Source organism: Kitasatospora sp. NPDC059648 (assembly GCF_042734825.1).
In the GTDB taxonomy this organism is placed as follows: Bacteria; Actinomycetota; Actinomycetes; order Streptomycetales; family Streptomycetaceae; genus Kitasatospora.
In genome coordinates this window covers 1-53532 of the sequence record NZ_JBHWDU010000001.1, presented here as the reverse complement: position 1 = coordinate 53532, position 53532 = coordinate 1, and the positions used below count along the sequence as shown (strand labels likewise).

The 53532-nt window shown below is 72.2% G+C and carries 52 protein-coding genes; 16 read left to right on the top strand and 36 right to left on the bottom strand.

The features are described 5' to 3' along the window. Positions 1–102 precede the first annotated feature (102 nt). On the bottom strand, positions 103–1944 hold the full coding sequence (locus ACFV1W_RS00260) for a phosphatidylglycerol lysyltransferase domain-containing protein (RefSeq protein ID WP_380411339.1): 1842 nt from the start codon (positions 1942–1944) through the stop codon (positions 103–105). 379 nt (positions 1945–2323) lie between these two features. Here ACFV1W_RS00260 and ACFV1W_RS00255 point away from each other — a divergent pair, with 379 nt between their 5' ends. Continuing rightward, the gene (locus ACFV1W_RS00255) at positions 2324–3478 is read left to right on the top strand and encodes an alpha/beta hydrolase (protein ID WP_380411337.1); all 1155 of its coding nucleotides are present in this window, start codon (positions 2324–2326) and stop codon (positions 3476–3478) included. A gap of 148 nt (positions 3479–3626) precedes the next feature. Next, on the top strand, positions 3627–3752 hold the full coding sequence (locus ACFV1W_RS00250) for a hypothetical protein (RefSeq protein ID WP_380411335.1): 126 nt from the start codon (positions 3627–3629) through the stop codon (positions 3750–3752). A gap of 23 nt (positions 3753–3775) precedes the next feature. Here the strand turns inward: ACFV1W_RS00250 and folE are convergent, their stop codons facing one another. The 6 genes from folE to dacB all read right to left on the bottom strand — a co-directional run bounded on the left by folE (position 3776) and on the right by dacB (position 11821). Continuing rightward, positions 3776–4381 carry a GTP cyclohydrolase I FolE gene (folE, locus tag ACFV1W_RS00245; RefSeq protein WP_380411332.1) on the bottom strand — a complete coding sequence of 202 codons (606 nt, stop codon included), beginning with the start codon at positions 4379–4381 and terminating at the stop codon, positions 3776–3778. Between the two features lie 121 nt (positions 4382–4502). Beyond that, complete coding sequence (ftsH, locus tag ACFV1W_RS00240; protein WP_380411329.1) at positions 4503–6554, bottom strand: ATP-dependent zinc metalloprotease FtsH; 2052 nt, start codon at positions 6552–6554, stop codon at positions 4503–4505. 225 nt (positions 6555–6779) lie between these two features. Continuing rightward, positions 6780–7334 carry a hypoxanthine phosphoribosyltransferase gene (gene hpt / locus ACFV1W_RS00235; protein WP_030059589.1) on the bottom strand — a complete coding sequence of 185 codons (555 nt, stop codon included), beginning with the start codon at positions 7332–7334 and terminating at the stop codon, positions 6780–6782. Between the two features lie 70 nt (positions 7335–7404). Further along, positions 7405–8532: a tRNA lysidine(34) synthetase TilS gene (tilS, locus tag ACFV1W_RS00230; RefSeq protein ID WP_380411327.1), complete on the bottom strand. Its 1128-nt coding sequence runs from the start codon at positions 8530–8532 to the stop codon at positions 7405–7407. 320 nt (positions 8533–8852) lie between these two features. Next, on the bottom strand, positions 8853–10037 hold the full coding sequence (locus ACFV1W_RS00225) for a zinc-dependent metalloprotease (protein WP_380411324.1): 1185 nt from the start codon (positions 10035–10037) through the stop codon (positions 8853–8855). 332 nt (positions 10038–10369) lie between these two features. Next, on the bottom strand, positions 10370–11821 hold the full coding sequence (gene dacB / locus ACFV1W_RS00220) for a D-alanyl-D-alanine carboxypeptidase/D-alanyl-D-alanine-endopeptidase (protein WP_380411321.1): 1452 nt from the start codon (positions 11819–11821) through the stop codon (positions 10370–10372). A 76-nt stretch (positions 11822–11897) separates the two neighbouring features. Here dacB and ACFV1W_RS00215 point away from each other — a divergent pair, with 76 nt between their 5' ends. Then, on the top strand, positions 11898–12389 hold the full coding sequence (locus ACFV1W_RS00215) for an inorganic diphosphatase (protein ID WP_030059594.1): 492 nt from the start codon (positions 11898–11900) through the stop codon (positions 12387–12389). A 128-nt stretch (positions 12390–12517) separates the two neighbouring features. Here ACFV1W_RS00215 and ACFV1W_RS00210 read toward each other — a convergent pair whose 3' ends face one another. The 3 genes from ACFV1W_RS00210 to ACFV1W_RS00200 form a co-directional block, all read right to left on the bottom strand. Continuing rightward, entirely contained in the window at positions 12518–12727 is a 210-nt protein-coding gene (locus ACFV1W_RS00210) for a dodecin (RefSeq protein ID WP_030288965.1), read from the bottom strand. A 182-nt stretch (positions 12728–12909) separates the two neighbouring features. Continuing rightward, on the bottom strand, positions 12910–13869 hold the full coding sequence (locus ACFV1W_RS00205; protein WP_380411318.1) for an asparaginase: 960 nt from the start codon (positions 13867–13869) through the stop codon (positions 12910–12912). Positions 13870–13944: 75 nt separating this feature from the next. Further along, positions 13945–14589, bottom strand: a complete 645-nt coding sequence (locus ACFV1W_RS00200; protein ID WP_380411317.1) for an ABC transporter substrate-binding protein — start codon at positions 14587–14589, stop codon at positions 13945–13947. 520 nt (positions 14590–15109) lie between these two features. Here ACFV1W_RS00200 and dtd point away from each other — a divergent pair. After that, the gene (gene dtd, locus ACFV1W_RS00195) at positions 15110–15550 is read left to right on the top strand and encodes a D-aminoacyl-tRNA deacylase (protein WP_380411315.1); all 441 of its coding nucleotides are present in this window, start codon (positions 15110–15112) and stop codon (positions 15548–15550) included. A gap of 67 nt (positions 15551–15617) precedes the next feature. On the opposite strand, the gene ACFV1W_RS00190 is transcribed toward dtd, so the two are convergent. The 3 genes from ACFV1W_RS00190 to ACFV1W_RS00180 all read right to left on the bottom strand — a co-directional run bounded on the left by ACFV1W_RS00190 (position 15618) and on the right by ACFV1W_RS00180 (position 17757). Next, positions 15618–16580: a YgfZ/GcvT domain-containing protein gene (locus tag ACFV1W_RS00190; protein WP_380411862.1), complete on the bottom strand. Its 963-nt coding sequence runs from the start codon at positions 16578–16580 to the stop codon at positions 15618–15620. 19 nt (positions 16581–16599) lie between these two features. Further along, on the bottom strand, positions 16600–17064 hold the full coding sequence (locus ACFV1W_RS00185) for a Fur family transcriptional regulator (RefSeq protein WP_380411313.1): 465 nt from the start codon (positions 17062–17064) through the stop codon (positions 16600–16602). A gap of 90 nt (positions 17065–17154) precedes the next feature. After that, positions 17155–17757, bottom strand: coding sequence for an FABP family protein (locus ACFV1W_RS00180; RefSeq protein WP_360434105.1), 603 nt, complete (start codon positions 17755–17757; stop codon positions 17155–17157). Between the two features lie 348 nt (positions 17758–18105). On the opposite strand from ACFV1W_RS00180, the gene ACFV1W_RS00175 reads away from it, so the two are divergent. Continuing rightward, positions 18106–18468 (top strand): DsrE family protein, encoded by a 363-nt coding sequence (locus tag ACFV1W_RS00175; RefSeq protein ID WP_380411310.1) that lies wholly within the window; start codon positions 18106–18108, stop codon positions 18466–18468. Positions 18469–18620: 152 nt separating this feature from the next. On the opposite strand, the gene ACFV1W_RS00170 is transcribed toward ACFV1W_RS00175, so the two are convergent. The 7 genes from ACFV1W_RS00170 to ACFV1W_RS00140 form a co-directional block, all read right to left on the bottom strand. Further along, positions 18621–18866 (bottom strand): hypothetical protein, encoded by a 246-nt coding sequence (locus ACFV1W_RS00170; RefSeq protein WP_380411861.1) that lies wholly within the window; start codon positions 18864–18866, stop codon positions 18621–18623. Between the two features lie 101 nt (positions 18867–18967). Then, positions 18968–19258, bottom strand: coding sequence for a DUF1416 domain-containing protein (locus ACFV1W_RS00165; protein WP_045692289.1), 291 nt, complete (start codon positions 19256–19258; stop codon positions 18968–18970). 40 nt (positions 19259–19298) lie between these two features. After that, positions 19299–20132 carry a sulfurtransferase gene (locus ACFV1W_RS00160; RefSeq protein ID WP_380411308.1) on the bottom strand — a complete coding sequence of 278 codons (834 nt, stop codon included), beginning with the start codon at positions 20130–20132 and terminating at the stop codon, positions 19299–19301. Between the two features lie 244 nt (positions 20133–20376). Then, positions 20377–20457, bottom strand: coding sequence for an Ms5788A family Cys-rich leader peptide (locus ACFV1W_RS00155; protein WP_350517234.1), 81 nt, complete (start codon positions 20455–20457; stop codon positions 20377–20379). 236 nt (positions 20458–20693) lie between these two features. Beyond that, the gene (locus ACFV1W_RS00150; RefSeq protein ID WP_380411306.1) at positions 20694–21416 is read right to left on the bottom strand and encodes a DUF2993 domain-containing protein; all 723 of its coding nucleotides are present in this window, start codon (positions 21414–21416) and stop codon (positions 20694–20696) included. 185 nt (positions 21417–21601) lie between these two features. After that, positions 21602–22918 carry a hypothetical protein gene (locus ACFV1W_RS00145; RefSeq protein WP_380411303.1) on the bottom strand — a complete coding sequence of 439 codons (1317 nt, stop codon included), beginning with the start codon at positions 22916–22918 and terminating at the stop codon, positions 21602–21604. Between the two features lie 5 nt (positions 22919–22923). Next, the gene (locus ACFV1W_RS00140) at positions 22924–23217 is read right to left on the bottom strand and encodes a MoaD/ThiS family protein (protein WP_360434113.1); all 294 of its coding nucleotides are present in this window, start codon (positions 23215–23217) and stop codon (positions 22924–22926) included. Positions 23218–23872: 655 nt separating this feature from the next. On the opposite strand from ACFV1W_RS00140, the gene ACFV1W_RS00135 reads away from it, so the two are divergent. The 5 genes from ACFV1W_RS00135 (at position 23873) to ACFV1W_RS00115 (ending at position 29453) form a co-directional block, all read left to right on the top strand. Next, entirely contained in the window at positions 23873–24604 is a 732-nt protein-coding gene (locus ACFV1W_RS00135; RefSeq protein ID WP_380411301.1) for a response regulator transcription factor, read from the top strand. A 118-nt stretch (positions 24605–24722) separates the two neighbouring features. Further along, positions 24723–25781: a LacI family DNA-binding transcriptional regulator gene (locus tag ACFV1W_RS00130; protein WP_380411298.1), complete on the top strand. Its 1059-nt coding sequence runs from the start codon at positions 24723–24725 to the stop codon at positions 25779–25781. Between the two features lie 154 nt (positions 25782–25935). After that, positions 25936–27108: a S1C family serine protease gene (locus tag ACFV1W_RS00125; RefSeq protein WP_380411296.1), complete on the top strand. Its 1173-nt coding sequence runs from the start codon at positions 25936–25938 to the stop codon at positions 27106–27108. Between the two features lie 93 nt (positions 27109–27201). Beyond that, a complete protein-coding gene (locus tag ACFV1W_RS00120) occupies positions 27202–27972 on the top strand; it encodes a response regulator transcription factor (RefSeq protein WP_380411294.1) in 771 nt (256 codons plus the stop codon). A 65-nt stretch (positions 27973–28037) separates the two neighbouring features. Beyond that, entirely contained in the window at positions 28038–29453 is a 1416-nt protein-coding gene (locus ACFV1W_RS00115) for a sensor histidine kinase (RefSeq protein WP_380411291.1), read from the top strand. 70 nt (positions 29454–29523) lie between these two features. Here ACFV1W_RS00115 and ACFV1W_RS00110 read toward each other — a convergent pair whose 3' ends face one another. The 6 genes from ACFV1W_RS00110 to ACFV1W_RS00085 form a co-directional block, all read right to left on the bottom strand. Continuing rightward, complete coding sequence (locus tag ACFV1W_RS00110; RefSeq protein ID WP_380411288.1) at positions 29524–31323, bottom strand: bifunctional metallophosphatase/5'-nucleotidase; 1800 nt, start codon at positions 31321–31323, stop codon at positions 29524–29526. A 206-nt stretch (positions 31324–31529) separates the two neighbouring features. Beyond that, a complete protein-coding gene (locus ACFV1W_RS00105; protein ID WP_380411286.1) occupies positions 31530–32879 on the bottom strand; it encodes an ATP-binding protein in 1350 nt (449 codons plus the stop codon). Positions 32880–32957: 78 nt separating this feature from the next. Next, a complete protein-coding gene (locus tag ACFV1W_RS00100; protein WP_380411284.1) occupies positions 32958–34547 on the bottom strand; it encodes an SCO6880 family protein in 1590 nt (529 codons plus the stop codon). Between the two features lie 7 nt (positions 34548–34554). Next, complete coding sequence (locus tag ACFV1W_RS00095) at positions 34555–35832, bottom strand: hypothetical protein (RefSeq protein ID WP_380411281.1); 1278 nt, start codon at positions 35830–35832, stop codon at positions 34555–34557. Further along, positions 35822–36628 carry a hypothetical protein gene (locus ACFV1W_RS00090; protein ID WP_380411279.1) on the bottom strand — a complete coding sequence of 269 codons (807 nt, stop codon included), beginning with the start codon at positions 36626–36628 and terminating at the stop codon, positions 35822–35824. The genes ACFV1W_RS00095 and ACFV1W_RS00090 overlap by 11 nt, the downstream gene beginning before the upstream one ends. 176 nt (positions 36629–36804) lie before the next feature. Continuing rightward, positions 36805–37155 carry a hypothetical protein gene (locus ACFV1W_RS00085; protein WP_046386924.1) on the bottom strand — a complete coding sequence of 117 codons (351 nt, stop codon included), beginning with the start codon at positions 37153–37155 and terminating at the stop codon, positions 36805–36807. 239 nt (positions 37156–37394) lie between these two features. Here ACFV1W_RS00085 and ACFV1W_RS00080 point away from each other — a divergent pair, with 239 nt between their 5' ends. Together ACFV1W_RS00080 and ACFV1W_RS00075 are read left to right on the top strand one after the other, a co-directional pair. Further along, complete coding sequence (locus ACFV1W_RS00080) at positions 37395–38525, top strand: NlpC/P60 family protein (RefSeq protein ID WP_380411276.1); 1131 nt, start codon at positions 37395–37397, stop codon at positions 38523–38525. 230 nt (positions 38526–38755) lie between these two features. Continuing rightward, positions 38756–39475 (top strand): phosphatase PAP2 family protein, encoded by a 720-nt coding sequence (locus ACFV1W_RS00075; RefSeq protein WP_380411273.1) that lies wholly within the window; start codon positions 38756–38758, stop codon positions 39473–39475. Positions 39476–39491: 16 nt separating this feature from the next. Here the strand turns inward: ACFV1W_RS00075 and ACFV1W_RS00070 are convergent, their stop codons facing one another. After that, positions 39492–39689, bottom strand: a complete 198-nt coding sequence (locus tag ACFV1W_RS00070; RefSeq protein ID WP_380411271.1) for a hypothetical protein — start codon at positions 39687–39689, stop codon at positions 39492–39494. A 161-nt stretch (positions 39690–39850) separates the two neighbouring features. Between ACFV1W_RS00070 and ACFV1W_RS00065 the strand changes: the two genes are divergently transcribed. Together ACFV1W_RS00065 and ACFV1W_RS00060 are read left to right on the top strand one after the other, a co-directional pair. After that, positions 39851–40750, top strand: coding sequence for a hypothetical protein (locus ACFV1W_RS00065; RefSeq protein WP_380411269.1), 900 nt, complete (start codon positions 39851–39853; stop codon positions 40748–40750). Between the two features lie 155 nt (positions 40751–40905). Beyond that, entirely contained in the window at positions 40906–41094 is a 189-nt protein-coding gene (locus tag ACFV1W_RS00060; protein ID WP_380411266.1) for a hypothetical protein, read from the top strand. 35 nt (positions 41095–41129) lie between these two features. On the opposite strand, the gene ACFV1W_RS00055 is transcribed toward ACFV1W_RS00060, so the two are convergent. Beyond that, positions 41130–41504, bottom strand: a complete 375-nt coding sequence (locus tag ACFV1W_RS00055) for a metal-sensitive transcriptional regulator (RefSeq protein ID WP_380411264.1) — start codon at positions 41502–41504, stop codon at positions 41130–41132. A 360-nt stretch (positions 41505–41864) separates the two neighbouring features. Between ACFV1W_RS00055 and ACFV1W_RS00050 the strand changes: the two genes are divergently transcribed. Continuing rightward, on the top strand, positions 41865–42485 hold the full coding sequence (locus ACFV1W_RS00050; protein WP_030059626.1) for a DUF47 domain-containing protein: 621 nt from the start codon (positions 41865–41867) through the stop codon (positions 42483–42485). 5 nt (positions 42486–42490) lie between these two features. Then, positions 42491–43486, top strand: a complete 996-nt coding sequence (locus ACFV1W_RS00045; protein WP_380411262.1) for an anion permease — start codon at positions 42491–42493, stop codon at positions 43484–43486. A gap of 147 nt (positions 43487–43633) precedes the next feature. On the opposite strand, the gene pstB is transcribed toward ACFV1W_RS00045, so the two are convergent. From pstB to mshD, 8 genes are all read right to left on the bottom strand, one after another. Continuing rightward, entirely contained in the window at positions 43634–44410 is a 777-nt protein-coding gene (gene pstB / locus ACFV1W_RS00040) for a phosphate ABC transporter ATP-binding protein PstB (RefSeq protein ID WP_270145081.1), read from the bottom strand. Between the two features lie 43 nt (positions 44411–44453). Next, on the bottom strand, positions 44454–45530 hold the full coding sequence (gene pstA / locus ACFV1W_RS00035) for a phosphate ABC transporter permease PstA (protein WP_380411259.1): 1077 nt from the start codon (positions 45528–45530) through the stop codon (positions 44454–44456). Continuing rightward, positions 45527–46504, bottom strand: coding sequence for a phosphate ABC transporter permease subunit PstC (pstC, locus tag ACFV1W_RS00030; protein WP_030289039.1), 978 nt, complete (start codon positions 46502–46504; stop codon positions 45527–45529). The genes pstA and pstC overlap by 4 nt, the downstream gene beginning before the upstream one ends. A gap of 152 nt (positions 46505–46656) precedes the next feature. Next, entirely contained in the window at positions 46657–47790 is a 1134-nt protein-coding gene (gene pstS / locus ACFV1W_RS00025; protein WP_380411257.1) for a phosphate ABC transporter substrate-binding protein PstS, read from the bottom strand. A 227-nt stretch (positions 47791–48017) separates the two neighbouring features. After that, a complete protein-coding gene (locus ACFV1W_RS00020) occupies positions 48018–48629 on the bottom strand; it encodes an NUDIX hydrolase (protein WP_380411254.1) in 612 nt (203 codons plus the stop codon). Position 48630: 1 nt separating this feature from the next. Beyond that, the gene (locus ACFV1W_RS00015) at positions 48631–49755 is read right to left on the bottom strand and encodes a CHAD domain-containing protein (protein ID WP_380411251.1); all 1125 of its coding nucleotides are present in this window, start codon (positions 49753–49755) and stop codon (positions 48631–48633) included. 119 nt (positions 49756–49874) lie between these two features. Beyond that, positions 49875–52052, bottom strand: coding sequence for an RNA degradosome polyphosphate kinase (locus ACFV1W_RS00010; RefSeq protein ID WP_380411249.1), 2178 nt, complete (start codon positions 52050–52052; stop codon positions 49875–49877). Between the two features lie 392 nt (positions 52053–52444). Next, complete coding sequence (gene mshD, locus ACFV1W_RS00005; RefSeq protein WP_380411247.1) at positions 52445–53419, bottom strand: mycothiol synthase; 975 nt, start codon at positions 53417–53419, stop codon at positions 52445–52447. Positions 53420–53532: the final 113 nt, after the last annotated feature.

Below are 53532 nucleotides of genomic sequence, written 5' to 3'. Positions count from 1 at the left end.
GATTTCGTTGGTTGCGCCGGGGGCGCCCCCTACCCCCCATTTCCCGCCCGGGCCCCCGCGGCGTTTTTGGGGGGGGGGGGCCCCGGAGGGTGTCGGGGTGCCTCAGGCGGCCTCGCCGACCTCGCGGGTCGACGGCACGGGCATCAGGCCCTCGCGCTGGCGCTTGCGGCCGAAGCGCGGCATGCCGAGGGTGATGAAGGCCTCCGCCTGCATCGCGGCGAAGCCGATCCGGGGCAGGTCCCGGGTGCTCGGGAAGACCAGGAAGCGCGGCTCCCACTCCGGCTGGAACTTGGCGTTGAACTTGTACAGCGACTCGATCTGGAACCAGCGCGACAGGAACACCAGCAGTCCGCGCCAGGCGCGCAGCACCGGGCCGGCGCCGATCCGCTCTCCGCGGGCCAGCGCCGAGCGGAACATCGCGAAGTTGAGCGACACCCGGCGGATGCCCAGGGCGCCGACCTCCTGGAGGGCGGCGACGATCAACAGCTCGTTCAGGCCCGGGTCGGCGGCGCGGTCGCGGCGCATCAGCTCCAGCGAGATGCCGTCCGGCCCCCAGGGCACGAAGTGCAGCACGGCCTTCAGGTCGTCCCCGCTCTCGCCCTCCTCCGGGGCCTTGTGGGCGGTGACCACCACGCAGTCGTCGTCCAGCGGGTCGCCGAAGCGGCCCAGGGCCATCGAGAAGCCGCGCTCGGTGTCGGTGCCGCGCCAGCGGGCGGCGGCGTCGGCGATCCGGAACTTCTCCTCGACGCTCAGCTCGGAGACCCGGCGCACCTTGCAGGAGTACCCGTTGCGCTCGATCCGCTTGACCATCTGGCGGACGTTGCGCATGGCCCGGCCGGAGAGCGAGAAGGTGCTGGTGTCGACGATCGCCTCGTCGCCCAGCTCCAGCGCGTCCAGGCCCGCCTCGCGGGTCCAGACCTCGCCGCCGACCTCGCTGCAGCCCATCACGGCCGGCACCCAGGCGTGCTCGCGGGCCTCGGCCATGAACACCTTGATCGCGCCGGGCCAGGCCTCGACGTCGCCGACCGGGTCGCCGGAGGCGAGCATCACACCGGAGACCACCCGGTAGGAGATCGCGGCCTTGCCGGTGGGCGAGAACAGCACGCTCTTGTCCCGGCGCAGCGCGAAGTAGCCGAGCGAGTCGCGCTCGCCGTGCCGCTTGAGCAGCTCGCGGACCTTCTCCTCGTCCTCGGCGGTGAGCTCCGGCTTGGGCTTGCCCGGGCGCAGCGCGAGGTAGGCGGTGGTGAAGGCGGTCAGCAGGCCCAGGCCGCCGAGCAGGTAGGCGACCAGGTCGGACATCCGCTCGTTGTTGTAGCGGACCGGCCCCTCGAAGCCGAAGAGGCCGTATCCGACGTGCTGCAGCCGCTCCAGCAGGGCCGGGTGTCCGACCTCGTACCTGGTCCGGGTGCTCACGATCAGCAGGCCGAGCAGCACGCTGAGGGTGCCCATCACGACCAGGTTGACCACCGCGACCCAGCGGGTGCGCGGGTCGGCCTTGGCGTAGAACTCGCGCTGGTGCACCAGCATCACGGCGAAGACCAGCAGCGAGACGACCGCCGGGCCGACCTGGTGCCAGCGCACGATGTGCAGCGCGGCGCTCAGCGGCAGCAGCACGCAGACCGCGCGCCAGGCCCGCCGCTTGCGCCGGCGCAGCGCGTGCGCCAGCGGAACCAGCAGGATGCCGACCATCAGCGTGCCGACCGCGGCCAGGCTGGTGGTGCCGCCCGGCAGCTGCCCGGCGAAGGTGTGCATCTTGGTGTGCCGGAGCTTGGGGAACACCGCGCTGGCGATGTCCACCAGCCCGATCAGCAGACAGGCGTAGCCGACCGCGCCGGGGAGCCAGGCCCTCGGGACGGCGGCCGCCTGGTTGCGCAGCGTCTGCAGGCCGCGCCGACGGCGCGGCGGCTGCTCGGGGCTCGGCTCAACGGACACGGGAACGCTCATGGAAGCTCAGCGTAGAGGCTGCGGTGCGGTGTCCGTTCACTCCGGGGGAGCACGTGTGATGGACCTTCATGCCTATTCCTTCATCAGGCAATGCGCATACCAAGGACCCGGAAAAGGACGGTAATCCGGGGCCGTGGGCGCGCTGCGGGTTGAGCCGGGGGTGGGAGCCGTGGGCCCGCCGCCGCGTGGCGGGACAGGACCCTCCGGTACGCGTTACGTACGGTGGACGCCGCATTCTAGGGCGCCGGTTGCCCCTGGTCTCCCCCCGCCCTCCCGTGCCGGCCCGGGCGCCCGGACAGCCTAGCTGCGGTGGCCCGACCTGACGGACCGCCAGACGATGAAGCCTGCACCGACAGCGTCCCACCGGAAGGCCGACGGCATGGAACTGACCAGCGAAGCGCTGGTGAACTCGCTGCTCGCACTGGGAGTGGTCGCCCTGGTCACCACGCTGTGGGTCTGGCCGCGGCTGGCCAGACAGCGTCCGCTCCCGGTACTCGGCCGGATCGGCCTGCTGACAGTCGTTCAAGTCTCGATCCTCGCGGTGCTGGCGCTGTCGGTGAACAACTCCTTCGGGTTCTACACCTCGTGGGACGACCTGCTCAACCCCGGTGGCGCGAAACTGGCACTGACCAGCAACGAGAACCACAAGGGCGGCACGCCGGTCTCCGACCAGCTGGTCCAGCCGACCAACGAGGGCGGTCTGGAGGGCGTCTCCAACCTGCCCAAGGGCGCGCCGGAGGAGGTCGGGAAGATCGAGTCGGTCCGGGTCAACGGCAAGGAGACCGGCTTCTCCGACCAGATGTTCGTCTACCTACCGCCCGAGTACTTCGACCCGAAGTTCGCCCTGGTCCGCTTCCCCGTCGTCCTGGCCCTGGCCGGCTTCCCGGGCACCACGCTGAACCTGCTCAAGGAACTGCCGCTGGTGCAGACCGCGGTCGAGCTGCAGCACTCCGGCAAGATGCCGCCGACCGTCCTGGTCCTGGCCCGCCCGGCGGTGGTCCCCGCCCGGGACACCGAGTGCGTGGACGTCCCCGGCGGGCCGCGCACCGAGACCTGGTTCGTCAAGGACGTGCCCGAGGCGCTGCACAGCGCGTACCGGCTCGGCCGCTCGGCCGGCTCCTGGGGTCTGTTCGGCTACTCCACCGGCGGCAGCTGCGCGATGCGCCTGTCGATGCGCTTCCCGGACGTCTACGGGAACGCCGCCGGCCTGCACGGCGACTTCACGGTGCGCCAGGACCAGTACACCGGCGGCGACCTCTTCAACGGCGACAAGGCGCTCACGCAGCAGCACGACCTCGGCTGGCGGCTGCAGAACCTCCCGGCCCCGCCGCTCAACCTGCTGGTGGTCTCCACCCGCAAGGAGGCGGACTACCCGCAGACCGTCCAGTTCGTCGACCAGGCCACCCAGGCCGCGGCGGCCAATCCCCGGTTCAAGGTGGAGTCGCTGTACCTGGACGACGGCGGGCACAACTTCGACAGCTGGACCAAGGAGCTGCCCGCCTCGCTGGAGTGGCTGGGCTCCCACCTGGGGTGACGGGCGAGGGGCCGGCGCGTCCGAGTGATGACCCGCCGGCCGGTCCCGTCCGGCCCGCGGCGAGGGGGGAAGTATCGCGACCGCCCGTCCGCCCCCGGCGGGCGCCGCCCCGGATCCGCGCAGGAGGCGCCGTGCGGTCACCCTCGGGGTGCACGCCCCCCACCTGTACGACCGGGTCTTCGGCTGGCGCCGGATGGTCACGCTGCGGGTGCCGGAGCGCCGCAACGCACTGGGCACCCCGGCTCCGCCGCACGCGGAGCACGAGGTGCCCTGAGCCCTTGCCGTCCGACCCCTTCTTCAGCGACCGATGATGAGGCTCATCGCCTCGGCCCGGGTAGCCGGGTCGCGCAGCTGGCCGCGCACGCAGGAGGTGAAGGTCTTGGCGCCGGGCTTGCGGATGCCGCGCATCGACATGCACATGTGCTCGCACTCGATCACGACGATCGCCCCGCGCGGCTCCAGGATCCGCATCAGCGCGTCGGCCACCTGGCTGGTCAGCCGCTCCTGCACCTGCGGGCGGCGGGCGTAGACGTCGACCAGCCGGGCGAGCTTGGACAGCCCGGTGATCTTGCCGCTGGTGGACGGGATGTACCCGACGTGCGCGACGCCGCGGAAGGGCACCAGGTGGTGCTCGCAGACCGAGGTCAGCTCGATGTCCTTGACCAGTACCATCTCGTCGTGGCCGAGGTCGAAGGTGGTGGTCAGGACGTCCTCGGGCTCCTGCCACAGGCCCGCGAATATCTCCTTGTACGCCCGCGCGACCCGGGCCGGGGTCTCCAGCAGGCCCTCGCGGTCCGGGTCCTCCCCGACGGCGAGCAGCAGCTCGCGAATGGCGTTCTCGGCCCGCTTCTGGTCGAAGGTCCCGACGGCGGGCGGACCGTCGAGCGTCACCGGGTCGATCATGCGGGCCTCGCTTACTCGTGGGAAGACTCTGGGGAACAGCACGGATGCCGCGCCTCCAGGGTACAAACCCTGGTGACGCGGCAACCATTCCCTACGGGGAGTGCCTGCGGGGAGGCCCCGGTCAGCCCTCCACGGGCGGCTCGGAGGCCGGCAGCGGCGGGAGCTTCACGATGTCCACCGGAGCGGTGTCGGAGGCGGCGGCGCCGTTGGTGAGCGCCAGCTCCTTCGGCGACTGCACCGGCGGCCGGGTGGACGGCGTGCGGCGGGCGGAGCCCGTCCAGGCCGGCCGGGCCGGGCGCTTGACGACCGGGGCGAAGATCTCGGCGATCTGCTCCTTGTTCAGGGTCTCCTTCTCCAGGAGCTCCAGGACCAGGTTGTCGAGCACGTCGCGGTTCTCGACCAGGATCTCCCAGGCCTCGTTGTGCGCGCTCTCGATGAGCTTCTTGACCTCTTCGTCGACCAGCCCGGCGACCTCTTCCGAGTAGTCGCGCTGGTGGCCCATCTCGCGGCCCAGGAACGGCTCCGAGTTGTCGGTGCCGAACTTGATCGCACCGAGGCGCTCGGTCATGCCGTACTGGGTGACCATGGCCCGCGCCGTGGCGGTGGCCTTCTCGATGTCGTTCGAGGCGCCGGTGGTCGGGTCGTGGAAGACCAGCTCCTCCGCCGCGCGCCCGCCCAGCATGTAGGCCAGCTGGTCGAGCATCTCGTTGCGGGTGGTGGAGTACTTGTCCTCGTCCGGCAGCACCATGGTGTAGCCGAGCGCCCGACCGCGGGACAGGATGGTGATCTTGTGCACCGGGTCGCTGTACTGGCAGGCCGCCGCGACCAGGGCGTGACCGCCCTCGTGGTACGCGGTGATCTTCTTCTCCTTGTCGGACATGATCCGCGTGCGCTTCTGCGGACCGGCCACGACGCGGTCGATCGCCTCGTCCAGGATGCCGTTGTCGATCAGCTTCTTGTCCGAGCGTGCGGTCAGCAGCGCGGCCTCGTTGAGCACGTTCGACAGGTCGGCGCCGGTGAAGCCGGGGGTGCGCTTGGCGACGGCCGACATGTCGACGTCGGGCGCGATCGGCTTGCCCTTCTGGTGCACCTTGAGGATGTCCAGACGGCCCTGGAGGTCGGGGCGCTCCACCGCGATCTGGCGGTCGAAGCGGCCCGGGCGCAGCAGCGCCGGGTCCAGGATGTCGGGGCGGTTGGTCGCGGCGATCAGGATCACGCCGCCCTTGACGTCGAAGCCGTCCATCTCGACCAGCAGCTGGTTGAGGGTCTGCTCGCGCTCGTCGTGGCCGCCGCCGAGGCCCGCACCGCGGTGCCGGCCGACGGCGTCGATCTCGTCGACGAAGACGATCGCCGGGGCGTTCGCCTTGGCCTGCTCGAACAGGTCGCGGACGCGGCTGGCGCCGACACCGACGAACATCTCGACGAAGTCGGAACCGGAGATCGAGTAGAACGGCACCCCGGCCTCGCCCGCGACGGCACGCGCCAGCAGGGTCTTGCCGGTACCGGGCGGGCCGTAGAGCAGCACGCCCTTGGGGATCTTGGCACCGACGGCCTGGAACTTGGCCGGCTCCTGCAGGAACTCCTTGATCTCGTGGAGTTCCTCGACCGCCTCGTCGGCGCCGGCGACGTCGGCGAAGGTGGTCTTCGGGGTGTCCTTGGTGAGCAGCTTGGCCTTGGACTTGCCGAACTGCATGACCCGCGAGCCGCCGCCCTGCATCTGGTTCATCAGGAACAGGAAGACCAGGACGATGATGACGATCGGCAGCATCGACAGCAGCAGGCTGACGAAGGTGCTCTGCTTCTCGGGACTGACGGTGTAGCCCTCGGTGAGGGAGCTGTTCCGGTCGTTCATCTGCGACTGCAGCTTGTCGGCGATCGCGACGCCCTGGTCACCGATGTACGAGGCCTGGAACTTGCTGCCGGACGGGGCCTTGCCCGTACCGGCGGGGGACAGCGTGGCGCCGTCCTTCAGCTGGATCTTGATCGTGTTCGAGTCGCCGGTGGTGATCTGCGCCGACTTGACGTTGTGCGCGTCGATCGCTGCGACGACCTGACCGGTGTCCACCGTCTTGTAGCCGTTCGAGTCCGAAACGACCTGCATCAGTACGATGACGGCGAGGACGGCCAGCACGATCCACATGATCGGCGCACGGAAGTATCGCTTGACGTCCATCCATGCGGGGCGTTTCCGCCCCGTCCCTCCTGCCACTCAACGGCGCCGTGTGGCTGTGGGCCGCGGCGCATCCGGTCGGTGCTCATGTGAAGAGCGGTTTATTGGACCGTACCGCAGTCGCACCCACCGATGGCGGGAGCACGGCGACACGGCTGTGCTTCTTTGTCCCCCCGTCCAACGGGCGGGAACAACCTACTGTTCCCGCCCGTAGCCCGAACGGGGCCCTCAGCCGCCGTAGACGTGCGGGGCGAGGGTGCCGATGAAGGGCAGGTTACGCAGCTTCTCCGCGTAGTCCAGGCCGTAGCCCACCACGAACTCGTTCGGGATGTCGAAACCGACGTACTTCACGTCGATCTCGACCTTGGCCGCGTCCGGCTTGCGGAGCAGGGTGCAGACCTCCAGCGAGGCCGGGCCGCGCGAGCCCAGGTTGCCCAGCAGCCAGGACAGCGTCAGACCCGAGTCGATGATGTCCTCGACGATCAGGACGTCACGGCCGGCGATGTCGGTGTCCAGGTCCTTCAGGATCCGCACCACACCCGAGGACTTGGTGCCCATCCCGTACGAGGAGACGGCCATCCAGTCCATGGTGACCTGCGAGTGCAGGGCGCGGGCGAGGTCGGCCATGACCATCACGGCCCCCTTGAGGACGCCGACGATCAGCAGGTCCTTGCCTGCGTAGTCCCGGTCGATGCGCTCGGCCAGCTCCAGGAGCTTGGCGTCGATCTCGTCCTTGCTGATGAGCACCTTCGCGAGGTCAGCGCCCATGTCGTTCTGGTCCACCGGGGATACGTCCTCAAACGTTCGGGGTCTGTGTGGCCGGCGGCCGGCTCCCCCGGGACATGCCTCGCCCTCAGTCGCCCTGCCGCCGAAAGACCAGCGTGCCACACCTACGGGTGGCCTCGACGCCCCCGGGTAGGTGCAGCGGCCCCTGGCCGCGCCATCCGGTGACCAGCAGGTCCACCGTCTCCAGGTGCCGGGCGAACAGGTCCCCGGCCGGGCAGCCCGCGCGCAGCGCGGCCCGGCGCAGCACCCGGCGGCGCACGGCGGGCGGCAGTTCGGCCAGTTTCACGGCGTCCAGGGCGCCCTCGCCGGTACGGAGGTCGCGTTCCGCCAGGGAGGCCCACTGGTCCAGGGCGTCGGCGTCGTCGCGGAACAGCCGGGCGGTACGGGCGAGCGCCTCCACCACGCCGCCGCCCAGGTGCTTCTCCAGCACCGGCAGCACCTCGTGGCGGACCCGGGAGCGGGTGTAGGCGGGATCACAGTTGTGGGGGTCGTCCCAGACCGGGATCGCCTGGGCGGAACAGGCCTGCCGGGTGGCCGCCCGGTCGAGCTCCAGCAGCGGGCGGCGGTAGCGCCCCTTCTGCGCGGGCATCCCGGCCAGCGAGCGCGAGCCGGAGCCGCGGGCCAGGCCCAGCAGCACGGTCTCGGCCTGGTCGTCCCGGGTGTGGCCGAGCAGCACCGCGATCGCTCCGTGGCGCTCGGCGGCCTCGTCCAGCGCGGCGTAGCGGGCGTCCCGGGCGGCGGCCTCCGGACCGCCGGAGCGGCCGACCAGCACCGGGACGGCCTCGACCGGGTCCAGGCCCAGCGAGCGCAGCCGCTCGGCCACCTGGGCGGCGCGGTCGGCGGAACCGGGCTGCAGGCCATGGTCGACGGTCACGGCGCCGACCCGCAGGCCGATCTTGGGGGCCTCGAAGGCGGCGGCGATGGCCAGCGCCATCGAGTCCGCGCCGCCGCTGACGGCGACCAGGACCAGCGGCGAGCCGGGGGCGGCCGGGGTGCGGGGCAGCCCGGAGGGGTGGCGGGCGGCGTTGCCGATGAGGGTGGTGCCGACGGCGGCGCCAACCAGCGGGGCCCCGGCCGGGCGTTCGCGGGGCTCGCGCACGGGCGCGGTGAAGGTGTTGCCGGCCTCGGCGGCGAGGTCGGTGAGCGTGCGGCGAACGGCCAGGCGTATCGCGGCGACGGCGGGGTGAGGGCCCACGGCGGACGACTCCTCGACGAGGGGGACAGGACTGCGGCGGGCGGCCGGGACCGCGCACCTGCATTGCGCCGCGTTACCGGGCGCTCACAGATGGTGGCAGAAAGCGGCGACCCGCTACGCCACCCGCGCCACCGGTACGACCACCGTCCCACGTTCGGGTGAATGGAGAAACGTATCTTCACCCACCATCTGCCCGATTGGACCACTCGTACGAGCGGGTTTGACCGCCACCGACCGGCAGCGGCCCCGCCGCGCGCCGGAATCGCCCGACCGGGGCGCCGGGGCGACCCGGGGCAGCCCGCGGCCCCCGGGAGGCTTCCTCAGCGGCCGACCCGGGCGACCCAGGCGGCCGGGTCGTGGATCTCGTCCTTGGTCGGCAGGGTGTTGGGGGACGTCCACACCCGGTTGAACCCCTCCATACCGACCTCCTCCACCACGGCCCGCACGAACACCGCGCCGTCCTGGTACTGCCGCAGCTTGGCGTCCATGCCCAGCAGCCGGCGCAGCACCAGGTCCAGCCGGTTCGCCCCGCGGTCGCGGCGCTGCTGGAACTTCTCCCGGATCTCCGCCACCGTCGGCACCACGGCCGGGCCGACCCCGTCCATCACCACGTCCGCGTGGCCCTCCAGCAGCGACATCACCGCCGTCAGCCGGCCGAGGATCTCGCGCTGCGCGGGCGACTGGACGATCTCCAGCAGGTTCCCCGCCGAGGCGCCCTCCCGGCCCTCCCGGTTGCCCGCCCCCGGAAGCCCGGCCCCCAGCGAACCCGCCGCGTCGCGCAGCCGCTCCAGCAGCGCGCCCGGGTCGACGTCCGTCTCGGCCAGGAAGGACTGCACCTCGGACTGGATGTGGTCGCGCAGCCAGGGCACCGCGGTGAACTGCGTCCGGTGGGTCTCCTCGTGCAGGCAGACCCAGAGCCGGAAGTCCGACGGGTCGACGTCCAGTTCGCGCTCGACGTGCACGATGTTCGGCGCCACCAGCAGCAGCCGCCCCGGCCCGGGGCTCTCCGGCCCCAGCCGCGGCTTGTCGAACAGCGCCGCCGGGCTGTCCGGCGCCTCCAGCGAGGGCTCGCCTGGGGCGAAGGTCTCGTACTGGCCCAGCACCTTCGTCGCCAGGAACGCCAGCAGCGCTCCGACCTCGATCCCGGTCGCCTTCTCCCCCACGGCACCGAGCACGCCCGCGGCAGGGCTGCTCGCCCGTCGTGCCTGCAGCTTGTCGACCAGCGGCTGGACGACCGTGCGGAAGCCTGCCACGTTCGCCCGCACCCACCCCGGGCGGTCCACCACCAGCACCGGCGTCGCGGCGGCGGCGGCCAGACTGCTCGACCGCATACCGGTGAACGCCCGCACGTGCTCCTCGGCCTCCAGCGCGTGCCGGCGCAGCTCGGCGACCACCGCCGCCGCCTCCGCGCGGCTCACCTCCGGCCCCGGCCGCACCAGCCTGGTCGCGGTTGCGACCGCGAGATTCCAGTCGACCATGTCAGCCCCGCCACTCGCGCTCGTCATGCCCTCACCGTACGTGTTCCCCACCGTCAACGGCAGCCACCCGTTACGAACACCCTGCCCGCCCCCGGGCCCCTCGAACCCGCCGCCGACGGCGGCGGCCCCGGGCGCGGCGAGCACCGCCCGGGCGGGCCACGACGCAGAAGGGCGGCCACCGGCACCGCGGCCGCCGGGCCACCGGGAAGGCGCGGGCGGGCCGCCGGCCACGGAGTCGCCCCGGGCCGCCGGCTCGCCCGCGCGCGAGCCGCGCCGATCACCGCAGCGGCCGGTCCGGCGGGGCGGCCCCGCGGGTCAACGGGCGCGACGGGCAGGGCGGTTGCCCTCCACGCGGCTGGTCAGTGGCAGCCGCAGGAGGCGAGGTGGGCGGCGACGCGGTCCAGGGCGGCGCGGACGGTGTCGGCGGGGACGGTGTCGGGGGTGCGGGTCATGACGGCGAAGGCGAGGAGGCGGCCGTCGGCGTCGACGACGGTTCCGGCGAGGGTGTTGACGCCGCTGAGGGTGCCGGTCTTGGCCCGGATCAGGCCGGCCGCGTCGGCGGCGCCGGAACCTGCGCCGTAGCGCTTGCCGAGGGTGCCGGTGAAGCCGGCCACCGGGAGACCGGTGAGGACCGGACGCAGCGCCGGGTGCTGGTCGGAGGCGGCCAGGGCGAGGATCCGGACCAGCACGGCGGGCGGGATCTGGTTGCCCTTGTTCAGGCCGCTGCCGTCGTTGAGGAGCACCCCGGCCGTCGGGACGCCGAGCTCGGCCAGCCGCTGGGTGACGGCGGCCGCCGCGCCCTCGAAGCTGGCCGGCTGGTGCGCGGCCAGGGCGACCTGACGGGCCATCGCCTCCGCGAGCTGGTTGTCGGAGGTGGTCAGCAGGCGCTCCACCAACCGGGCGACCGTCGGCGACTCGACCTTGCCGAGGACGGGGGCGTCCGCGGCGGCCGGGGCGGCGGCCGGTCTGGCCCTGCCGTCGACGGTGACACCCTGGGCGGCGAGCATCGTGGCGAAGGTCGCGGAGGCCGCGTCGGCCGGGTCGGCGACCCGGTCCGGGGCCTCCTCGCGGCTCCTGGGATCCACCCTTCCCTCGTCCGCCATCAGCGGGACGACCAGGGCGATGTTCTGGTTGTCGGGGTTCTGGTGCTGGGGGCTGCCGGTGTAGAGCGACAGGTCGTAGTCCAGCTCGACCGTGGTGGTGCCGGCCGCCTTGAGCGCGGCCGCGGTCTGCCGGGCGAGCTCCTCCAGCGAGGCCGGGGCGGTGTCGGCGTCGGCGGGCCGGCCACCGACCTGCACCTGGTCGGCGGGCAGCGCGGTGAGCGTCGGGTCCCCGCCGCCGACCAGGGTGATGGTGCCCGGGCGCGCGCCGCGGACCACCCGGGTGGCGAGCCGGGTGTCGCCGGGTATCAGCGACAGGGCCGCGACCGAGGTGGCGAGCTTGGTGGTGGAGGCGGGCGTGCCCGGGACGTTCTCCCCCGAGCCGTACAGGAGCCGGCCGTCGGCGGCGTCCGCGACGGCGATGGTGACGGTGCCCAGGTTCCTGTCGGAGACGTACGGGCCGAGCGCCTGCTGGAGGCCCTTCGCGGTGGGGACGGCGGCCTCCGGGCCGCTCCCGGCGGCGGCCAGCACGGCGCCCGTCGCGGGCGCCGGGGGCGCGGCCGGTGAACCGCTCCCGCTCGGCGTGGTGGGGGTCGGTTGCGCGTGCGCCCCGCCCGCTCCCAGTACCGCTCCGGCGGCCAGCAGGACCGCTCCGCACAGTCCGGCGGCCGTCCCCCTGCGACGGCGCGCCGCCCCTCCCCCTGCTCCCACCGACAGGCCCCTTTCCCGAGCACTCACTCCCGTAGGAGACACTTGGATTCTGTCAGTCCCTACCTTGGAGGAACCGTTGGAGTTCGACGTCCTTATCGAGATCCCGAAGGGCTCTCGTAACAAGTACGAGGTCGACCACGAGACCGGCCGCCTGCGGCTCGACCGGATGCTCTTCACCTCGACCCGCTACCCGGCCGACTACGGCTACGTCGAGGGCACGCTCGGCGAGGACGGCGACCCGCTGGACGCCCTGGTCATCCTGGACGAGCCGACCTTCCCCGGCTGCCTCATCAAGTGCCGCGCCATCGGCATGTTCCACATGACCGACGAGGCCGGCGGCGACGACAAGCTGCTGTGCGTCCCGGCGACCGACCCGCGCTGGGAGCACCTGCGGGACATCCACCACGTGTCGGAGTTCGACCGCCTGGAGATCCAGCACTTCTTCGAGGTCTACAAGGACCTGGAGCCGGGCAAGTCCGTCGAGGGCGCCAACTGGGTCGGCCGCGCCGAGGCCGAGGCCGAGGTCACCGCTTCGATCAAGCGCCTGGCGGAGCAGGGCGGCCACTGAGCCGTCGTTCCGATCTCGTTCGCTCCTGGTCCGTTTCGGGGCAGTTCGAGGCAGGTCGGGACGGATTCCTGAGGCCGGGATCCGTGGATTCGTCCGCGGACCCGGCCCCTGTCGTCTCCGGGAGCCGCTCAGTCCTCCAGCCGGAAGCCGACCTTGATGCACACCTGGTAGTGCTTGATCCGGCCGTCCTCCAGGTGGCCCCGGACCTGCGAGACCTCGAACCAGTCGAGGTTGCGCAGCGTCCGGGAGGCCCGTTCCACCCCGTTGCGGATCGCGGCGTCGACGCTCTCGGTCGAGGACCCGACGATCTCGGTCACCCGGTACACGTGGTCGGTCATGGCGGACTCCCTCAGCTGTGCGACGGCCCCCGGTCCACCGTGCACCGGCCCGGGGCCGCCCGCACCCCGGCGCGGTCCGCCGGGCCGCCCGGGCCCGCCGGAAGGCCGCCGCCCGACCCGCCGGAACGCCACCCCGGAGCGGCCAGCAGGCCGCACCCGCCCGCTGGAAGCCCCCGGCCCGGCTAGAAGGCCGCCCGGACCGCGCCGACCGGGGCGCCGCCGCCGAGCAGCGGGGCCGCGCCGATCCGCTCGACGGTGTCGTCCGCGCCGGTCACGCCGAGCCGGCGCAGCGCGGCCGCCAGCACCGGGCCGCGGGCCCGCTCCGCCCCGTCGTCGATCTTGAAGGCGAGCGCCCGCCCGTCCGGCAGCGCGACCACCTGGACGGCCTCGGCGCCCATCTTGGACAGCGCGCCCGGGACGGCCCGCATCAGCCAGGTGTCGGCCCGGCGGGTGCCGGCCACGTACTCGGGGTGGGCGCGCATGGCGTCGGCGACCCGGCGCTGCGCGCTGCCCTCCGCGGCCAGTACCAGACTGCGGTAGCTGCGGGCCAGACCGGTCAGGGTGACGGCCAGCAGCGGGGCGCCGCAGCCGTCCACCCCGGTGTGCACGGGGGTCTCGCCGGTGCCCTCCGCGAGGGCATCTCGGGCCAGCTCCTGGATCGGGTGCGCCGGGTCGAGGTAGCTGCCGGTGTCCCAGCCGTTGGCGACGCAGGCGGCCAGCCAGCCGGCGTGCTTGCCGGAGCAGTCCATCAGGATCGGGGCGCGCCGCCCGCCGGCGACGAGCAGCAGCTCCGCCTCGGCCTCGTCCAGCGGCAGGTCGGCCGGGGTACGCAGGGCCGATTCGTCCAGGCCTGCGGAGCCGAGGATGGCCCGGACACCGTCGAGGTGAAACGATTCGGCGGAGTGGCTGGAGGCCGCCAGCGCCAGCAGCTCGCCCTCGATCGCCAGCCCGGCCCGCAGCGTGGCCACCGCCTGGAACGGCTTGGCCGTGGAGCGGGGGAAGACCGGCGCCCCGGGGTCGCCGAGCGCGAACTCCACCGAGCCGTCGGCGGCGAGCAGGACCAGGGAGCCGTGGTGGCGGCCCTCGGTGAAGCCCGAGCGTATGACCTCGGCGAGCACGGGCGGAGTGGCGAGCTGGGACATCGGGTGCCTTCCGGGGGCGAGGGTGGTGGGCCGGGAGGAAGCCGGTCCCCTACCCGCCCCCGACGATCCACCCGGTCAGAGCGGCCTCTCCGAGAGCAGGTCGTCGACCCGTGCTTCCCCATCACGGTACCTGCGGGTGATCTCGGCATTGCAACCGTCGGCCGTCCGCAGCAGCCGCTGGCGCCGTCCGGACACCTCGCGCTCGTGGGCGCGCAGCCGCTCCAGGGCGGCCAGCAGCTCCTCCGCCGGGTGGGCCGCGAGGTCGGCGAGCTGGACGTCGCCCATCAGCGCGTCCGCCTCCAGCTGGGACTCCTGGGTGCGCGGCGGGCCGACGGTGACGTGCCGGGCCGAGCGCCGCACGGTGGAGGGCGCATCGGTCAGGATGGCCGGCAGCCGGTCCAGCAGGTCGCCGCCCGGCCCGCCGCCCACCGCCGGGGCGCCGCTGCCGCAGCCGCCCGCCAGGGCCGGGAGGGCGGGGCCGCCGCCGGGGCGCCGGTCGAGCTCGGCGCGCAGGATGTCCATCCGCCCGTGCAGCAGCCGCCGCAGGTAGGAGAGGTCGGCCTCCTGTTCCATGGTCTCCCGGCGCAGGATCCGCAGCTGGTCCAGGCCCAGCCGCTCCAGGTCGGGCTCGCCGTCCGGGCCGACCGCCCAGGACGGGGCCCCGGGGGCCTGTGCCACCTGCCCGGATCGGTTCCACGCCGCGCCGTTCGCGTCCATCATCCAGCCCACCTGCCGTCGTCCGATCCCGCCCGCTCGCGGCAGCCCGTCCCTGCCGCCGGTCCGGCCCGTCCCCCGCCGGGCTCGCGTCCCGTCCGTTGGCACGCCGGGGGCCCCCGAAGGGTTCCGCCCCCGGCCGGGACCACCCACCGGGGCGACCCCGACAGAACGCCTGACCTACCGGCTCGACCGCCCGGCCGAACCCCGGCCCGGTGCGGCGGACCTTCAGGCGCGCCGGGCCCTTCGTACGGTTCCCCAGCGTGCCACCCCACCCGGCGCGCGCGCACCGCCCGTGCACCCGAACGGCCCCCTGGCGAACGGGGGTGGCTGATATGACCAGCGCTTTCCGCAGCAGGGGCAGCGCCCGAACCTGCGCAGGCGCGCGCTGCACAGCGTGCGCTACCCATTTGCGCGCCCCTCGGGTGCGCCCCTCGTACACTTCCCGGCGCGCGGGGCCGGGACGCCCCATACGGATTCCCCGGAGGCACCGCCGGGCCGTGCGGCGCTCCGGCACAATGGCGGCATGCGAGCAGTGGTGCAGCGAGTGACCGAGGCCCGGGTGACCGTGGCCGGAGAGACCGTCGGCGCGATCGAGGGGCCCGGACTGTGCGTCCTGGTCGGCGTGACCCACGGGGACACCCCGGCCAAGGCGGCCCAACTGGCCCGGAAGCTCTGGACGTTGCGGATCCTGCCGGTCGACGACGAGGGCGTGGAGCAGAGTTGCTCCGACATCGGCGGCCCGCTGCTGGTGATCAGCCAGTTCACCCTCTACGGCGACGCCCGCAAGGGCCGCCGCCCCACCTGGACCGCGGCCGCCCCCGGGCCGGTCGCCGAGCCGCTGGTGGACGAGGTGGTCGCCCAGCTGCGGGCGCTCGGCGCCAAGGTCGAGACGGGCCGGTTCGGCGCCGACATGCAGGTGGCGCTGGTGAACGACGGCCCGTTCACCGTCCTCGTCGAGGTCTGAGGCCCGGGGCCTCGGGGCCTCGGGGCTTCGGGGCTTCGGGGCTTCGGGGCTTCGGGGCCGGCAGGAACTACTGCGGGACGATCACGTCCTGGGTGCCCGGCACCGTCCCGGCCAGCAGCACCGCGTCCACCGGGACGTTCCGCTTGACGATCGCCAGCGCGATCGGCCCCAGCTCGTGGTGCCGGGCCGACGAGGTCACGAAGCCCAGCGAGCGCCCGTCCGGCTCGGAGGCCAGCCGCACCTCGGTGCCGTGCGGGGGCAGCGTCTCCTCGGTGCCGTCCAGGTGCAGGAAGACCAGTCGGCGCGGCGGACGGCCCAGGTTGTGCACCCGGGCGACGGTCTCCTGGCCCCGGTAGCAGCCCTTCTGCAGGTGGACGGCGGTGCTCAGCCAGTCCACCTCGTGCGGGATGGTCCGGTGGTCGGTCTCGAAGCCCAGCCGGGGACGGTGGCCCTCGATCCGCAGCGCCTCGTACGCCCAGACCCCGGCCGCCGGGCCGAACCCCGCGGTGACCGCCGCCAGTTCGGCGCGCGGCACGAACAGGTCCCGCCCGTACGCGAGTTCGCGGACGGCGACGGCGCCCTCGACGGAGACGGTGGAGCCGGCGGGCAGGTGGACCACGGCGTAGTCGGCGGTCGCGTCGGCGACCTCCACCCGGTAGAAGAACTTCATGCTCTCCAGGTAGGCCACCAGCGCGCCCTGGGTGCCCGGCTCGACGTGGGCCCAGGTGGTGGTGCCGTCGTCGACCAGGTAGAGCGCGTGCTCGACGTGCCCGTTCGGGGAGAGCACCAGAGCCTCGGTGGCGTGCTGCGGCTCCAGCTGGCTCACGTGCTGGGTGAGCAGCAGGTGCAGCCAGGAGAGGCGGTCCGCGCCGGTGACGGTGACCACGCCGCGGTGCGAGAGGTCGACGAAGCCGGTGCCCTGCGACAGGTTCCGTTGCTCGCGGAACATGTCGCCGTAGTGGGCGGCGACGCCCTCGTCGGCCCCCTCGGCGGGGACGGCTCCGGGCAGGGCAAGCAGCGGACTCTTCACACCGGTCATACCGGCCAGCTTACGACCGGCCGTCCGCCTGCTTCGCGGTGCAGTCGGCGCAGCGGCCGAAGATGGCGAAGTGCTTGAGGTCGGTGTCGAAACCGTGCTCCTCGCGCAGCCGGTCGATCAGCGGCTGGGCGATCTCGGTGCCGGTCTCGGTGACCTTCTCGCAGTCCCGGCAGACCAGGTGCAGGTGGTGGTGGCGGCCGGCCAGGTGGTACGTCGGGGCGCCGTGGCCGAGGTGGGCGTGCGAGACCAGGCCCAGCTCCTCCAGCAGCTCCAGGGTCCGGTAGACGGTGGAGATGTTGACGCCGCTGGCGGTCTTGCGGACGTGGCAGAGGATGTCGTCGGGGGTGGCGTGGTCGAGGACGTCAACGGCCTCCAGCACGAGCTGCCGCTGCGGCGTGAGGCGGTAGCCGCGCTCGCGCAGGTCGGCCTTCCAGTCGCCGGAGAGCTGCCAGTCGGTGGTGCCGGTGTCCGCCACGGTTCTGTCCCTGCCAAGGTCGGGGTCCTGAGGCAAGTGTAGGGACCGGCCGGGGGCCGGTCCCTACCTCGTGCACAGACCGTGCGACGCCTACTTGAAGAAGGCGATGCCGTCGTCCGGCAGGTCGTTGATGTCCTTGATCAGCTGGGCCGGGCTGAGCACCTTCTTCAGCTGCGCGGACATGTACGGGCGCAGCGGCACGTTCGGGGCGGCCTTCTCGCCGACCCAGAGCAGCTCGCCGTTGACGAAGCCGTACAGCCGCTTGCCGCCGGAGTACTCCGGGGAGCCCTCGATCCGGGCCACCGCGTCCGTGGACACGTCGACCTGCGGCTTGCCGTCGGCCAGCTCGCCGTACCAGATCTCGACCGTGCCGTCGTCACGGACGGAGGAGATCTCGATCCCGCGGGCGCCGGTGGTGCCGTCGTGGTTGCTGGTGATGCGCCAGAACGCGTGCTCGTTCTCCAGCGGACGGACCTTCTCGCCCTCCTCGTTCAGCACCCAGGTGCGGGAGCGGAACTCCAGGAAGGGACGGCCGTCGTGCCGGATCACGATCTCCTGGCCGAAGTTGCACTTCTCCGCGCCCGGGCCCCCCTCGTTGGGCAGAGGGGCATAGACACCCGCGCCCTCCCAGGTGCCGAGGAGGAAGGCGAGCGGGACGACGTCCTTGTGGAGGTCAGAGGGGATCTCGATCATGTTCCTGGTCGCTGTCGTGGTCGGTGCGGTCTGCCTCAACCGTACGGCAGGGTCAGCGCTGGCCCTGGTAGAGCTTCATCACCGAGAAGATGGCGAACCAGGTGATCAGCACGGCCATGAGGGCCAGCAGACCGTCGAAGAACATTTCCAGACCGGACACGGGGGGCTCCCAGGCGGCGACAGTTGTGGTGGATTTTGCGGGCTCACTCTATCCGTCGTGGTCCGGCCGGTCGCGGTGAGCCCCGCCACGTCGGTCCTCGCGCCCCGAGGGCGGGCGCCGTCCAGGGTTTGCCCAAGGGATTCCGCGATGACGACGGGCAGGGGCGGCGGGACCTCTAAGGTGGCGCCATGTCGAAGAAGCTCGTCATCAAGGTCACTGCCGGGGCGGACGCGCCGGAACGGTGCTCGCAGGCCTTCACGGTGGCGGCCGTGGCCGTCGCCAGCGGGATCGAGGTCTCGCTCTGGCTGACCGGGGAGTCGTCCTGGTTCGCCCTGCCCGGGAGGGCCGCGGAGTTCGAGCTGCCGCACGCCGCGCCGCTGCCGGACCTGCTGGAGTCGGTCCTGGCCGCCGGCTCGGTGACGCTGTGCACCCAGTGCGCGGCCCGGCGCGGGATCGAGCAGAAGGACACCGTCGAGGGCGTCCGGATCGCGGGCGCGCAGGTCTTCGTCAGCGAGATCACCGCGGACGGCGTCCAGGCGCTCGTCTACTAGGCGTCGGATCGGCGCGCGGCGTTGGGGTGCGTGCATCGCAAGGCGGAGGAGGAAGTCCATGCGGAGCATCGGCGACCGACGACAACGCGGCAAGGTGCGCGCCCCGGCGTCGCGCGCCCGGCGGGAACTGCCAGACACACCCTAGGGCCCGCTCACCGGGGCCCCTCGTGCGGGCCCTGGTCGGGGCGGTCCCGGTCGTGGCCGGGATCGTCCCACTTCGGGTCGTCCCAGCGCGGGTCGTTCCACCAGTCGTCCTCCGGGTCCCGCTTGTTGGCGAACACCGCGGCGGCGGGCGGGATGACCATCGCGACCACGCACAGGCCCACCGCGGCGCCCACCGAGAAGAACCGCACCACGCCCCAGGCCAGGACGAACAGGCCCAGGCACACGCCCATCATGGCGTAGTAGTAGCGCCGTCGGCGCCTCGTCTGCACGTCTTCCACGGTACGACCGGGGGCCCCTGCGCGGCAGGGGCCCCCGGTGTGATCGTCCGTGCCGGTCAGACCGCGATCGCGACCTCGACGGCGGCGCCCTGGGAGGCCACCACCTGACGGTCCACGGTCTGGCCCGGGACGAGCGCCCGCAGGGTCCACTTGCCCGGGCGGGCGAAGAACCGGAACTGGCCGGTCGCCGAGGTGGGCACCTCGGCCGTGAACTCGTTGTTCTCGTCCAGCAGCCGGACGTAGCCGTTGACCGGCTCACCGTCGCGGGTCACCGAACCCTGGATGATCGTCTCGTTCGCCACGTCAACTCCTGCCAGGTCCGGGCCGCCGGCCTTCGCACCGCACATGTCTGGTTTTCCCTTCTGACTTACGGGTCGAGCCGGAGGCTCAGTTGCCGAGCTCGATCGGCACGCCGACCAGGCTGCCGTACTCGGTCCACGAACCGTCGTAGTTCTTGACGTTCTGCTGGCCGAGCAGCTCGTGCAGCACGAACCAGGTGAGCGCGGAGCGCTCGCCGATGCGGCAGTAGGCGATGGTGTCCTTCGCCAGGTCGATGCCCTCGGCCTCGTACAGGGCCTTGAGCTCCTCGTCGCTCTTGAAGGTGCCGTCGTCGTTGGCGTTCTTCGCCCACGGGATGTTGCGGGCGCTCGGCACGTGGCCGGGGCGCTGCGACTGCTCCTGCGGGAGGTGCGCCGGGGCGAGCAGCTTCCCGGAGAACTCGTCGGGCGAGCGGACGTCGACCAGGTTGAGGTTGCCGATGGCGGCGACCACGTCGTCGCGGAAGGCGCGGATCGAGGAGTCGGCGGCCTGCGCCTTGTACTCGGTGGCCGGGCGGGCCGGGACCTCGGCGACCAGGTCGCGGGAGTCCAGCTCCCACTTCTTGCGGCCGCCGTCCAGCAGGCGGACGTCGCCGTGGCCGTACAGCTTGAAGTACCAGTAGGCGTAGGAGGCGAACCAGTTGTTGTTGCCGCCGTAGAGGACGACGGTGTCGTCGTTGGCGATGCCCTTGGCGCTGAGCAGCGCCTCGAAGCCGGCCTGGTCGATGAAGTCGCGGCGGACCGGGTCCTGGAGGTCCTTCTTCCAGTCGATCCGGACGGCGTTGCGGATGTGGTTCTTGTCGTACGCGGAGGTGTCCTCGTCGACCTCGACGATGACGACCTTCGGGTCGTCCAGGCGGGCCTGGACCCAGTCGGCGTCGACCAGGACGTCGCTGCGGCTCATGGTGGTGTTCTCCATCCGAGGGCGGTTGGCGGAAGGTGCTGCTCAGCAGGTGCTGCAGGGGTGCCCGGACGGGTCCAGCGCGAATTCCCGTCCGAAGTCCCGTCCGAATGACGGGACGGAGGAGCGAGCCGGGGCGACCGGGCGGGGAAGTGCGGGGCACGGCGGCGACCATCGGCCCGAAGGGCCGGGAGAGGTCACCGGAGAGATCGGCGGCGGGCGTCAACTGCCCTGCCAGGATGCCGACTTAGCGCATTCGACACAGACAGGCGGCCACGCGGCACAGGTCGACCGCCCGCCGCTTCGTGAGATCCGTCTGTCGCTTCATGCCGACGATGCTAGGGACACCGACGGCCTGCTGTCATCAGCGTATCGAATGGCGAGATCGAAACGGTCGCATAATGGGATTCGACCTCCGTGCGCTCCGGGGGACGCGAGCCGGACGCCCGGAGCGGGCGCACAACGGGCGGAAACGGCACCGCTCCGCGCGTCGCGCTGGACAGCGCGTCTCGCGGAGCGGAACGGAGGAAGAGCGGGGAAGGACCCGGTGGCGGGCGGGCCCGGTCAGCCCAGCAGCTTGACGTCCTTGCCCTCGAAGGACAGCTGGAGGCCCTCCGGCAGCGGCGTCACGCCGTCCTTCGCGGCCAGCTTCAGCCCGGCCGGCATAGAGTCCAGGGTGAAGCCGGCCGGCGCGACCTTCCGGTTGGCGAGCCCGGCGAACATCTCGGCCAGCGAGCTCAGCTTGAGGCCGTCCACGGTGACGGTGTTGCCCTCGTTGTGCACGGTGGCCTCGCCGACCGAGACCGGCCCCAGCGAGGCCTTGACCTTGCCCGGGCCGCCGTACGACAGGCTCAGCCGGGAGTTGGCGCCGCCCGGCAGCGGGGCTCCGCCCAGTAGCTGGGAGGCCGGGGGCAGGAGCTGGGCGAGGTCCTGGTAGGTGATCACACCGCTGCCGGTGCCGCTGTCCATGGTGGCGCTGTTCAGGCTGTCGCTCACCTCGACGCCCGAGAGCTTCGCCTTGAAGGAGTGCAGCGCGACCTGCTGGCCGTTGTTCCGGACGGTCAGGCCGTCCGAGGAGATCCGGACGTCGTCCAGCTTCTTCGAGACCACCTGGGTCAGGAACGGGAAGCCCTCGATCGTGACGTCCGGCCGCTGGCTCATCTCGCCGCTCTTCACCAGCCGGTCGGCGGCCTCGTCCTCGGCCACGCCGACCGCGACCCGGTCCGCGCCCACCAGCAGGCCGGCGAGCACCGCCAGGCCGATCGTCGCCTTCAGCCATCCGCGCATCGTGTCCCCCGTCGTCGCCGGTCGCCGTCTCGTCGTTCCGTCCCGGAGCCGATCCGTTCGGGAGCCGTTCCGTTCCGGAGCCGTCCGGCCCGGAGCCGTCCGGACGCGACTCCTTCCGCACGACCGTACGACGTCCCGCCCCGGAAGGTGGTTCCGGGGCGGGACGCGGTCGTGACGTACCCGGCTCAGCCTGCCAGCAGGTCGGTGGCCATCCAGATCAGCGGCGCGGCCACCGCCAGCGGCAGCGCCACGCCCGCCGTCATGTGCACGAAGCGGGACGGGAAGTCGTACGCCGCGACCCGGCGCCCGATCAGCGCGCCCAGCCCGGCGAGCGCCCCCAGCGCCATCGGCGCGCCCACCAGGAAGCCCAGCAGCACCGCCGCGACCAGGCCCAGCACCGGGCCCAGCTGCTTCGGGCCGGGCAGCGGAGCCGCCGCCAGCAGGGTGGCCAGCGCCACCGCACCCACCCCGGCCGGCACCCAGCCGGCCAGCAGCAGCGTGGTGCACAGCGCCGTCACCACGGTGGCCGAACCCAGCACGGTCAGCGCGTAGAACCGCTCCTTCGGGTCCGACGGACGGAACGTCTGCAGCACCAGGACCAGCAGGAAGAACCCGCCCAGGGCGCCCACCACGGCCGCCGCGTCACCGTCGGAGTCCGCCAGCAGCACGGCCACGTCCGCGGAGAGCCCGGCCAATGCGGCGAGCAGGATGCCCTGACGGGCCGGCCACATGCCGTTCAGCCGGAACCAGCCGGCCGCCGTCAGCAGCTGCAGCAGCGCGACCACCAGGGCCAGCGCCACCTGCCCCAGCGCGGCGCCACCTGCCAGCAGCGCGGCCGCGCCCGCGGTGATCAGGGCGGGCTGCAGACCCGGGTCGATGATCGGCGAACCGGTCCGGCCGCCCGGCGCGGCGGAGGGCGCGGCGAGCGGAGTCGGCTGCGCGGGGAAGGACCCGTACGGCGGGGCGGCGGGGGCGTCCGGGCGCTTGAGCGTCATGGTCGGCGGGTCGAAGCCCGCTCCGGTGTCCGGCATCCCGGCGGCGGTCACCCCGGACGGGGGCATCCCGGCGGCGGGCGCGGCCTGCTGCGGGGCGGACCGCGGCGCCGGGGCCGCGTGCCGCGCCCGCGAGGGCTGCTGCGGCTGAGCCTGCTGCTGGCGCTGCGGCTGCTGCGGGTGCACCGGAGGCTGCTGCACCGGGGGCTGCCCGAGGTGCTGCGGCGGGGCGACCGGCATCGCACCGGAGACCCGCACCGGCGGGAGCAGCGTGGTGGCGGCCGCGTCGTCCAGCGGCGGGACGGGCGGGAGCAGCGTGGTGGCGGCCGCGTCGTCGAAGGCCGGCACCGGCGGCAGCAGCGTGGTCGCCGCCTCGTCGTCCACCGGATAGCCGTACGGGTGCTGTGCAGCGTGCCGCGGGGGCTGCTGCAGATGCGGATGGGGCTGGTGGGGCTGCTGTGGCCAGTTCCCGTAGCCGCCGCCCTGGTTCGGGTCGTTCATGTCCGTCACGCCGCTCACCCTCCCGCGAACGGCGGGAGGACCTCGACCGTCCCGCCCTCGGTCAGGGCCACCGTCGCGTGGTCCCGGCCGCCCACCTGCGCGCCGTCGACCAGGTACGAGCAGTGTCCGAGCAGCTGGACGAGCTTCGGCCGGTCGGCGTGCCGCTCCTTGGCCGCGGCCAGCGCCTCCGCCAGGGTCGCCGCCTCGTACGGCTCCTCGGCCAGCCCGGCCTCGGACTTCGCCGCCGCCCAGTAGCGGATCGTCCCGCGCGCCCGGGCGCCGCTCGCGGGCTCGGTGGTCGCGCCCATCGGGCCACCCCTTCCGTTCGTCCTCGCCCGGCCCCGGTGGCCCGGTCCGGCTCACCACCGGAGCTCCCGCCCGACCACCCGAACGATGGACCCGGGCAGTGCCGCCGATGTGCGTCCCATGATGGCGTGTCCGCCGGTCCGAGCGGCAATCGCCCTGGCCGGCCGGGCCCGGGGCGGCGCACGAAGCTGTGTCCAGGCTCACCCGGCGCGCGCCCGGATTGGGCGAACCGCCGGATTCGCGCACTCCCGGTACGGAGGGCGGTCGGCTATCCTCGTGGACCAAGAGGGATCCGGGCAGAGTCGCCCCCGGGTCCTTTTGTGCTTTCAGGACGCCAGTACGGACGTTCGTGCGATTCGTCGGCCCACCCCCGGCGCGCCGCAGGAACCGCCCCGCCTCTCGCGGCACAAGGACGTGCCGGCTCGGCGGGGTGTCGCCACCCGGCGCCGGGCCGCCACCCGGGACCGGACCAGACCGGAGGGTTCGCGGGATGAACAGGGCAGGAACGGCACGCCAGGGGTTGCGGGACCCCCGGTGCGCCGCGTGCTCCCCCGAAGCCGCCCGGGCGTCCTTCCTCCTCCCCTCAGCACCTGCGTCCTCCGGCTGCGGCGGCAGCCGGGACGCGACCGCGACGACCCGGAAAGGGGACCACCGGGTATGAGTTCTCTCCTCCTCCTCACCAACGCGCTGCAGCCGTCCGCCGAAGTGCTGCCGGCCCTCGGCCTGCTGCTGCACAACGTCCGGGTCGCGCCCGCCGAGGGATCGGCCCTGGTGGACACCCCCAGCGCGGACGTCATCCTGGTCGACGGACGGCGCGACCTGCCGCAGATCCGCAGCCTGTGCCAGCTGCTGCGCTCCACCGGCATCGGCTGCCCGCTGATCCTGGTGGTCACCGAGGGCGGCCTGGCCGCCGTGACCGCCGAGTGGGGCATCGACGACGTCCTGCTGGACACCGCCGGACCGGCCGAGGTCGAGGCCCGGCTGCGGCTCGCGCTCGGCCGCCTGCAGGTCGCCGTCGACGACAGCCCGATGGAGATCCGCAACGGCGACCTCTCGGTCGACGAAGCCACCTACTCCGCGAAGCTCAAGGGTCGGGCGCTCGACCTCACCTTCAAGGAGTTCGAGCTGCTCAAGTACCTCGCCCAGCACCCCGGCCGCGTCTTCACCCGGGCCCAGCTGCTCCAGGAGGTCTGGGGCTACGACTACTTCGGCGGCACCCGGACGGTGGACGTCCACGTCCGGCGGCTGCGGGCCAAGCTCGGCGTCGAGAACGAGCAGCTGATCGGCACCGTGCGCAACGTCGGCTACCGCTTCGTCGTCCCGGAGAAGGCCGAGAAGAGCGAGCGCCCGGACCTCTCCCCGCGCCCGTCGGCCCCGCTGGAGGCCTGACCGGACGGGCCGGGCGGGCCGTCCCCCGCCCGGCTCGTCCGGATTGGTCCCGATGCGCCCCCCGAAGCAGCCCCAGGTCCCACTGCCGCCTCGGGGGCCACACGCGTAGACTCCCTCCGTGGCCAAGGTGACGCGCGACGATGTAGCCCGACTGGCTGGGACCTCGACCGCGGTCGTCAGCTACGTGATCAACAACGGGCCGCGCCCGGTCGCGCCCGCGACCCGGGAGAAGGTCCTCGCGGCGATCGAGCAGCTCGGCTACCGGCCAAACAGCGTCGCCCAGGCGATGGCCTCCCGGCGGACCAACCTGATCGGCATGGTCGTCCCCGACGCCCGCCAGCCCTTCTTCGCCGAGATGGCCCACGCCGTCGAACGGGCCGCCTCCGAACGCGGCAAGCTCGTGCTGATCGGCAACTCCGACTACGTCGACGACCGCGAGGTCCACTACGTCCGCGCCTTCCTCGGCATGCGGGTCTCCGGCCTGATCCTGGTCAGCCAGGGCCCCTCGCAGCGCGCCGCCGAGGAGTTCGCCGCGATGGAGGGGGCGAAGGTGGTGCTGCTGCACCGCCGCCCCGAGGCGATCGACGACGTCGCGGTGGTCACCGACGACGTCGGCGGCGCCGAGGCCGTCGTCCGCCACCTGCTGGAGGTGCACGGGCACCCGTACGTGGCCTGCTTCGGCGGCCCGGTGGACTCCCCCGCCCCCGGCGACCCGGTCATCGACCACGTCGAGGGCTGGCAGCGCGCCATGGACGCCCACGGCGTCCCCACCGCGCCGCACCTGATCGACGCCCCCTTCCACCGCTACGGCGCCTACGAGGTCGCGCTCGACCTGTTGCAGCGGCCGGACCGGCCGCGGGCGGTCTTCTGCTCCACCGACGACCAGGCCATCGGCGTGCTGCGGGCCGCCCGCGAGGTCGGCCTGCGCGTGCCCCAGGACCTCGCGGTGGCCGGCTTCGACGACGTGCCCGAGGCCGCGCTCGCCGACCCGCCGCTGACCACCGTCGCCTCCGACCGCGACGCGATGGCCCGGGCCGCCGTGGACCTGGTGCTGGACGACTCCCTGATGGTGCCCGGATCGGACACCGAGCGGGTCCGCAAGTTCCCGTCCCGCCTGGTCATCCGCCGTTCCTGCGGCTGCGACGGCGCCACGCCCGGCCGGCCCCAGCCGGAATAGCCGGACAGGGGAGCGCACGGAGCAGCCGGAGCGGAACGGCTCGTTCCGCCCCACAGGCGGCCTGACCAGGCTTTATGAGAAGCCAACGCGCTTCTCGGGGCGTTCTGAGCCGCTTCTCATCCGGTCCTCATCCACCGGGCGGAGCTTGGTCGGCATGAGCGAACAGCAGCAGCACCCCGACGAGCAGTACGGCCCGTACGAGCAGCCCCGCGTCATCGAGGGCACCGTGCTCGGCCACGGCGCCGAAAGCACCGACCCGCGCACCGGTCACGGCCGGCACACCGGGTACGACCAGCGCGAGGACCACTCCGGCGGCAGCTTCGACGGACCGCCCCCTCCCCCGCCCATGCCGCCCGAGCCCCCCACCCTGCTCGGCCACCCCGCCGGGCCCGAGGCCCACGGCGGCCACGGCGGCCGGCCCGGGCGCGGCCTGCTGCGCGGACGGCTCGCCCTGGTCACCGCCGTCGCCGCGATCGCCGCCGTCATCGGCGGGGTGACCGGCGGGCTCGTCGCCGACCGCCAGCCCTCCGGCTCCCGCGTCGGCACCATCGCCAGCCCGGTCTCCGCCCGCACCGACGGCAGCGCCAACGTGCCCGCCATCGCCTCCGCCGTCTCCCCCAGCGTCGTCCAGATCACCGTCAAGAGCGGCAACGGCACCGCCACCGGGACCGGCGTCGTGCTGAACGACAGCGGCCGGATCCTCACCAACTTCCACGTGATCGACACCGCGGCCGACGGCAGCGGCCGGATCACCGTCACCTTCAAGGACGGCTCCACCGCCCCCGCCACCGTCACCGGCACCGACAAGAAGCTCGACGTCGCCGTGATCACCGCGACCGGCACCAAGAGCCTCGCCCCCGCCGTCCTCGGCGACTCCTCCACCGTGGCCGTCGGCGACCCGGTCGTCGCCATCGGCAACCCCGACGGCCTCACCGGCACCGTCACCTCCGGCATCATCAGCGCCGAGAACCGCGACGTCACCGTCCAGCTCGACGAGGGCACCACCAGCGGCAACGGCGGCTTCGGCTTCCCCGACCTGCCCGGTCTGCGCGGCAGCATCCCGCAGCAGCGGAGCGGCGGGGACACCACCACCTACAAGGCCTTCCAGACCGACGCCGCCCTCAACCCCGGCAACTCCGGCGGCCCGCTGATCAACGCCAACGGCCAGGTCATCGCCATCAACTCGGCCATGTACGCCCCGAACGGCGCCAACTCCACCGCCGGCGGCGGCAGCAGCACGGCCGGCAGCGTCGGCCTCGGCTTCGCCATCCCGATCAACGACGTCAAGCAGGTCCTGCCGAAGCTCGAAGCCGGCCAGAACCTGTGAACCACAATCCCCGAGAACCGGTGTAAGCGTCCGCGAGACGGACAATTGCTCCCAGCAGGCCCTCCACCCGACGACGAGAAAGGGCACCAGCCCATGACCCCGTCCGCCGACGACCGCGCCACCGCCGAGGCCGGCCACCCCTCCGCCCGGCTCCTCGTGGTCGACGACGAACCCGCCCTCCGGGACGCCCTGGAGAGCAGCCTCGCCTTCGAGGGCTACGAGGTCGCCACCGCCACGGACGGCTACGAGGCCCTGGAGTCCGTCGAACGCGACAAGCCCGACCTCGTCCTGCTGGACATCATGATGCCCCGGATGGACGGCCTCACCGCCGTCCGCCGGATGCGCTCCCGCGGCGACACCGTCCCCGTCCTGATGCTCACCGCCCGCGACGCCGTCGGCGACCGCGTCACCGGCCTCGACGTCGGCGCGGACGACTACCTCGCCAAGCCCTTCGAACTCGACGAGCTCCTCGCCCGCGTCCGCGCCCTGCTGCGCCGCAACGCCCTCGCCGCGGAGGCCGCCGCCCGCGCCGCCGCGGAGGACGACAGCGAGGTGCTCGCCTTCGGCGACCTGCGGATGAACACCGCCACCCGCGAGGTCACCCGCGGCGGCAGGCCGGTCGAACTCACCCGCACCGAGTTCATGCTGCTGGAGATGTTCCTCGCCCACCCCCGGCAGGTCCTCACCCGCGAGCAGATCCTCAAGGCGGTCTGGGGCTTCGACTTCGAGCCCTCCTCCAACTCCCTGGACGTGTACGTGATGTACCTGCGCCGCAAGACCGAGCAGGGCGGCATGCCGCGTCTCATCCAGACCGTACGCGGCGTCGGATACGCCCTGCGCCCGGCCGCCGGCGCCGGCGCGTGAGTACTGTTCCGCCCCCGCCGCTCACGCCGCCGCGCGTTCCTCGCCGGCGCCGTCTGGCGCACTGGTTGCGTTCCCGGTCGCTGCGCGGCCGCCTCACCTTCCTGAGCGCGGCCGCGGTGGCCGTGGCCATCGCCATGTCGGCGCTGGCGTGCTGGTTCATCGTGGAGAGGCAGCTCTACGGCCAGGTCCGGACGGATCTGGCCAACGCACCGCTGCCGCCGCCGGGGAGGAGCCGTCTGCTGTGCTACGACACTCCCGAAGAAGCCCTGCAGCACCAGGCGACCGGCATCGCCCCGGAGAACAGCAGCGCGGTACCCAGGGACACGCAGTACGTGGTGGCGAATCCGACCGGCATCTGTCTGCCCCCGTACGCGACCAAGGCGATCATCGTGAAACCCAGCGACATGGCCGGGTTCAAGCTCAGCGGTGACCAGTCGATCATCCGGGACGGTCGTTTCACCGACGGAACGCCGGTGGTCGTCCGCATCTCGTTGACCCACTCCGGCTCGCGGCCTTCCCTGCTGATGGTCGCAACCCCCACGCAGCCCATCGAGGACTCCCTCCAGGGCCTCGCCATCCTCCTCGGCGCCGTCTCCCTCGGCGGCATCCTCCTCGCCGCCGTCGCCGGCCGCCTGGTCGCCCACTCCTCCCTCAAGCCCGTCGACCAACTCACCGGCGCCGTCGAGCACATCGCCCGGACCGAGGAGGTCGGCACCACCATCCCGGTGCACGGTGACGACGAGATCGCCCGCCTGTCCACCTCCTTCAACTCGATGAGCACCGCCCTCGCCAACTCCCGCGAGCGCCAGACCCGGCTGATCGCCGACGCGGGCCACGAGCTGCGGACCCCGCTCACCTCCCTGCGCACCAACGTCGACCTGCTGATCCGCAGCGACGCCACCGGCCGCCCGCTGCCCCCGGCGACCAAGACCAAGCTGCTGGGCAACATGAAGGCCCAGATGCAGGAACTCACCGTCCTGATCGGCGACCTGCTCCAGCTCTCCCGCCCCGACACCCCGAAGGCCGGCCCCAACCTCACCGTGGTCGCCCTGCACGAGATCGCCGGCCGGGCCGTCGAACGGGCGAAGCTCCGTGGCCCCGGACTGGTCTTCGAGACCACCACCGAGCCCTGGTACACGCACGGCGACGCGGCCGGCCTGGAGCGGGCCGTGATCAACCTGCTGGACAACGCGGTCAAGTACAGCCCGCCCGGCGGCACCATCGAGGTCCGGCTCCAGCAGGGCGTGCTGACCGTCCGCGACCACGGCCCCGGCATCCCGCCGGACGAGCTCCAGTACGTCTTCGACCGGTTCTGGCGCTCCCCCTCCTCGCGCCAGCTGCCCGGCTCCGGCCTGGGGCTGTCGATCGTCGCGCAGAGCGTCCGGGAGGCGGGCGGCGAGGTCACCCTCGGCCCGGCCGAGGACGGCGGTCCCGGCGCCCTGGCCACCGTACGGCTCCCCGGCGGCCCCACCCCCGACTGACGGTCGGCGGGCAACGGAACGGGCGGGGCGCCCCGACAGCGCCCCGCCCGTCCTCATCTCCGGCTCACGGTCAGTCGATGTCGCTGCCCGGGCCGAGGACCTTGATCCGGTCCTGCGCCGGCGGCTTCAGCGGCGAGCCCGCCGAACTGTGGGCCGTCAGGTAGGCCGTGAAGACGTCCAGGTCGGAGGCGCCGACGAGCTTGTCGGTGCCTGCCGCGAAGGCCGGGAAGCCGTCGCCGCCGCCGGCCAGGAACTCGTTGGCCGCGACCCGGTACCCGGCGGCCGGGTCGACCGGCGCGCCGTTCAGCCGGATCGAGTCCACGACCACCCGGTCCGCGCCGGTCTTGCGCATGTCCAGGGTGTAGTGGAGGTTCGAGGACACCTGGAGGACCTTCGGCGCCGCGTCGTTGAGGCCGCTCACCTGCTGCTGCAGCAGCTGGACCAGCTGGGCGCCGGTCAGCGTCTTGACCTGCATCATGTTGGTGAACGGCTGGACGGTGAACGCCTCGCCGTAGGTCACCACTCCGTCGCCCTCACCGCCCGAGGCCTTGTACACCAGGTCGGAGCGCAGTCCCCCGGGGTTCATGAAGGCGACCTGCGCCCCGCCCTTGCCGGCCGGGGCGAGCCCCTCCAGCTGCGCGTCGGCTATCACGTCGCCGAGCGGCTTCTCCAGGTCACTGCTACCGCGGCCGTTGATGTCCGCGGAGATGTGGCCGATCGGGCGGTTGGCGATCGGGGCGGCCAGCTTGGAGTAGTGGTCGATCAGCGCCGTCATGTCCGGGGCCTTCGGGACCGTACGGCGCACCACGTGGTTCTCGGCCTTAACCGAGGGGCGGACGATCTCGCCGGTGGTCTTGTCCAGCTTCATGTCGATCTCGGTGAACAGCCGGCCGAAGGAGGCGGCACTGGTGACCGAGCGCGGTACGCCGTTGGGATCGGGGATCTGGCAGGCGTACGCGTTGTGGGTGTGGCCGGTGACGATGGCGCCGACGGCCGGGTCGATGTTCCTGGCGATGTCGACGATCGGGCCCGAGACGCCCTGGCCGGCCGGGCCGCAGTCGTAGTTGTAGACGCTGCTGGCCGGGTACCCGCCCTCGTGGATCAACGCGACGATCGAGTTGACGCCCTTGCCCTTCAGCTCGGCGGCGTACTTGTTGATCGTGGTGACCTCGTTGGCGAACTTCAGGCCCTTGATGCCCTCGGCGGTCACGATGTTCGGCGTGCCCTCCAGGGTGACGCCGATGAAGCCGATCTTCACGCCCTGGGACTTGGTCACCCAGTACGGCGGCAGCAGGGTCTTGCCGGTCTTCTCGTCGGTGACGTTGGCCGACAGGTAGTTGAAGTTGGCGCCCTTGAAGGTGCGGCCGGGCTCGTAGCAGCCGTCGGTCGGGTGGCAGCCGCCCTCCTGCTTGCGCAGCAGCTCCGCCGCGCCCTGGTCGAACTCGTGGTTGCCGACCGAGGTGACGTCCAGGCCGAGCTTGTCCATCGCCTCGATGGTCGGCTCGTCGTGGAACAGCGCCGAGGTGAGGGGGCTGGCGCCGACGATGTCGCCCGCCGCGACGGTGATCGAGTCGTCGGCCGGGACGCGCGCCTCGCGCAGTTCGGTGGCCAGGTACTCGATTCCGCCGGCCGGGGTGGAGACCACCTGACCGGTGGCCGGGTCGACCTCCTTGATCGTGCCGGAGGAGCCGGCCGGTGGCTCCAGGTTGCCGTGGAAGTCGTTGATCGCCAGCAGCTGGAGGCTGACGGTCTTGTGACGCTTGGCGTTGGCGTCGGCGGCCTGAGCGGCCGTCGGCACGACCACCGTGCCGAACAGACCTGCGGCGGCGACGACGGCGAACGCCGCCCGTCGGGATCTGACGGTGAGCATGAGGGAACCCCTGCACCTTGGAGGACCACGCGGCGGCTGAGGACACCGGGCGTGGGCGATGAGTTGCGCGAATGCAGCCTAGGGTCAACGCGCGTAGCTGTCAGGACGTCGAACGTAACGAGAGGATTACCTGCTGACGAACCATCGCGGCCGCCCGCGGACGGGCCGCCTGCGCACGATCGCGCCGCCCTCCGGCCGCCCGCCGGTCAGACCCCCGGCTCGGCCGCCAACTGCCGCTCGGCCCGCACCCGTTCGGCCACCGCGTCCTCGGTCATCGCACGGTCGGTGTACACCAGCGGCCGCTCGGCGTCGGTGATGATGTGCTTCACCACCTGGACGTTGCCGTTGACGTCCCACACCGCGATGCCCGGCGACAGGGTCGGAATGATCTCCACCGCCCAGCGCGGCAGGCCCAGCACCCGGCCGGTGGCCCGCGCCTCCTCGGCCTTCTGCATGTAGATCGTCCGGGTGGAGGCCATCTTCAGGATCGCCGAGGCCTCCTTGGCCGCCGCGCCGTCCACCACGTCCGACAGGTGGTGCACCACCGCGACGAACGAGAGCCCGAGCCGCCGGCCGAACTTCAGCAGCCGCTGGAACAGCTGGGCGACGAACGGACTGTTGATGATGTGCCAGGCCTCCTCGACCAGGAAGATGCGCTTCTTCCGGTCCGGCCGGATCCAGGTGTGCTCCAGCCACACCCCGACGATCGCCATCAGGATCGGCATCGCGATCGAGTTGCGGTCGATGTGCGAGAGGTCGAAGACGATCAGCGGCGCGTCCAGGTCGATGCCGTCGGTGGTCGGGCCGTCGAACATGCCGCGCAGGTCACCGTCGACCAGCCGGTCCAGCACCAGCGCCACGTCCAGGCCCCAGGACTGCACCTCGTCCACCGCCACGCCCAGCGACTCCACCGAGGACAGCTCGGGGTTGCGCAGGGTGTCGATGATGTCGTCCAGCACCGGCTGACGGCCGCTCACCGAGGCCACCACGTGGGCGTGCGCGGCCTTCAGCGCGAAGCCGGCCCGCTCCTCCAGCCCGCGCCCCATCGCCACCTCGATGATGGTGCGCAGCAGCGACAGCTGCCCGGTCTGGGTGATCGCCGGGTCCAGCGGGTTGAGCTTCACCCCGCCGTCCCGGGCCGCCATCGGGTCCAGCCGGATCGGCTTTATGCCCAGCGCGTCGGCGATCAGGTTCCACTCGCCGACGCCGTCCTCGCCCTGCGCGTCGAGCACCACGACCTGCCGGTCGCGGAACCTCAGCTGCCGCAGCACGTACGTCTTCTCCAGCGCCGACTTGCCGTTGCCGGACTCGCCCAGCACCAGCCAGTGCGGGGCGGGTAGTTGCTGCCCGTACAGCTGGAAGGGGTCGTACACGTAGCCCTTGCCGCTGTACACCTCGCGCCCGATGATCACCCCGGAGTCGCCCAACCCGGGTGCGGCGGTGGGCAGGTAGACCGCCTGCGCCTGGCCGGTCGAGGTGCGCACCGGCAGCCGGGTCGTCTCCACCTTGCCGAACAACAGGCTGGTGAACGCGTCGGTGACGTTGCCGAGCGCCATGGGCGGCCTCCTGGTGCCAGCGGTAGGGCTGGACGGGTGCGGTGCGGACGGGTGCGGTGCGAACGGACGGCGCGGTGGTCAGCGGCGGATGCCGGTGGCGAACGGCAGGGTGTTGACGAAGGCCCGGTGGTGCTCGCGGTCGCACCACTCCAGCTTGAGGTAGCTCTTGCCGGCCGACGCCCGGATGGTCCGCTTGTCGCGGGCCAGCGCCTCGGGGTTGCGCGAGGAGACCGTGATGTAGCCGACCAGGTTCACCCCGGCCGCACCGGAGGCCAGGTCGTCGCCGCGCTGGTCCACCCGGCCGGTGTGGGCCAGGTCGCGCGGGTCGACGGTGCGGTTCATCTTGGCCGCGCGGCTGGCCTCCGCCTCGTCGTTGGTCTTCTCCGTCAGCATCCGCTCGATCGCGACGTCGGTGGGCTCCAGGTCCATCGTCACCGCGACCGTCCGGATCACGTCCGGGGTGTGGACCAGCAGCGGCGCCAGGAAGTTGACGCCCACCGGGGTCAGCGGCCACTCCTTGATCCACGCGGTCGCGTGGCACCACGGCTCACGGGTCGCCGACTCGCGGGTCTTCGCCGTCAGGTACTGCGGGTGGGTCGCGTCCAGCTCGGCCGGCCAGGCGTTGCGCCGGGACATCGCCTGGATGTGGTCGATCGGGTGGTCCGGGTCGTACATCGAGTGCAGCAGCGAGGACAGCCGGGCCTGGCCCAGCGGCTGGCGCACCCGGATGTCCGCCTCGGCCAGCCGGGCGCAGATGTCGGTCAGCTCGCGGGCCATCACGGCCGCCAGCCCGTCGTCGTCCCGGGTCGGACCGCCGGCCGCGCGCTTCTCGTAGGCGTTGCGGCCCATCGCGTGCGCCTCGGCGGCCAGGTCGCGGGTGTAGTGCATGCAGGCCACCAGGTACGCCCGGTGCTGCTCCGAGGAAGTCGACACCATCGACTGCAGCTGGTCGTACGACTCCTGCAGCCACCGCGGAGCGTCGTGGTCGCCGCGCCGCTCCACGTCCTTGGCGTGCGCGTCCGGGTCGGCCGGCAGGGTGCGGGCCAGGATCTGCAGCCTGGTGACGAACCCGTCCCCGTTGGCGACGTGCTTCAGCAGCGTGCCGAAGCGGTCGACCAGCGCCTCCTGGTCCTCCGAGTCACGCAGCCCGACGCCCGGGCCCTCGATCTCGATCGCGGCCGTCACCGTCCGCCGCTCCAGGTGCATCAGCACCCCGACCTCGTCCGGCCCGAACGGCGCGGTCAGCCAGCGCAGCCGCCCCACCCCGGGCGGGGGTCCGATCTCCACCTCGCGGCCGTCCATCCGGGTGCCCGCGTCCATCGCGTCCGAACGCCACACCCCGCGCCCGCTGCGGACCGTCCGGCGGTAGGTGCGGTTGATCTCCACCCACTTGTAGAACGTCCGCTTGCGGTACGGCACGTAGACCGCCGCGATGGCCAGCATCGGCAGGCCGAGCAGACCGGCGATCCGCAGCGGCAGGACCGGCATCAGCAGGCCCCAGAGCATTCCGACGAACGCCCCGAAGATGATCAGCAGGATCTCGCCGGACTCCCGGTTCCGGCCGATCGGCGCGTTCGGGCGGGCCTTGCCGATCAGGTAGGTGCGGCGCTGGTGCACGTACGGCTGGGCGTACTGGGCACCGTACTGGCCGAGCTGTTCGCTGCTCACTTACCCGTCACCCTCCCTTCGCTGGATTGCTGTCGCGGATCGGAACCGGGGCCTGCGGCGGCCCGGCCTGCGGCGGTGGGGCCGGTGTCCGGCCGGCGTGTGCGGCGATGCCGGGCGCGACCGAGCCGCCGCCCGCACCGCCACCACCCGCACCGGCCGCCTGCGGGCCGCGGTCGCCGTGGGTGCTGATGCCCTGCTTCATCAGGTTCGCGGTACCGCTGATCATCGCGGAGCCCGCCTGCACCGCGCTGGCCCGGGCCCGGCGCATGTTCAGCATCTCGTCGCCGAAGGTCGGCACGAAGCGGTACACCGCGGCGCTCGCGAAGATCGACAGGAACAGGATCGCCAGCCCTGACAGCACCCGGGCGAAGTCGTCGTTGGCCCCCGCGCCGCTCGCCACCGAGCCCGCCAGACCCAGGATGATCACGATGATCGGCTTCGCCAGGTCCACCGCCAGCATCATCCCGGCCCACCGGCGCACGTGCTTCCACAGCTGCCGGTCCACCAGCCCCGCGTACACCGCCGTTCCCAGCAGCGCCCCCACGTACAGCATCGCCGCCCGGATCACCAGCTCGATCCAGAGCACCGCCGCCGCCAGCACGGCCACCAGCGACACGATCACCAGTATCAGCGGGCCGCCGCCGACGTCCCCCTTCTCCAGGGTGTCCGCGAAGCCGCTCAGGTACGTCCCGGTGTCCGACTTGGTCCCGACCGCGATCGCCTTCGTCAGCCCGTCCGTCACGCTCACCACGGTGAACAGGATCAGCGGTGTGAACGCGGAGGCCACGACGGTCAGCCACAGGAAGCCGACCGCCTCCGAGACCGCCGTCGTCAGCGGCGCCCCCCGCACCGCCCGCTTGGTCACCGCCAGCAGCCACAGCACCAGCGTGATCACCGTCGACACCGCGAACACCACGGCGTACTGCTGCAGGAACGACTGGTTGGTGAAGTCCACCGCGGTCGTCCCGTCGATTGCACCCGACAGCTTCCGCACCACCCACGCCGCCGCCTGGGCACAGCCCTTGGCCAGCGACCCGAGCGGGTCGGTCACGGTGCCCACGGTGCCGCTCCCGGGGATGACGACCGCTCCGTTGGGAGCACATCCGGCATCGCTGCCCGGGATCGGGAGATCGACCTTCTGACAGGTGGGCGTGGCGGTCGGCGACGGATCGGCGAACACCCGCTGGGCGACCAGCATCGTCACCACCTGCAAGGTGGCCAGGGCACCGGCCACCGTGCCCGCACGACGTGCGGTCGAACGACGTGTGGTCTGGTCAACGGGCATAGCGGAACCCCCCGAACTGCTGCGCGGCGCCGGTGATCTCGTCGGCGGTGGCGGCCTGTTGGTCTCCGGGCATCGGCGCGGGGCCCTGCCGGCTGGTGAAGTCGGTGAGTTTCCAGTCGCTCCCCGTCCAGTGGAGCACGAGCGCGAGGGTGAACCAGTTGGTGGTCACCGGCTGGACGGAGCGTTCGCCGGCGAGGCCGGTGAGGCCGGTGCACCACACCTCGACCTTGGCGTCCCCGTCGTTGTAGTTCGTCGACTTGGTGCCGACCGGGACGGTGCGGCTGACGAAGGTGAGGCCCTTGGGTGCGCGGCCCTGGGCGTCGAGGCCGTAGCGGGCGACGGTGTCGCCGCCGAAGCCCTGGTCCAGCCGGCTCTGCAGCGCTCCCGCCGCTCCCGGGTCGGCGATGGTGGCGATGATGCTGTGGCGGCTGTCGGTGCGGAACATGTCCGCGGAGCCGATCGCCACCGCGTAGTTCGCGGCGGCCGACTGGGCGCCCTGGTCGCTGTGCGGGAAGCCGGAGGCGATGCCGTTGACGGTGGTGCCGACGGGCTGGTCGCCGCTGGGGGCCGGGCCCGCGCCGGAGCCGGCGCCGACCGCGGCGTGGTCGGAGGAGCTGCCGCCGCCGGGCTTGCCGCGATTGGCGATGGAGACGGCGACGACGAGGAGGGTGACGACCACCAGGACGGTCAGCAGGGTGCGCAGCGGCCTGGACTGACGGAGACTCGCCGGTGCGGAGGGCTGTTCGTCGACCGGCAGCCGCGTACGGGTGTGCGGCTGGTCGTCGGACAACGGCACGGCGGCCCTCCTGGTGCGGGGAGCCGGGGCGGCTCCGGGGGCCCTCCGCCCGGGGGCGGGCGCGGACGGAGGATGGGAACGGGGGTGGAGTCCTGGCTGGTCGGCCACTGATGGGGTCCGGGCGGGGAACCTGCCCTCAGGTGGGCCGGGTCACCGTTGTCCGAGTTGTCCGATCGTCAGATCGCCATGCCGTAGACAATGGTGAACAGAGTGCCGAGTGATCCGATGATGAACACGCCGGTCAGCCCGGCGATGATCAGCCCCTTGCCCTGTTCGGCACCGAAGCTGTCGCGCATCGCGGTCGCGCCGATCCGCTGTTTGGCCGCACCCCAGGCCGCGATGCCGAGGCAGAGGATGATGGCGAGGGCCATGATGACCTCGACCATCACCCGGGCCTCCGAGCCGAGGGTCGCGAACGGCCCCCAGTCCGGGGCGATCCCGCCGATGATGGTGTCGATGCTCGGCTTCTTGGGGGGGTCCTCGGCCAGGTGGCCGACCGCATAGGTGTGCACGCTGCTCAGGTTCATTTCCATCTCACCGCCCGATCAGGCAAATTCAAGGGCCCTGACCCCGCCCGCGCGAAGGGTCGGTGCCTATTCTTGGCCAGATCTGATGTCGACTTGGCTACTTCTCGCGGATTGGTCGTGAGGCATCGGACACGTACGCGAGGATGTCCACCGTACGAAGGATAGCGCTCACTCTTTGTATCTCTGATGATTGCGGTGAGCAACGCCTTCCGGGACACTTCGACTGACGATTCGTCGGGATGGTGCTGATGGTACTCCGGAAGGCCGGTACGGCCGCTGCTGCGGCGGGAGTTGTCGCGTTCGGGTTCCTCGGTCTGGTGACGATGGGGACGTATGCGGCAAGTGGGACGCCGCAGCAGTCGGCGAATCGCTCCGCGCTCTCTCCCGGAACGGTCCCGGCGGCGTATCAGGACGCCTTCCAGAAGTGGGGATCGCTCTGTCCGGAGATCTCCGCGCCGATGCTCGCGGCACAGCTGTACCAGGAAAGCGGTTTCGACCCCAGGGCCCAATCGCCGGTCGGGGCGCAGGGAATGGCGCAGTTCATGCCGGGCACCTGGCCGGTGTACGCCACGGACGGCGACGGAGACGGCAAGAAGGACGTCTGGAACCCGTACGACGCGATCGCCACGGCGGCGGTGTACGACTGCGCGCTGGCCAAGGACGTCTCCGGGGTGCCGGGCGATCCGCAGGCCAACCTGCTGGCCGCCTACAACGCCGGCCCGTACGCGGTGACGAAGAACGGGGGGATCCCGCCCTACAGGGAGACCCAGGGCTACGTGCGGAACATCCAGGCGATGGCCCGCAGCTTCGCAGCGCCGACCGCGCCGGTGGAGGTGTCCGCGCAGTCGGCCGGCGCGATCTACTTCGCCCAGACCAAGCTCGGCACGCCGTACCTGTGGGGCGGTGAGGGCCTGTCCTCTCAGAACGGGCAGTTCGACTGCTCCGGGCTCACCCGGGCCGCGTTCGCCACCGTGGGCATCGAGCTGCCGCGGGTGGCCAACGACCAGTGGTACGCCGGGCCGCACCCGTCGCGCGATCAGCTGCGGCCGGGGGACCTGGTGTTCTTCGCCACGGACCTGAGCGATCCGCGGAGCATCCACCACGTGGGGATCTACGTCGGCGGGGGCTACATGATCAACGCGCCGCACACCGGGGCGGTGATCCGCTACGACAAGATCGACACCAGGGAGTACATCGGGGCGACCCGGGTGACCTCGGACGGCGCCCAGGCGCTGCCGACGCGGGACAACAACGGCAACGGCGCGGTCCAGCCCCCGAGCCGGCCGGGCACCACGGCGCCGGCCACCCCGGCCGCCACCGCCCGCCCCGCCGCCGCCCCGCCCGCCCCGACGGCGGTGGGACAGTCCTGACGGCACTGGCGGGAACCGGTGGAAGACGCTGGAACCGGTGGCACCGGCCGAGTCGTCCGTCGATCTGTGTGCGGGCTGTGGACGCTGAGTCAAGTTTCCATAACCCGGCGTTTCCGTGGAACGCTGTGTCCCGGCGATGACGTTGGGTCCGGTGGCCCCTCGTCAGCATTCTGCGCCGGGCGGGCCCCGGCGGGAACGCACAGGTGCAGCGGACCAGAAGGAGGTGCGGCGTGTCGACGCCGCTTGCCGACACGACCAACCCCGACCTCGGCCTGCTCTACGCCGTCAACGGCCTGGCCAAGCGCTCCCCGCAGTGGCTGGACCACCTGGTCTCGTGGATCGGCGAGTACGGCATCCTGATCGGCCTCGCGATGCTCGGGCTGGTGGGCTGGCTGCAGGCCAGACGCCGTCAGGACGCGCCGGTGGCGATCGCCGGGCTGCTCTGGGTGCCGCTCTCGGTGGCCGTCGCCGAGCTGGCCAACCTGCCGATCGCCGCGATCGTGGACCGGCCGCGGCCCTTCGTCGACCACCCGGGGCTGCTGGTGCTGGTGGACGGCAAGGCCGGCACCCACTCCTTCGTCAGCGACCACTCGACCATGACGATGGCCGTCGCGGTGTCGCTGTTCCTGGTGAACCGGAGGCTGGGCTGGATCGCCGGGGGCCTGGCCCTGTTGCAGGGTTTCTGCCGGATGTTCATGGGCGTCCACTACCCGACCGACGTGATCGGCGGCTACGCGCTCGCCGTCGCCGTGGTGCTGCTGCTGGCGCCGATCGCGATGGCGGTGCTGGTCCCGTTGTGCCACGCGCTGGGCCGGACGGCGGTCGCCCCGCTGATCCGGGCGCCGGAGCGCGGCGGTACGGCCCGCGGCACGGCCCAGCGCGGCCGCCGGCGCGGCCGGGGGGCGGTGCGCTCCGAGGAGCAGCCCCCGGAGTCGGACCTGGCGGCCTGACGCCGGACCGGACCGGTCACCGGTCCGCCGGTTCGCCGCCGTACTCGGCGACGTGGTCGGCCGCCTCCCGGCGGGCCAGGTCACGGGAGCGGCGCGCGGCGGAGTACCAGCCGCAGCTGCAGGTCGCGAAGGCGAAGGAGCCGCGTTCGCCGACCGCGACGCGGTGCTCGGGCATCCGGGTGGCGCCGGGGGCGGTCGGCAGCTCACTGTGCACGTGGTTCACCGTAACCCGCCGGACGGCCGGTGCGCGACGCCCGGGCTTCCCCGCTTCCCGTAACCCTTCGCAGCCCAACTCGTTTGCCCGGAAAGAGCTCTGCCCACCCGGGGGTGTCCGGCGGGGCAGTCGGGCCCGAGGGGGTTGTCGCGAGGATGAAGATGACCGACCAGCAGCGAACCGGGCGGCCAGCGCGCCGTCCGGGGCCGCACCTGCGCTCGGCGGCCGGGGCCGCCCTGCTCGCCGCCGCCCTGGCCGCGGGAGCCGCCGGCTGCTCGGGCCACTCCGGCGGCGGTTCGTCCGACCAGCAGTCGGCCGTCGCCGACCAGCTGGCCGGGGACCCGCTGACGGCGGTGCGCAACGCCGCCGACATCACCGGCCGCACCGGCTCCGCGCACGCCGCCACCGAGCTGGTCACCGAGTCCGCCGACAAGAAGGCCTCGTTCAGCGGGAGCGGCGGCTACGACTACGTGAAGCGGATCGGCCGGCTGGAGGTGCAGGTGCCGCCGGGCGCGGCCACCACCGGCAAGATCATCGAGGTGGTCCTGCCGGGCACCGTCTACCTGCAGAACAGCGGGGCCAAGGTGCCCGAGGGCAAGTGGGTCAAGCTGGACGTGCGCCAGCTGCCGGACGGCAACCTGGTGAGCAGCGGCGCCACCGACCCGGCCTCGGCGGCCGGTGCGCTGCGCGGGGTGCGGAAGGCCGACCTGGTGGGCACCGAGACCGTGGCCGGCACGCCGCTGCACCACTACCGCGGCACCCTGGACCTGGCCAAGGCGGCCGACGCGACCGGTGGCCGGGGCGGGGACGGCCTGCGGATGGGCGGGCAGACCTTCACCGTCAAGGAGGTCCCGTACGACGCCTGGCTGGACGACCAGGGCCGGCTGCACAAGGTGGTCGAGGTGTTCACCTTCGCCGGGGTGGCCGGGTCGAAGGAGGCCAAGGACCAGGTGAAGGTCACCTCCACCACCTCGCTGTCGGACTTCGGCAAGCCGGTCGAGGCGGCCGAGCCGCCGGCCTCGGACATCTACCAGATGAAGCCCTCGGAGAGCCCGAAGTAGGCCGCCGGGCGGGCGGCCGCGCGAGGAGCGACGGCCACCCGTTTCGGCGGCGCCGAGATGGCCCGTCCGTGCCATGTGGGCGGGCCCCGGAGTGCCTAGGCTGGACGTCGGGTGGCTGCCGCCCGGGCTGGCGAGGCACTGAAGGGGTGGTGCAGGTGGTGTCGTCCACGGGCGGCCGCAGCGGCGGCCACGACGACGCGGCCCTCGACGAGATCGAGCTGGCCGGCGAGCTGATGATCGCCGCGACGGCCAGCACCGGTGACCGGCTGCCGACCGAGCGGATCGACGAGGTGCTGCTGGACCGGGTGGACCCGGCTCGGACCGAGCGGGAGGGCGACGGCTGACGGCCGCCGCGCGGGCCGGCCGTGCGGATCCGCGCTCAGCTGCGCAGCAGTCGGCCGATCGCGGCCGAGGCCTCCGCCACCTTGGCGTCCAGTTCGACGCCGCCCTGTTCGGCGGCCGCGGCGACGCAGTGCCGCAGGTGCTCCTCCAGCAGGGAGAGCGCGAAGGACTGCAGGGCCTTGGTGCTGGCCGAGACCTGGGTGAGCACGTCGATGCAGTAGACGTCCTCGTCGACCATCCGCTGGAGGCCGCGGATCTGGCCCTCGATCCGGCGCAGCCGCTTGAGGTGGGCGTCCTTCTGCGCGCTGTAGCCGTGCGGGCCGTGCCCGCTCCCGTGCGCGCCGGGGGTGCCGGCGTGCGGGTCGGTGCCGGGCGCGTCGTCCGGTTCGGTGCGCGCTTGCGTCGTGGTCATCGGCCCGCCTTCGTCTGAGTGCCTGGTGGCTGCGTCGGCCACCAGTGTCCAACACCGGGGCCTTCCGTGGTGTTCCGACGGCCCACCCGGCATGTGCCGAAAGGCCTGGTGGAGGTCGTCCCGGGGGTTCACCCGTCTGAGCGGCGCCCCGGTCCCCCGCACGCAGGACGGGAGCGATCGGGGCGAGGTTCCGTCAGACTGGGGAATCACGTCCGCACATGGCCGCGCGGTCCGGGTCGACCGGTCGGGCAGCCGAACGGAAGGGGAGGTTCCGCCTCCCTGCCCACCACCCCGTTTGCGCGATCGCGCTTGGTTGCACCTAGCATCGTTCAGTCCCTACCCCGCACATCGGAGATTTCCGTGCGTTTTAGCCTGACCCCGAAGGAGACGAGTTTCTACGACATGTTCGCCGCCGCCGCGGAGAACCTCGTCGTCGGATCGAAGCTCCTGCTGGAACTGCTGGGATCAGACGTGTCGGCCCGCGCGGAGATCGTCGAGCGCATGCGCGCCGCCGAGCACGCCGGGGACGACACCACCCACGCCGTCTTCCACCAGCTGAACTCCTCCTTCATCACGCCCTTCGACCGCGAGGACATCTACAGCCTCGCCTCGTCGCTGGACGACATCATGGACTTCATGGAGGAGGCCGTCGACCTGGTCGTCCTCTACGACATCCAGACCCTGCCGAAGGGCATCGAGCAGCAGATCGAGGTGCTGGCGCGCGCCGCGGAACTCACCGCCGAGGCGATGCCGAACCTGCGCAGCATGTCCAACCTCACCGAGTACTGGATCGAGGTCAACCGGCTGGAGAACCAGGCCGACCAGATCCACCGCAAGCTGCTCGCCCACCTGTTCTCCGGCCAGTACGACGCCATCGAGGTGCTCAAGCTCAAGCAGGTCGTGGACGTCCTTGAGGAGGCGGCGGACGCGTTCGAGCACGTCGCCAACACGGTGGAGACCATCGCCGTCAAGGAGTCCTGACCCTCGTGGACATGGCAGCACTCATCGCCGTCATCGGCGTTGCGTTCTTCTTCACGTACACCAACGGCTTCCACGACTCGGCGAACGCCATCGCCACGTCGGTCTCCACCCGGGCGCTGACCCCGAGGGCCGCGCTCGCGATGGCCGCCGTGATGAACCTGGCCGGCGCCTTCCTGGGCAGCGGGGTGGCGCACACCGTCTCCAAGGGGATCATCGAGACCCCCAGCGGCGACCGGGGAATGGCGATCCTCTTCGCCGCCCTGGTCGGGGCGATCGCCTGGAACCTGGTCACCTGGTACTTCGGCCTGCCCTCCTCCTCCTCGCACGCGCTGTTCGGCGGCATGGTGGGCGCGGCACTGGCCGGCGGGATCGGGGTGTTCTGGAACGGGGTCATCGACAAGATCGTCATCCCGATGATCGTCTCGCCGGTGGTCGGCCTGATCGGCGGCTTCATCGTGATGCTGGCGATCCTGTGGATCTTCCGCCGGGCCAACCCGCACCGCGCCAAGCGCAACTTCCGGGTCGCCCAGACCGCCTCGGCCGCCGCGATGGCGCTGGCCCACGGCCTCCAGGACGCCCAGAAGACCATGGGCATCGTGGTGATGGCGCTCACCATCTCCGGCCACCAGACCACCGGGGACATCCCGGTCTGGGTGAAGATCTCCTGCGCGACCATGCTCTCGCTGGGCACCTACGCGGGCGGCTGGCGGATCATGCGGACGCTCGGCCGCAAGATCATCGAGCTGGACCCGCCGCAGGGCTTCGCGGCCGAGGCCACCTCCTCGGCGGTCATGTACATCACGTCGTTCGTCTTCAAGGCGCCGATCTCCACCACCCACGTGATCACCGCGGCGATCATGGGCGCGGGGGCCACCAAGCGGATCCGCGCGGTGCGCTGGGGCGTCGCGAAGAACATCGTGCTCGGCTGGTTCATCACGATGCCGGCGGCCGCCGTCGTCGCGGCGCTGGTGTACTGGTTCGTCCACCTGTTCTGGGGCTGAGCCCCGGCCGGGAGGTACGCCCGCCCCTGAGGCGAGCGGACGGGCAACCGACAGGGCCCGCCCCCCACATCTCGGGGGGCGGGCCCTTCTTCATGCCCCGCGGCGGCACCGCCATGCAGCACCGCGGGACAGCTGGGGTGGTCCGGTCTAGCCGAAGCGGCCGGAGATGTAGTCCTCGGTCGCCTGCACCGACGGGTTGGAGAAGATCCGCTGGGTGTCGTCCAGCTCGATCAGCTTGCCCGGCTGGCCGACGCCGGCCAGGTTGAAGAAGGCGGTGCGGTCGCTGACGCGGGCCGCCTGCTGCATGTTGTGGGTGACGATGACGATGGTGAACTGCGACTTCAGCTCGCCGATCAGGTCCTCGATGGCGAGGGTGGAGATCGGGTCGAGCGCCGAGCAGGGCTCGTCCATCAGCAGGACCTGGGGCTCGACCGCGATGGCGCGGGCGATGCACAGGCGCTGCTGCTGACCGCCGGAGAGGCCGGCGCCCGGCTTGTTCAGCCGGTTGTGGACCTCCTTCCAGAGGTTGGCGCCCTTCAGCGAGCGCTCCACCACGTCGTCCAGGACGGACTTCTTCTTCACGCCGGCGAGCTTGAGCCCGGCGACCACGTTGTCGTAGATCGACATGGTGGGGAACGGGTTCGGCCGCTGGAAGACCATGCCGATGGAGCGGCGCACGGCGACCGGGTCGACGTTGGAGGCGTACAGGTTCTCGTCGTCCAGGAGGACCTTGCCCTCGACCCGGGCGCCGGGGATCACCTCGTGCATCCGGTTGAGGGTGCGCAGGAAGGTGGACTTGCCGCAGCCGGAGGGGCCGATGAAGGCGGTCACCGAGCGGGGTTCGATGCTCATCGAGATGTCCTCGATGGCCTTGGTGGTGCCGTAGTAGGCCGACAGTCCGCTGACGTCGATGCGCTTGGCCATGATCGTTGCTTCTCTCGTCTGTCTTCGTACGTCAGTCGGTCGCTCAGTGCCCGCCCTTGGGCGAGCGCCAGCGTGCGATGCCCCGGGCGATGAGGTTGAGCCCCATCACGAAGGCGATCAGCACCAGCGCGGCGCCCCAGGCGCGGGCGTAGCCGAAGTCGTTGTTGACCACCGAGTACTGCTGCCAGATGTACATCGGCAGGGACTGCTGCGGTCCGTCGAACGGGTTGCTGTTGATGTAGTCGGCGCCGAACACCAGCATCATCACCGGGGCGGTCTCGCCCGTGATGCGGGCGACCGCGAGCATCACACCGGTGGTGATGCCGCCGATCGCGGTGGGGAGGACGATCCGCAGGATGGTCTTCCACTTCGGCACGCCGAGGGCGTACGAGGCCTCGCGCAGCTCGTTCGGGACCAGCTTGAGCATCTCCTCGGTGGACCGGACCACGACCGGGATCATGAGGATCGCCAGCGCGAGGCTGCCCGAGAAGCCGGAGTAGCTGAAGCCCAGGGCGAGGTTCCACAGCGAGAGGATGAACAGACCGGCGACGATGGACGGGACGCCCGTCATGACGTCGACGAAGAAGGTGACGGCCTTGGCGAGCCGGCCGCGGCCGTACTCGACCAGGTAGACGGCGGTCAGCAGGCCCAGCGGGGCGGCCATCAGGGTCGCCAGGGCGACCTGCTGCAGGGTGCCGAGCAGGGCGTGGTAGATGCCGCCGCCGGGACCGGACTGGATCACACCCTTCATCGAGTGGCTCAGGAAGTTCCCGTTCACCACGCCGATGCCCTGCTGGACCGTGTAGACGGTCAGCGAGACCAGCGGCACGACGGCCAGGATGAAGGCGACCCAGACCACCGAGGTGGCGAACCGGTCCTTGGCCTGGCGGCGGCCCTCGACCTGGGCCGAGATCAGGTAGCCGCCGACCAGGAAGAGCAGGGCCGAGATCAGGCCCCACTGGAGGTGGCTCCGGAGTCCGGCGGCGGCGCCGATCCCGCAGCCGACCGCGATCGAGCCGGCCGCGACGGCGGGCGGGGTCCACCTGGGCAGCCGGTTGGCGGTCAGCCTCGGACCGACCTGCGGCCTGGCGTCCTCGGGGACGGTCGTCAGGGTGGTCATGCGTTGGCCCCCGAGTACTCCTTGCGGCGGGCGATGATCAGTCGCGCGGCACCGTTCACCAGCAGGGTGATCACGAACAGGACGAGGCCGGAGGCCATCAGCGCGTCGCGGCCGTTGTTGCCGGCCTCGGCGAACTTCAGCGCGATGTTCTGGGCGAAGGTGCCACCGCCCGCGTCGAGGATGTGCAGCGACAGGACGCTGTTGGCGGAGAGCACCACCGCGACCGCGATGGTCTCGCCGAGCGCCCGGCCGAGGCCGAGCATGGAGGCCGAGATGATGCCGGGGCGGCCGAACGGCAGCACCGCGGTGCGGATCATCTCCCAGCGGGTCGCGCCGAGGGCGAGCGCCGCCTCCTCGTGCATCCGCGGCACTTGGCGGAACACCTCGCGGGAGACCGCGGTGATGATCGGCAGGATCATGATCGCCAGCAGGATGCCGACGGTGAACAGGTTGCGCGGGGTGCCGGTCCTGGTCTGGTCGAAGAGGTACGTCCAGCCCAGGTACTGGTTGAGCCAGCTGGTCAGCCCGTCCATGTGCGGGACCAGGAACAGCGCGCCCCACAGGCCGTAGACGATGCTGGGGACGGCGGCGAGCAGGTCGACCAGGTAGGCGAACGGCTGGGCGATCCGGCGCGGCGCGTAGTGCGAGATGAACAGCGCGATCCCGATGGCCACCGGGACGGCGATCACCATCGCGATGAGGGCGCTGACGATGGTTCCGAAGGCCAGGACGGCGATGCCGAAGACCGGCTTCGGAGCGTCCGGCGTCCACTCGAAGGTGGTGAGGAAGTTGCCGTTGTTGTTGCTGAGGGCCATGCCCGAGCGCCAGGCCAGGAATCCGGCGATCGCGGCCATGATGACCAGCAGCAGGATGCCCGCGCCGCGGGCCAGGTTCATGAAGATCTTGTCGCCGACGCGGCTGTCGCGCGGTCGGCGTTCCCTGCCTCGCGGGGCGGCAGGGGAGGATGAAGTCATTGGTCTACTCCGGTCTGGTGGCGCCGCCCCGGAAGGGGGTCGGCACCATGGCGGCGGTGCCCCGGACGTTGGTGCTGGATGGTGGTGCTCCGGCGGGACGGCCCCTGCCCCCCCCTCGCTCACGGGGCCGTCCCACCGGGGATCCTGTCGGGTCAGGCCAGGGTGCCGACGGCGGCCTTGACCTTGTCGCCGATCGCGGCCGGCATCGGGACGTAGCCCTTGTCGCCGATCGACTTCTGGGCGGCGTCGCTGATGGTGTAGGTCAGGAAGGACTTCAGGGTGTCCAGGGTCTCGGCCTTGTTGCCCTTGTCGCAGGCGATCTCGTAGGTCACCAGGACGATCGGGTAGGCGTTGTCGGCCTTGGTGCCGTAGTCCAGGGTGAGGGCGAGGTCGCCGTCGGTGCCCGACACGGTGGAGGAGGCGATGGTGTTCGCCGCGTTGGCGGCGGTCGCCTCGACCGGCTGAGCGGCACCGGTGGCGATCTTGGCGCTCTTCAGGTTGTTGGTCTGGGCGTAGGACAGCTCGGCGTAGCCGATCGAGTTCTTGACCTGCTTGATCTGGGCGGAGACGCCGGCGCTGCCGTTCGCGGACTGGCCGCCCTTGCCCTTCCACGCCTTGCTCGGCTCGGCGCTCCAGGCGCCGCCGGAGGTCTTGCCGAAGTACGAGGTCAGGTTGAAGGTGGTGCCGGAGTCGTCCGACCGGTGGAAGGTCTGGATCTCGGCGTCCGGCAGCTTGGCGCCCGGGTTCAGGGCGGCGATGGCCGGGTCGTTCCACTTGGTGATCTGCGAGTCGAAGATCTTGGCGGCGGTCGGGCCGTCCAGGACCAGGTTGTCGACGTTGTCGACGTTGTAGACCAGCGAGACCAGACCGGCCACCATCGGCAGGTCGATCGCCTTGCCGCCGGTGCAGACGGCCTTGGAGGCGTCGACGTCGGCGGGCTTGAGGGCGAAGTCGGAGCCGGCGAAGGCGACCTTGCCCTGGTTGAACTGCTGGACGCCGGCACCGGAGCCGCCGCCGCTGTAGTTGACCGTGGTGCCGGAGCAGGAGGAGCCGAAGTTGGTCTTCCACACGTCGATCGCGGGGGCCTGGGCGGTCGAACCCGCACCGAGCAGCGTGCCGGCCTTGCCACAGTTGATCGCGGCCGCAGCAGCGGAGGAGCCGTTGGAGCCGCCGGACGTCGTGTTCGTGTTGTTGTCCGACCCGCAGGCGGCGAGCGACAGCGAGCTGACGAGCGCCATGGCACCGATGGCGAGGGCCTTGGAGCGGCCGTTCCGCTGGAGCTTCACAGGGGTGTCCCTTTCTGTGGCATTGCCCGTCGCGCAGGCCGTGCGGACACGGCCGAGCGCGGGTTTTGCTGTGGTCCGGGGCCCGTTCGGCCCTCCGGTGGTCCCGAAGTTAGGCCGGGTAAGTGACACGTCAGCCGGTCGCAAGTGAACGGGGAGTGAACCTCGAACGGATGACAGGAAACTACGTCACGTAGTAACGGTTGCGTCACGGCGAGGCCGCAGGGAGATCACTTCCACAGCTCCTTCGCCCGCGGCTCCACGCTCGTCCGGACGGGCTTCGCCCCCAGGATCGCCAGCAGGGCGTCGACCAGCAACCGGTCGCGGTCGTGGGTCAGCCGCGCCCGGGCCTTGCCCGCCGGCAGCCACTCCAGGCGGTCGACCTCGCGGTTCGGCCGGAAGGCCCCGCCGGTCGGCACCGCCGCCCAGTACCGGACCTCCTTCGGACGGCCCTGCGCCAGGTAGTGCTGGGCGGGCAGCTCCGGGCCGAGCAGGCAGCGGAAGCCGGTCTCCTCCGCCACCTCGCGCAGCGCCGCCTCGACCACGCCCTCGCCCGGATCGAGCTTGCCCTTGGGCAGGCTCCAGTCGTCGTACTTCGGCCGGTGGATCACCGCGATCCGCGGCCGGCCGAGCCGTCCGCTGGGCTTGGGCTTCCCGGGCAGCCAGAGCACCGCGCCCGCCGCCAGGACCACCGGGGCACGGCCCGTCCCGGCCGCGAGCGCCCCCACTCGCCGGGCGGGGTCCGGGCGGCTCTGCCCTTCGGTCGGGCGGCTCTGCCCTTCGGTCGGGCGGCTCTGCCCTTCGGTCGGGCGGCTCTGCCCGGTGCTCAGGCGATCGTGCAATTCAGGCCGTCCGTGGTGCGGGGGAATGCCCCCAGCCCTCGGCAGGGGGGATCTCCAGCCAGCCGTCCAGGCCGGGCGGGAGGTCGGGCCACCGGCGGCCGAAGGCGTACCGCGCCGCCTCCACCTCCAGTCGCTGATCAGCATGCACCACGCCCAGTACGTAGGCGGTGGCGGGGGTGATCCTCGGGGTCCGCGCCGCGGTGGCGGCGGTGACCGCGGCGTCCGCCGCCTCCTGGTGCCGGTCCAGCACCGCGTCCAGCTCGTCCAGCTCGGAGGACGGGCGGCCGCACACCTCCAGCGCGTACCGGGCCCGCTTCACCAGGATCCGCAGCCGGGCCCAGGGCGCGTCGTCGGCCGCCACCGCCGAGTCCGCGTCCGACGACGCGGCCCGCGCCGTGGGCCCCTCCTGCCCGAAGGCGGGCGAGGAGGGAGGCACCGCGCCCAGCCGGCGCAGCCCGTCCCCACCGTACGGCGTCGCGGCCCGCTGCAGCGGCAGCTGCTGGGCGCTCGCCGACAGCGCCTCGAACGCGGCCGCCGCCTGCGGCAGCAGCACCGCGGACGCCCGGCCGCCGGCCGTCTCCAGCAGCGGCGCCTCGCCGACCAGCAGGGTCATCCGGTCCGCCAGCGCGTGCAGCCTGGCCGAGCGCAGCTCCTGGAGCACGGTGGAGTGCGCCCTGGTCCGGGCCAGGGTCAACTGCCGCTCCAGCAGCGCCCGCGCCTTGGGCGCGCCCGCGTGCCCGGCCAGCATGCCGGTGCCCTCCGGGTCGGTGCCGCTCAGCGAGTCCACCGCGCCCAGCAGCCGGACCGACCTGCGGACGTAGCCCGGCTCCAGCGCCAACAGGTTGAGCAGCCAGCGCAGTTCGGTGCGCGACTCCTGCGCCCAGCCCTGCTCGAAGACGGCGCCGAAGGTGTGCAGCAGCCCGCCGATCCGGCGCACCGCCCGCAGCAGGTCGGCGGTGCCGCTCGACGGAACGGCCGCGGCCGAACCCGGTCTGGCGCCGACCTCGCCCACCGCGAGCGGCAGGGCACGCAGGAACGCTCCCGCCTGTGCGGTGAGTTGGCGGGAAAGGATGTCCCCGGCGGTCGCTGTGGAGGCCGCCCGGGCCGTCATCGGCGCATCGGTCATGGCGTGGTTGATCCCCGTTCCCCCGGGCCCTTCCCCGGGGCTGGTGGCCGACCGCCGGAGCGGGCCCCTCGGGGCCTTGGGGGCCCCGACCGCTCCGGCGGCTCGCATCAGTGGGTGCGTCAGCGCGGGGTGGCGGCCCGGCGGCGCTGGCGCGAGTCGATGAACAGGTCCTGGACGTGCCGCAGCGGCCGGCCCTCGGCGTCCTGCGAGTGCCGCTCCCAGGCGCCGTCCGGCCCGAGGTGCCAGGACTCGGTCTCGTCCGACACCCCGAGGTCGATCAGCCCGGACAGCTCGGCGCGGTGCGCCGGGTCGGTGATCCGCAGCAGCGCCTCGATCCGGCGGTCCAGGTTTCGGTGCATCATGTCGGCGCTGCCGATCCAGACTTCGGGATCGCCGTTGTTGCCGAAGACGAAGATCCGGGAGTGCTCCAGGAAGCGCCCGAGGATGCTGCGCACCCGGATGTTCTCGCTCAGTCCCGGCACCCCCGGCCGGATCGCGCAGATCCCGCGCACCCAGACGTCCACCGGCACCCCGGCCTGGGAGGCCCGGTAGAGCGCGTCGATCACGGCCTCGTCGACGATCGAATTGACCTTGAGCTTCACGTACGCGGGCCGGCCCGCCCCGTGGTGGGCGATCTCGTTGTGGATCCGCGAGACCAGGCCGTCGCGCAGGCCGCGCGGGGCGGTCAGCAGCCGGCGGTAGGACTCGCGGCGCGAGTAGCCGGACAGCCGGTTGAACAGGTCCGAGAGGTCCGCACCGACCTGCGGGTCGGAGGTGAGCAGGCCGAGGTCCTCGTACAGCCGGGCCGTCTTCGGGTGGTAGTTGCCGGTACCGACGTGCGAGTAGCGCCGCAGGGTGTCGCCCTCCTGGCGGACGACCAGCGACAGCTTGCAGTGGGTCTTCAGCCCGACCAGACCGTAGACCACGTGGCAGCCGGCCTCCTCCAGCTTGCGGGCCCACTTGATGTTGGCCTGCTCGTCGAAGCGCGCCTTGATCTCCACCAGGACCAGCACCTGCTTGCCGGACTCGGCCGCGTCGATCAGCGCGTCCACGATCGGCGAGTCACCCGAGGTGCGGTACAGGGTCTGCTTGATCGCCAGCACGTCCGGGTCGGCGGCGGCCTGCTCCAGGAACGCCTGCACCGAGGTGGAGAAGCTGTCGTACGGGTGGTGCAGCAGGACGTCGCGTTCGCGCATCGCGGCGAAGATGTCCGGCTGGGAGGCGGACTCGACGTCGGTCAGCCCGCGGGCCGTGCCGGCCACGAACTTCGGGTAGCGGAGCTCCGGCCGGTCCAGGTCGGCGATCCCGAAGAGCCCGGTCAGGTCCAGCGGCCCGGGCAGGGGGAAGACCTCCGCCTCGGTGATGTTCAGCTCCCGCACCAGCAGGTCCAGGATGTAGGGGTCGATCGACTCCTCGACCTCCAGCCGCACCGGCGGGCCGAAGCGCCGCCGCATCAGCTCCTTCTCCAGGGCCTTGAGGATGTTCTCGGTGTCGTCCTCCTCCACCTCCAGGTCCTCGTTGCGGGTGACCCGGAAGGCGTGGTGGGCCAGCACCTCCATCCCCGGGAAGAGCTCCTCCAGGTGCGCGCCCATGACGTCCTCCAGCGGGACGTACCGCTGGGGCGATGCCTCCAGGAAGCGGGCCAGCGACTGCGGCACCTTCACGCGCGCGAAGTGCTTGTGGCCGGACACCGGGTTGCGGACGACCACGGCCAGGTTCAGCGAGAGCCCCGATATGTACGGGAAGGGGTGCGCCGGGTCGACCGCCAGCGGGGTCAGCACCGGGAAGATCTGCTGCCGGAACAGGGTGTGCAGCCGGGCCTGCTCCTTCTCGGCCAGCTCCGGCCAGCGGACCACCTCGATGCCCTCGGCGGCGAGGTCTGGCAGCACCTCCTGCTGGAACGCGGCGGCGTGGCGGGCCATCAGCTCGCGCGAGCGGGTCCAGATCAGGTCCAGCACCTCGCGCGGCTGGAGGCCCGACGCACTGCGCTGGGCCACGCCGGTGGCGATCCGGCGCTTGAGGCCGGCCACCCGGACCATGAAGAACTCGTCCAGGTTGCTGGCGAAGATCGCCAGGAACTTCGCCCGTTCCAGCAGCGGGATCCCCGGATCCTCCGCCAGCTCCAGGACGCGTTCGTTGAACGCGAGCCAGCTCCGCTCCCGGTCCAGGAAGCGGCCCTGCGGCAGTGCTTCGAACTCCTGCTCGTCCGTGGCCGGCAGCTCCGGCGGGATGCCCAGCGAACTGGACGTCCTGGCCGCGGGTGCCGACGGGGCAGGGACGGGGCGGGGGATGCTCATCGGTTCCAGCTCCTCCAGCAGGACGGCGTCCGGACGCGAATGGCTCTGCGGGCCGTCGTCCTCGCCCCGGGGCTCCCCCGGGGACAGCGCCCACCCACCGGGCGCGGTCCGTACAGGACCGGCCGACGAGTGGCGGTCGACTCTGCACGAGCGAGACACTACGGACTTCATCCTGTGATCTTCGCGGCAGCAATTGAATCCACGGTAAACACCGCATGGCCAGGAGGAAAGCTGAGTCAGTCGGGGCAAGGGGCGGTACCGTGCTCCGCCCCTTGCCCGCGACCGTTCCGTCACGGCTGGGCCGTCCCCGGCCTGGGTGCGGGTGTGGGGGTGGATGTGGGGATGGGGATGGATGGGGGTGGGGGCTGGTTCGGGTGTCGGTGCGGGCGGGATCAGGCGGGGCTCTGGGTCGGCCGGTCCGCGCGGTACCGGGCCCGGTACATGAGGTCCACCTCGTGGATGGTGAACCCCAGTCGCTCGTATACCCGGACGGCGGCCGGATTGTCGGCGTCGACGTAGAGGAGGACGGTCGCCAGTCCGCGCTCGCCCGCGCCTGACCCGGTCAGGTGGCGCAGGCCCGCCGCGGTCAGCGCACGGCCGAGGCCGCTGCCCTGCTCGGCCGGGTCCACCCCGACGACGTAGACCTCGCCGAGCTCGGGCTCGGCGGTCGTGGCCGGGTGCACCTTGGTCCAGTGGAACCCGACCACCTTCCCGTCCCGGGTGGCGAGGAAGAAGCCCGCCGGGTCGAACCAGGGCTCCGCGATCCGCTCGGCCAGGTCCTGCTCGGTCCAGGAGCCCTGCTCCGGGTGGTGGGCGAAGGCCAGGGCGTTCAGCCGGAGCCACTCGGCGTCGTCCTCCCCAGGGCGGAACGTCCGGAGCTCGATGCCCTCCGGGACGGGCACGGCCTCGGTCTGCGCACCGGTACGGCGCATCTGCCGCAGCTCGCGGACCAACTCGGCACCGTAGGTCCCCGCCAGGTGCCGGGCCGCCGGGTGGCCGCCGTGCACCCAGAAGTCCACCGCGTCCCGGCCGGCCTGGTGGGCCTGTGCCAGAACCGCGTCGACCAGCGGACGGGCCAGGCCGCGGCCGCGAGCGGCCGGGTCGACCACCAGCTCGGCGGCGGGGTTGGCGGTCGGAGCCTCCGGCACTTCGAGCTGGCCGTACCCCACGACGGAGCCGTTCTCGCTCCCGATCACATGGGTGACTCCCGGGCGGGGCGTCTCGGCGTTCCGCAGCCGGAGCCGGCCCTGCTCGGACACTGCGGCCCGGCCGTCGACCGCCTGGGCCTCCGCCAGAACACGCAGGGCGCCGTCGCGCTGCTCGGGACTGAGCACGTTGCTCGCAATGACCGCTGTCTGATCGTCCATGCACCGACGATACGTCAACGGAAATGCGAAAAGCCCCTGATCCGATGGATCAGGGGCTTTTCTGAATGATTGTTCGGCGGCGTCCTACTCTCCCACAGGGTCCCCCCTGCAGT

Bases quoted from the DNA above. Each gene is read 5' to 3' on its own strand.
- ACFV1W_RS00205 (WP_380411318.1), bottom strand. From the start codon at position 13,869: ATGTCCCAGCTCGCCACTCCGCCCGTGCTCGCCGAGGTCATACGCTCG.
- ACFV1W_RS00225 (WP_380411324.1), bottom strand. From the start codon at position 10,037: ATGACGAGCGCGAGTGGCGGGGCTGACATGGTCGACTGGAATCTCGCG.
- ACFV1W_RS00170 (WP_380411861.1), bottom strand. From the start codon at position 18,866: ATGATGGGCGTGTGCCTGGGCCTGTTCGTCCTGGCCTGGGGCGTGGTG.
- ACFV1W_RS00200 (WP_380411317.1), bottom strand. From the start codon at position 14,589: ATGATGGACGCGAACGGCGCGGCGTGGAACCGATCCGGGCAGGTGGCA.
- ACFV1W_RS00055 (WP_380411264.1), bottom strand. From the start codon at position 41,504: ATGACCACGACGCAAGCGCGCACCGAACCGGACGACGCGCCCGGCACC.
- ACFV1W_RS00135 (WP_380411301.1), top strand. From the start codon at position 23,873: ATGAGTTCTCTCCTCCTCCTCACCAACGCGCTGCAGCCGTCCGCCGAA.
- dtd (WP_380411315.1), top strand. From the start codon at position 15,110: ATGCGAGCAGTGGTGCAGCGAGTGACCGAGGCCCGGGTGACCGTGGCC.
- ACFV1W_RS00010 (WP_380411249.1), bottom strand. From the start codon at position 52,052: ATGAGCATCCCCCGCCCCGTCCCTGCCCCGTCGGCACCCGCGGCCAGG.
- ACFV1W_RS00180 (WP_360434105.1), bottom strand. From the start codon at position 17,757: ATGATCGAGATCCCCTCTGACCTCCACAAGGACGTCGTCCCGCTCGCC.
- pstB (WP_270145081.1), bottom strand. From the start codon at position 44,410: ATGGCCAAGCGCATCGACGTCAGCGGACTGTCGGCCTACTACGGCACC.
- ACFV1W_RS00165 (WP_045692289.1), bottom strand. From the start codon at position 19,258: ATGTGCGGTGCGAAGGCCGGCGGCCCGGACCTGGCAGGAGTTGACGTG.
- ACFV1W_RS00155 (WP_350517234.1), bottom strand. From the start codon at position 20,457: ATGAAGCGACAGACGGATCTCACGAAGCGGCGGGCGGTCGACCTGTGC.
- pstC (WP_030289039.1), bottom strand. From the start codon at position 46,504: ATGACTTCATCCTCCCCTGCCGCCCCGCGAGGCAGGGAACGCCGACCG.
- ACFV1W_RS00120 (WP_380411294.1), top strand. From the start codon at position 27,202: ATGACCCCGTCCGCCGACGACCGCGCCACCGCCGAGGCCGGCCACCCC.
- pstA (WP_380411259.1), bottom strand. From the start codon at position 45,530: ATGACCACCCTGACGACCGTCCCCGAGGACGCCAGGCCGCAGGTCGGT.
- ACFV1W_RS00140 (WP_360434113.1), bottom strand. From the start codon at position 23,217: ATGGGCGCGACCACCGAGCCCGCGAGCGGCGCCCGGGCGCGCGGGACG.
- mshD (WP_380411247.1), bottom strand. From the start codon at position 53,419: ATGGACGATCAGACAGCGGTCATTGCGAGCAACGTGCTCAGTCCCGAG.
- ACFV1W_RS00125 (WP_380411296.1), top strand. From the start codon at position 25,936: ATGAGCGAACAGCAGCAGCACCCCGACGAGCAGTACGGCCCGTACGAG.
- ACFV1W_RS00160 (WP_380411308.1), bottom strand. From the start codon at position 20,132: ATGAGCCGCAGCGACGTCCTGGTCGACGCCGACTGGGTCCAGGCCCGC.
- ACFV1W_RS00105 (WP_380411286.1), bottom strand. From the start codon at position 32,879: ATGGCGCTCGGCAACGTCACCGACGCGTTCACCAGCCTGTTGTTCGGC.
- ACFV1W_RS00095 (WP_380411281.1), bottom strand. From the start codon at position 35,832: ATGCCCGTTGACCAGACCACACGTCGTTCGACCGCACGTCGTGCGGGC.
- ACFV1W_RS00255 (WP_380411337.1), top strand. From the start codon at position 2,324: ATGGAACTGACCAGCGAAGCGCTGGTGAACTCGCTGCTCGCACTGGGA.
- folE (WP_380411332.1), bottom strand. From the start codon at position 4,381: ATGATCGACCCGGTGACGCTCGACGGTCCGCCCGCCGTCGGGACCTTC.
- ACFV1W_RS00260 (WP_380411339.1), bottom strand. From the start codon at position 1,944: ATGAGCGTTCCCGTGTCCGTTGAGCCGAGCCCCGAGCAGCCGCCGCGC.
- ACFV1W_RS00080 (WP_380411276.1), top strand. From the start codon at position 37,395: ATGGTGCTGATGGTACTCCGGAAGGCCGGTACGGCCGCTGCTGCGGCG.
- ACFV1W_RS00085 (WP_046386924.1), bottom strand. From the start codon at position 37,155: ATGAACCTGAGCAGCGTGCACACCTATGCGGTCGGCCACCTGGCCGAG.
- ACFV1W_RS00210 (WP_030288965.1), bottom strand. From the start codon at position 12,727: ATGACCGACCACGTGTACCGGGTGACCGAGATCGTCGGGTCCTCGACC.
- ACFV1W_RS00150 (WP_380411306.1), bottom strand. From the start codon at position 21,416: ATGCGCGGATGGCTGAAGGCGACGATCGGCCTGGCGGTGCTCGCCGGC.
- ACFV1W_RS00175 (WP_380411310.1), top strand. From the start codon at position 18,106: ATGTCGAAGAAGCTCGTCATCAAGGTCACTGCCGGGGCGGACGCGCCG.
- ACFV1W_RS00015 (WP_380411251.1), bottom strand. From the start codon at position 49,755: ATGACCGATGCGCCGATGACGGCCCGGGCGGCCTCCACAGCGACCGCC.
- ftsH (WP_380411329.1), bottom strand. From the start codon at position 6,554: ATGGACGTCAAGCGATACTTCCGTGCGCCGATCATGTGGATCGTGCTG.
- ACFV1W_RS00110 (WP_380411288.1), bottom strand. From the start codon at position 31,323: ATGCTCACCGTCAGATCCCGACGGGCGGCGTTCGCCGTCGTCGCCGCC.
- ACFV1W_RS00065 (WP_380411269.1), top strand. From the start codon at position 39,851: ATGACCGACCAGCAGCGAACCGGGCGGCCAGCGCGCCGTCCGGGGCCG.